36 protein-coding genes and 1 pseudogene are annotated in these 41,449 nt (G+C 40.1%); 15 read left to right on the forward strand and 22 right to left on the reverse strand.

Annotated elements, in window-relative coordinates:
• The 3 genes from glmS to ACNKXS_RS03025 form a co-directional block, all read right to left on the reverse strand.
• Positions 1–1,291: glutamine--fructose-6-phosphate transaminase (isomerizing) (gene glmS / locus ACNKXS_RS03015; protein ID WP_417919559.1), on the reverse strand; the 1,291-nt coding region annotated here is incomplete at its 3' end.
• Positions 1,292–1,296: 5 nt separating this feature from the next.
• A complete protein-coding gene (locus ACNKXS_RS03020) occupies positions 1,297–2,832 on the reverse strand; it encodes a DUF4270 domain-containing protein (RefSeq protein ID WP_417919560.1) in 1,536 nt (511 codons plus the stop codon).
• A gap of 48 nt (positions 2,833–2,880) precedes the next feature.
• Positions 2,881–3,696 (reverse strand): glycogen/starch synthase, encoded by an 816-nt coding sequence (locus tag ACNKXS_RS03025; protein ID WP_417919561.1) that lies wholly within the window; start codon positions 3,694–3,696, stop codon positions 2,881–2,883.
• 110 nt (positions 3,697–3,806) lie between these two features.
• On the opposite strand from ACNKXS_RS03025, the gene panC reads away from it, so the two are divergent.
• The 6 genes from panC to ACNKXS_RS03055 are packed head-to-tail and all read left to right on the forward strand — an operon-like array spanning position 3,807 to position 9,716.
• Positions 3,807–4,658: a pantoate--beta-alanine ligase gene (gene panC / locus ACNKXS_RS03030; protein WP_417919562.1), complete on the forward strand. Its 852-nt coding sequence runs from the start codon at positions 3,807–3,809 to the stop codon at positions 4,656–4,658.
• A gap of 6 nt (positions 4,659–4,664) precedes the next feature.
• The gene (panD, locus tag ACNKXS_RS03035; RefSeq protein WP_417920136.1) at positions 4,665–5,015 is read left to right on the forward strand and encodes an aspartate 1-decarboxylase; all 351 of its coding nucleotides are present in this window, start codon (positions 4,665–4,667) and stop codon (positions 5,013–5,015) included.
• Between the two features lie 4 nt (positions 5,016–5,019).
• Positions 5,020–5,985 (forward strand): lysylphosphatidylglycerol synthase transmembrane domain-containing protein, encoded by a 966-nt coding sequence (locus ACNKXS_RS03040; protein WP_417919563.1) that lies wholly within the window; start codon positions 5,020–5,022, stop codon positions 5,983–5,985.
• A 35-nt stretch (positions 5,986–6,020) separates the two neighbouring features.
• A complete protein-coding gene (locus tag ACNKXS_RS03045; RefSeq protein WP_417919564.1) occupies positions 6,021–7,166 on the forward strand; it encodes an alpha/beta hydrolase in 1,146 nt (381 codons plus the stop codon).
• 18 nt (positions 7,167–7,184) lie between these two features.
• The gene (radA, locus tag ACNKXS_RS03050) at positions 7,185–8,549 is read left to right on the forward strand and encodes a DNA repair protein RadA (protein ID WP_417919565.1); all 1,365 of its coding nucleotides are present in this window, start codon (positions 7,185–7,187) and stop codon (positions 8,547–8,549) included.
• 33 nt (positions 8,550–8,582) lie between these two features.
• Positions 8,583–9,716, forward strand: a complete 1,134-nt coding sequence (locus ACNKXS_RS03055) for a peptidoglycan DD-metalloendopeptidase family protein (RefSeq protein WP_417919566.1) — start codon at positions 8,583–8,585, stop codon at positions 9,714–9,716.
• Here the strand turns inward: ACNKXS_RS03055 and ACNKXS_RS03060 are convergent.
• From ACNKXS_RS03060 to ACNKXS_RS03085, 6 genes are all read right to left on the reverse strand, one after another.
• Positions 9,713–10,747 carry an aldo/keto reductase gene (locus ACNKXS_RS03060; protein ID WP_417919567.1) on the reverse strand — a complete coding sequence of 345 codons (1,035 nt, stop codon included), beginning with the start codon at positions 10,745–10,747 and terminating at the stop codon, positions 9,713–9,715. The two genes, ACNKXS_RS03055 and ACNKXS_RS03060, sit on opposite strands and share 4 nt — an antisense overlap.
• Before the next feature lie 4 nt (positions 10,748–10,751).
• On the reverse strand, positions 10,752–11,714 hold the full coding sequence (locus ACNKXS_RS03065; RefSeq protein WP_417919568.1) for an OmpA family protein: 963 nt from the start codon (positions 11,712–11,714) through the stop codon (positions 10,752–10,754).
• Positions 11,715–11,721: 7 nt separating this feature from the next.
• The gene (locus ACNKXS_RS03070; RefSeq protein ID WP_295177828.1) at positions 11,722–12,486 is read right to left on the reverse strand and encodes an exodeoxyribonuclease III; all 765 of its coding nucleotides are present in this window, start codon (positions 12,484–12,486) and stop codon (positions 11,722–11,724) included.
• 81 nt (positions 12,487–12,567) lie between these two features.
• Positions 12,568–15,489 (reverse strand): GEVED domain-containing protein, encoded by a 2,922-nt coding sequence (locus ACNKXS_RS03075; protein ID WP_417919569.1) that lies wholly within the window; start codon positions 15,487–15,489, stop codon positions 12,568–12,570.
• A gap of 195 nt (positions 15,490–15,684) precedes the next feature.
• Entirely contained in the window at positions 15,685–17,229 is a 1,545-nt protein-coding gene (locus ACNKXS_RS03080) for a glycine--tRNA ligase (protein ID WP_417919570.1), read from the reverse strand.
• 66 nt (positions 17,230–17,295) lie between these two features.
• Entirely contained in the window at positions 17,296–18,177 is an 882-nt protein-coding gene (locus ACNKXS_RS03085) for a hypothetical protein (protein ID WP_417919571.1), read from the reverse strand.
• A gap of 62 nt (positions 18,178–18,239) precedes the next feature.
• On the opposite strand from ACNKXS_RS03085, the gene ACNKXS_RS03090 reads away from it, so the two are divergent.
• On the forward strand, positions 18,240–18,920 hold the full coding sequence (locus ACNKXS_RS03090; RefSeq protein ID WP_417919572.1) for a ComF family protein: 681 nt from the start codon (positions 18,240–18,242) through the stop codon (positions 18,918–18,920).
• 57 nt (positions 18,921–18,977) lie between these two features.
• On the forward strand, positions 18,978–20,582 hold the full coding sequence (locus ACNKXS_RS03095) for an Ig-like domain-containing domain (RefSeq protein WP_417919573.1): 1,605 nt from the start codon (positions 18,978–18,980) through the stop codon (positions 20,580–20,582).
• On the opposite strand, the gene ACNKXS_RS03100 is transcribed toward ACNKXS_RS03095, so the two are convergent.
• Positions 20,569–21,348: an amidohydrolase gene (locus tag ACNKXS_RS03100; RefSeq protein ID WP_417919574.1), complete on the reverse strand. Its 780-nt coding sequence runs from the start codon at positions 21,346–21,348 to the stop codon at positions 20,569–20,571. The genes ACNKXS_RS03095 and ACNKXS_RS03100 overlap by 14 nt on opposite strands.
• A gap of 103 nt (positions 21,349–21,451) precedes the next feature.
• Here ACNKXS_RS03100 and ACNKXS_RS03105 point away from each other — a divergent pair, with 103 nt between their 5' ends.
• The gene (locus ACNKXS_RS03105; RefSeq protein WP_405199902.1) at positions 21,452–21,961 is read left to right on the forward strand and encodes a DUF1440 domain-containing protein; all 510 of its coding nucleotides are present in this window, start codon (positions 21,452–21,454) and stop codon (positions 21,959–21,961) included.
• Here ACNKXS_RS03105 and ACNKXS_RS03110 read toward each other — a convergent pair.
• From ACNKXS_RS03110 to ACNKXS_RS03120, 3 genes are read right to left on the reverse strand one after another with little or no spacing between them, the layout of a single operon-like run.
• The gene (locus ACNKXS_RS03110) at positions 21,958–24,426 is read right to left on the reverse strand and encodes a ligase-associated DNA damage response DEXH box helicase (protein WP_417919575.1); all 2,469 of its coding nucleotides are present in this window, start codon (positions 24,424–24,426) and stop codon (positions 21,958–21,960) included. The genes ACNKXS_RS03105 and ACNKXS_RS03110 overlap by 4 nt on opposite strands.
• The gene (locus ACNKXS_RS03115) at positions 24,426–26,018 is read right to left on the reverse strand and encodes an ATP-dependent DNA ligase (protein ID WP_417919576.1); all 1,593 of its coding nucleotides are present in this window, start codon (positions 26,016–26,018) and stop codon (positions 24,426–24,428) included. The genes ACNKXS_RS03110 and ACNKXS_RS03115 overlap by 1 nt, the downstream gene beginning before the upstream one ends.
• Positions 26,015–27,037 carry a ligase-associated DNA damage response exonuclease gene (locus tag ACNKXS_RS03120; RefSeq protein ID WP_417919577.1) on the reverse strand — a complete coding sequence of 341 codons (1,023 nt, stop codon included), beginning with the start codon at positions 27,035–27,037 and terminating at the stop codon, positions 26,015–26,017. The genes ACNKXS_RS03115 and ACNKXS_RS03120 overlap by 4 nt, the downstream gene beginning before the upstream one ends.
• Before the next feature lie 150 nt (positions 27,038–27,187).
• Between ACNKXS_RS03120 and ACNKXS_RS03125 the strand changes: the two genes are divergently transcribed.
• Entirely contained in the window at positions 27,188–27,619 is a 432-nt protein-coding gene (locus ACNKXS_RS03125; protein ID WP_026913915.1) for a tellurite resistance TerB family protein, read from the forward strand.
• Here ACNKXS_RS03125 and fbp read toward each other — a convergent pair.
• Positions 27,592–28,638, reverse strand: coding sequence for a class 1 fructose-bisphosphatase (gene fbp, locus ACNKXS_RS03130; protein ID WP_417919578.1), 1,047 nt, complete (start codon positions 28,636–28,638; stop codon positions 27,592–27,594). The two genes, ACNKXS_RS03125 and fbp, sit on opposite strands and share 28 nt — an antisense overlap.
• 100 nt (positions 28,639–28,738) lie before the next feature.
• On the opposite strand from fbp, the gene ACNKXS_RS03135 reads away from it, so the two are divergent.
• The 5 genes from ACNKXS_RS03135 to ACNKXS_RS03155 all read left to right on the forward strand — a co-directional run bounded on the left by ACNKXS_RS03135 (position 28,739) and on the right by ACNKXS_RS03155 (position 33,594).
• Positions 28,739–29,227, forward strand: a complete 489-nt coding sequence (locus tag ACNKXS_RS03135) for a GNAT family N-acetyltransferase (protein WP_417919579.1) — start codon at positions 28,739–28,741, stop codon at positions 29,225–29,227.
• Between the two features lie 55 nt (positions 29,228–29,282).
• Positions 29,283–29,756, forward strand: coding sequence for a GNAT family N-acetyltransferase (locus ACNKXS_RS03140; protein WP_141879052.1), 474 nt, complete (start codon positions 29,283–29,285; stop codon positions 29,754–29,756).
• A gap of 2 nt (positions 29,757–29,758) precedes the next feature.
• Positions 29,759–31,009 carry an aspartate kinase gene (locus ACNKXS_RS03145; RefSeq protein ID WP_417920137.1) on the forward strand — a complete coding sequence of 417 codons (1,251 nt, stop codon included), beginning with the start codon at positions 29,759–29,761 and terminating at the stop codon, positions 31,007–31,009.
• A 33-nt stretch (positions 31,010–31,042) separates the two neighbouring features.
• Positions 31,043–32,854 (forward strand): GNAT family N-acyltransferase, encoded by a 1,812-nt coding sequence (locus ACNKXS_RS03150; RefSeq protein ID WP_417919580.1) that lies wholly within the window; start codon positions 31,043–31,045, stop codon positions 32,852–32,854.
• A gap of 86 nt (positions 32,855–32,940) precedes the next feature.
• Positions 32,941–33,594: an SDR family oxidoreductase gene (locus ACNKXS_RS03155; protein ID WP_295177798.1), complete on the forward strand. Its 654-nt coding sequence runs from the start codon at positions 32,941–32,943 to the stop codon at positions 33,592–33,594.
• A 46-nt stretch (positions 33,595–33,640) separates the two neighbouring features.
• Here the strand turns inward: ACNKXS_RS03155 and ACNKXS_RS03160 are convergent, their stop codons facing one another.
• The 8 genes and pseudogenes from ACNKXS_RS03160 to ACNKXS_RS03195 all read right to left on the reverse strand — a co-directional run.
• Positions 33,641–34,051: a VOC family protein gene (locus ACNKXS_RS03160; protein ID WP_417919581.1), complete on the reverse strand. Its 411-nt coding sequence runs from the start codon at positions 34,049–34,051 to the stop codon at positions 33,641–33,643.
• Positions 34,052–34,128: 77 nt separating this feature from the next.
• A complete protein-coding gene (locus ACNKXS_RS03165; RefSeq protein WP_417919582.1) occupies positions 34,129–35,106 on the reverse strand; it encodes a 2-hydroxyacid dehydrogenase in 978 nt (325 codons plus the stop codon).
• Between the two features lie 100 nt (positions 35,107–35,206).
• Positions 35,207–36,559, reverse strand: coding sequence for a magnesium transporter (gene mgtE, locus ACNKXS_RS03170; RefSeq protein ID WP_417919583.1), 1,353 nt, complete (start codon positions 36,557–36,559; stop codon positions 35,207–35,209).
• Complete coding sequence (rsmA, locus tag ACNKXS_RS03175) at positions 36,540–37,361, reverse strand: 16S rRNA (adenine(1518)-N(6)/adenine(1519)-N(6))-dimethyltransferase RsmA (RefSeq protein ID WP_417919584.1); 822 nt, start codon at positions 37,359–37,361, stop codon at positions 36,540–36,542. The genes mgtE and rsmA overlap by 20 nt, the downstream gene beginning before the upstream one ends.
• Before the next feature lie 6 nt (positions 37,362–37,367).
• Positions 37,368–37,688 carry a DUF4286 family protein gene (locus tag ACNKXS_RS03180; RefSeq protein ID WP_417919585.1) on the reverse strand — a complete coding sequence of 107 codons (321 nt, stop codon included), beginning with the start codon at positions 37,686–37,688 and terminating at the stop codon, positions 37,368–37,370.
• A 19-nt stretch (positions 37,689–37,707) separates the two neighbouring features.
• The gene (locus ACNKXS_RS03185; protein ID WP_417919586.1) at positions 37,708–39,492 is read right to left on the reverse strand and encodes a tetratricopeptide repeat protein; all 1,785 of its coding nucleotides are present in this window, start codon (positions 39,490–39,492) and stop codon (positions 37,708–37,710) included.
• Positions 39,493–39,538: 46 nt separating this feature from the next.
• Positions 39,539–40,810: a serine--tRNA ligase gene (gene serS, locus ACNKXS_RS03190; RefSeq protein ID WP_417919587.1), complete on the reverse strand. Its 1,272-nt coding sequence runs from the start codon at positions 40,808–40,810 to the stop codon at positions 39,539–39,541.
• Positions 40,811–40,880: 70 nt separating this feature from the next.
• Positions 40,881–41,449: pseudogene (locus tag ACNKXS_RS03195) on the reverse strand (HTTM domain-containing protein); the annotation flags it as partial.

Here is a 41,449-nt window from a genome sequence, read left to right on the forward strand (position 1 = left end):
TCCCTTTAAACTTTCCAAGCTTAAGAGCCATTAATGTAAGCACTGTTATTTGAGTTGTAAATGCTTTTGTGGAAGCAACACCAATTTCTGGTCCCGCATGTGTATAAGCTCCTGCATGAGTTTCTCTTGAAATTGAAGATCCTACAACGTTACATACTCCAAACGTGAAGGCTCCTTTTTCTTTAGCAAGCTTAATCGCCGCCATAGTATCTGCAGTCTCACCACTCTGCGATATGGAAATAACCACATCGTTTTCTGAAATCACCGGGTTCCTATATCTAAATTCTGAAGCATATTCAACTTCTACAGGGATTCTGGCGATATCTTCAAATATATATTCAGCTACAAGTCCAGCATGCCATGAAGTACCACAAGCAACAATTATGATACGTTTTGCATTCGCAATACGCTCCATATTATCGTCTACCCCGGCCATTCTAATGATGCCTTGATCTACTAGCATTCTACCTCTATAGGTATCACTAATTGCATTTGGCTGCTCATGAATTTCCTTAAGCATAAAGTGCTCGTATCCACCTTTTTCGATCTGCTCCAGGTTCATTTGCAGTTCCTGAACATAAGGATCTACTAGTGAATCATCATGAATCTTTCTCACTTTCACATCCTTGTCTCTACGAATTACTGCCATCTCTCCGTCTTCCAGGTAGATCGCATTATTAGTAAATTCCAGAAATGGTGATGCATCTGACGCTACGAAGAATTCATCTTCTCCCACTCCAATAGCCAACGGACTTCCCAGTCTTGCTACTACAATTTCGTCAGGCTTCGTCTTGTTGAAAACAGCGATCGCATAGGCACCTATAGTTTGGTTTAAAGCAATCTGAACTGCTTTACCTAATTTCACCTTTTCGTTTATAATCACATCTTCTATAAGATTTACCAATACTTCAGTATCGGTATCACTTTTAAAAGTATAACCACGTTTTTTCAATTCCTTCTTCAAAGAATCATAATTCTCAATGATCCCATTATGGATTATAACAAGGTCACCAGAATTTGAGTAGTGAGGGTGAGAGTTTACATCATTTGGCTCTCCGTGTGTTGCCCATCTTGTATGACCAATTCCAACAGTTCCATTTGTAGTAACTTCCTCCTCGAATTTATTCTTTAGATCGGCTACTTTACCTTTCGTTTTACACATCTTCAGCTCTTCACCATCGTATAGAGCGATACCGGCGCTATCGTATCCACGATATTCCAGTCTTTGTAATCCTTTCAAAACAATAGGGTAAGCTTCTCTATGCCCTATGTATCCAACAATTCCACACATATTTCTTAATTATAGTTGGTATAATATATTCTCAATTTTAATCTCTTATTTTCGTCTGCGGAATTGCTGCCGTGCAATACGGTTCCTTCCGGAGTTAATACAGAACCCGTAGGTATTCTGGTAAGCTCTTCTGAATTTCTTACTGCAGAATTTAAGGAACCTGCAATTACTCCCTGACTTGACCTTGAAACTACCGTATTAATATTAGGTACTGCTACAAGTCCTAGTTTTACATTATCTCCATCATTATTCAGAATGTTGGATAAATGGTTAGTAATTCTTAAAGTATAATAATAACCGTCTTCTCCTTCTTCGACCTGTAACGGACTTGAAAAAGTCGTCAAACTAGTTGAAGGATCTGCAGCATTTAGCGTAAGATCTATCGCGTAATCGCCAAGAAAAGCATTATTTGTAAAATCATACAAATATAGTCTTTCTGGATTTTCACCTTCATAGACATCACGATTTACAAAGAATTCCAGAGTAGCTTCATTGATCAATAGATCTTCTGATCTTAGATCCTGAAGCACCAATGTATCTGGAAATAATTCAATAATAGCCATACTTCCCTGCTGTCCTTTAATATAAAGATTTTCAGCACCGGTTTCTGAAGATTGAGACTGGATTTCCTGCAAAACATTAGATGGATATGCTCCTTCCAATAGATTCACTCTGTTCCCAGAAGCAAAATTCAAGGTATAACTACCACGAACATTTTCTTCAATTTCATCATCTACCTCACGATCACTACGGTAATACAAGGTAATCTTTGCATCCTGGTTATTCAGATTAAAGAATATTTGTGATCCTTCAGTTCCATTCTCTTCAGCTTTAATGTATAAATTTCTGAAGTAATTTCTGAAATCGGTATTCGAGGATAATTCCGAAGAACCTTCCTTATTAATGATCTTCGCCTCAAAGTAATCCACAGGAAGTTTTATCCTGAAAGACGGTGTATTGGCGATAGTATCGGTTCCATCTTCCCCAACTTCGTAAGAATCGAAAGCTAAAGGCGAAGGAATGAAATTCTCTTCTTCATAGATCGCTGGCCCTACAATATTCTGCTCGAATACTTGCTTTTGATCTGAATAATATCTCTGAGCCGATTCGAAACCAGCATCAGGATCAAGGTCATTCAACAAGAAGTTCGTCTCAAAAATGGATAATTTAAAAGAACCATTTCCATAAATAGAATCCAGTTCATATGTTATCTCATCATCATCTGAAGTGGCTGCTTCCGAAGAATAATAAGGGATTTTAAGAACCACACTATCAAGTTCTACATTGTCTCCAAAATCCGGATCCAATGTAGATAATCTCAACTCGCTAACTATACTAGCGACAGATTTGCCGTAAAGATCGTGATTGGTGACGCCCAGAAATAAGTTGGACGAGTTATTGGTTTGTACTGAATTAAGCTTTTTAGTGTAGGCATTCACATTGAACTCCCGAACTTCTACATTGGAAGGATTAGTAATGATCTCTCCACCTATTTCTGAAAAGTCTTCGTCACACCCTACAAAAGCGGAAATAACAGCCATAAAGACTGTTATTCTGTATAAATTATTTAATCTCATTTAAAATTTTTCTTACGATTCCGGCAATACTTTAGTGTCATAAAATTCCTGATACGCATGAGAGAAATTTTCTTTTTCGGTATAAGGAAGAACCGGCTTATTAAGCTTCTTAATGTAATCCTGCAACTCTTCAGGCACATCATCACCACCCATTACTACAGCATCTGAATTATCTACTGCCGTCTTCAAAATATTTACGAAGTTTGGAGTTTTTAGATGTTTTACGTTAGCATTTTCAAAACCATCAAACAAAATTTTCTCACGTAGTTCTTCATCTAACGTTCCATCGAAACTTTGATTGTAAACAGAGGTCACAATTTTTGCGTCACGGAATAACGGCTCATTCCCGTAATAATTTCTTAAATAAAGTGGTAGAAGAGAAGATAACCATCCATGTACATGAATGATATCTGGAGACCAGTTTAGCTTTTTCACTGTTTCGATCACGCCTTTTGCAAAGAAAATTGCTCTTTCGTCATTGTCAGAAAAGAGATTTCCATCTTCATCTGTTAAGGTTGCTTTCCTTTTAAAATAATCTTCGTTATCAATAAAGTAAACCTGCATTCTTTCCTTTGGAATGGAAGCCACTTTAATGATTAGAGGCATATCAAGATCATTGATCACCAGGTTCATCCCGGATAATCGAATCACTTCATGTAATTGGTGCCTTCTTTCATTGATATTTCCGAATCTTGGCATAAAGATCCTTATCTGACCGCCCAGGTTATTAACCATTTTTGCAGCTTCGAAGGAAGTAGATGAGATATCGGTTTCAGGTAAGTACGGTATAACTTCAGACGAGACGTATAACACTCTCTTATCTTTCATATATTCTTTGCTTTAGTTACGTTTCCGAATAAAAAACACGCAAAATTACAAAATTTTATGCAGATTGCCACAGATATATTAAGTTTGCACGCTGTTAATTTTAAAATAAAATGCAGGTTTTTAGGGAGAAAGGACGTTTACTTGAGGCTATTCGCGAGAAGAAATCTGAAGAAAAGAGCATCGGACTGGTGCCAACCATGGGTGCTTTACACGAAGGTCATCTATCCCTGGTTCAATTCGCCACGCAACAGACAGACCAGGTTGTTGTATCCATATTTGTAAATCCAACCCAATTTGACGATCCGGATGATCTGGAAAAATACCCCAGAAATCTTGAACAGGATATCGCATTATTAAAGACAAAATTCGAAGATTTGTGGATTTTTAGTCCTAATGCGACTGAACTTTATGATGGTAAGATCGTTTCCCAACAATTTGATTTTGGTGGTTTGGAGAACGTCATGGAAGGAAAATTTAGAAATGGACACTTTAATGGTGTGGGTACCGTGGTGAAAAAATTGTTCGAAGCCACTGAACCTGACAAGGCTTTTTTTGGTGAAAAGGATTTCCAGCAATTGCAGATTATACGCAAACTTACAGATCTCACAAAATTACCGGTAGAAATCATTGGCTGTCCGATTTTAAGAGAGGATAGCGGACTTGCAAGGTCGTCACGAAATGAACGTCTAAGTGATGCAAACAGGCAAAAAGCAGCTTTTATTTATAAAACGCTACAAACTGCCAGCGAGCTATTTGGCACAAAAAGTGCTAAAGAAGTGACAGACTGGGTTGAGGCGGCATTTCTAGATCAAGATGTTCTCGAACTGGAATATTTTATGATTGCTGAAGCTAATAGTCTTCAAAAAATTGAAACCAAAGAAAAAGAAAAACAATACAGGGCATTCATCGCAGTATATGCAGACGATATTCGTCTCATCGATAACATCGCTCTGAATAATTAATTCATGATGCAGATTCACGTAGTAAAATCCAAAATTCACAGAGTTAAAGTAACCGGTGCAGATCTAAATTATATTGGTAGTATCACTATCGATGAAGATCTAATGGAAGCGGCGAATATTATTGAAGGTGAAAAAGTACAGATCGTTAATAATAACAACGGTGAACGTCTTGAAACTTATGTAATTCCAGGCCCTAAAAATTCAGGAGAGATCACTTTAAACGGCGCAGCTGCTAGAAAAGTTGCCAAGGATGATATTTTAATTATTATCGCTTACGGAATTATGGAAATAGAAGAAGCTAAAAACTTCAAGCCCTCATTGGTATTTCCTGATGAAGAAACCAATCTTTTGAAATAAGTCGTTGAGCAAAAAATTCAAAAAGTTTTTAAAAATTAGTATCCCCTTATTTCTGGGGATTTTTTTGGTATGGTACTCGTTACAGAGTTCTACTGCTCAAGAACGTTCAAGCCTGTGGAAAAGTATTGTTGATGCCAACAAATTCTGGATTGCAGTATCTTTTGTTCTTGGAACGCTTTCACATCTTTCCAGGGCTTATCGCTGGAAGTTTATGCTGGAGCCAATGGGTTATACCACCCGGCTTCCAAACCGATTCATGGCGGTTATGGTCGCCTATCTTGCCAACTTCGGAATTCCAAGATCTGGTGAAGTTTTGCGTGCTGCCACCCTCACTACTTATGAAAAAGTTCCTTTTGAAAAAGGCTTCGGAACCATTATTTCTGAAAGAGTTGCTGATCTACTTATTCTAATGCTCATTATTGGCGTTGCGCTTATTTTACAAACCGACGATCTTCTGGGCTACCTGCATGACCAGAACATCAAACCCATGAATACCCTACTCATTTTTCTGGGATTGGTAGGACTCGGGGTTTTAGGCCTTACAGTTATTAAAAGATCGAACTGGGGACCTTTTAAAAAAATAAAAAAACTCGCAAAAGGACTGCTGGAAGGGATGCGAAGTATCCTGAACATGCGCCAGAAATGGGCTTTTATAGCACATACCATCTTCATCTGGTCAATGTATCTATGCATGTTCTTCGTAATAAAACTAAGCGTTCCTGAGACTGCAGATGCTACACCAGGCACCATTCTGGCTGCATTCGTTGTGGGAAGTTTTGCCGTATCAGCGACTAATGGCGGCATAGGCGTTTATCCACTAGCCGTAGGCGGAATCCTGATGTTCTTTGGTATCGAATCACATGCTGCTGAAGCGCTTGGCTGGATCTCCTGGGCAACTCAAACCGCTGTGGTTCTGTTATTTGGCGGATTATCATTTATCCTGTTACCGCTTTTTAATAACAGGAAATAATACTTACCTTTCCTGTCCGAATCAATACTACACCTATGAACCGTTTATCAACCATGCTATTGGCACTTATTCTGCCTATAGTAAGCTGGTCGCAGATCTTGCATGAGACCGTCAATTCTCAAAAGTTGGGAGAGAAAAGAGAAATCAAAATCCAACTTCCCAGAAATTACGAACAGAATTTAGAAAAAAGATACCCGGTTGTGGTCGTTCTGGATGGAGACTACCTGTTTGAACCAGTAGCTGGTATGGTAGATTATTATTCATACTGGAAAGACGTTCCTGAAATGATCGTTGTTGGAATCAACCAGGACGGAATTCGCATGGAAGATACTTCCTATGGAGAAAATTCTCTTCCTGCAGATAAAGGCGCTAAGTTTTTTGAATTTATTGGAATGGAACTACTCGCCAGTCTCGATCAAAAATACAGAACAGCAAATTTCCGTATGATCGTAGGACATGATTTTACCGCCAATTTTATCAATTATTATCTCCTTAAACAAGAGCCGATTTTCAAAGGTTACATTAATCTTAGTCCGGATCTGGCTCCAGAAGTAACTAACTGGGTTACAGATGCTTTAGAATCCTCAGAATCCAAAAAATGGTTCTATCTGGCTACATCTAACGAGGATATACCTGCACTAAAATCTGGCATTGCAAGTTTCGATAATCAACTCAAAAATATCAACAACAAGCTGGTTTCTTATAAATTTGAAGAATTTACCGGGGAATCTCATTACTCGCTGGTTGGCAAGGCCATACCTTCGGCAATCTCAAGCATGTTTGAGATCTACCGCCCTATATCAACCAAAGATTATAATGAGATCCTTCTGCAAACTTCTATTTCTCCTACCCAATATTTGACCGAGAAATATGAATCGATCGAAGAGCTTTATGGTCTTAAAAGACAAATAAGTATCAACGATTTTATGGCTGTTCATAATGCTATAGAAAAGACACGTAACTGGGAAGCCTATAAGGATCTTTATAAACTTGCTTTCGATCATTATCCGGGAACTATGTTGGGAACATTCTTTGAAGCCCGACATGAAGAAGAAACCGGCAATCCTAAAAAGGCAATGCGAATTTATCAAAATGCCTACGGACAAAAAAGTATCGCTTTTCTGGATGCAGATTATATGCTGGAGAAGGCAGATGCAATCAAAAAAGATTTCGGTTATTAGCAGAATATAATTTAGGAAATGGCGAAGGTAAAGACAACATTCTATTGTCAGAAATGTGGTGCACAATATGCAAAATGGCAGGGGAAATGCAACAGTTGCGGCGACTGGAATACGATAGTAGAAGAGCTTGTTGCAAAACCTGATAAAAAGGACTGGAAAACAAGTGCCAGTAAGGAAGCTAAAAAATTAGCCAGGCCTTTACTTATTGCTGAAATTGAAACCACACCACATGATCGCCTTAATACTGGTAACAATGAACTAAATCGCGTTCTTGGAGGTGGACTCGTTCCGGGGTCCCTTACTTTACTTGGTGGTGAACCGGGAATTGGAAAAAGTACGCTACTACTTCAGATCAGTCTGCAATTAAAATACAAGGTTTTATACGTTTCCGGAGAAGAAAGTCAGCAGCAAATCAAGATGCGTGCTGAACGTATCGATCCTAATCCTGCCAATTGTTTTATCCTTACCGAAACTAAAACTCAGAATATCTTCCGTCAGGTAGAAGAGATCGAGCCTGAAGTGGTTATTATCGATTCCATCCAGACCTTGCATAGTGACTATATTGAAAGCGCACCGGGAAGTATTTCACAGATAAGGGAATGCACCGCAGAGCTTATAAAATTTGCTAAGGAAAGTAATACTCCGGTCATTTTGATTGGACATATCACGAAGGAAGGGAGTATTGCTGGCCCGAAGGTTCTGGAGCATATGGTAGATACTGTTTTGCAGTTTGAAGGAGATCGAAATCATGTATACAGAATCCTTAGAGCTCATAAAAACCGCTTCGGAAGCACCCATGAACTGGGCATCTATGAGATGCAGGGCAGCGGGCTCCGGGAAGTCAATAACCCTTCAGAAATACTTATTTCCGAGAATGATGAAGATCTGAGTGGAACAGCCATCGCATCTACACTGGAAGGAATGCGACCACTAATGATCGAAATCCAGGCTTTGGTAAGCACCGCTGTTTATGGGACCCCACAACGCTCTACCACGGGTTATAATGCTAAAAGACTAAATATGCTACTGGCAGTGCTGGAAAAAAGAGCTGGCTTCAGGCTGGGAGCGAAAGACGTTTTCCTGAATGTTACTGGTGGTATTAGCGTGGATGACCCGGCGATAGATCTCGCAGTTGTCGCTGCAATTCTGTCTTCAAACGAAGATATTGCACTTCCAAAAGATATCTGTTTTGCTGCTGAAATTGGCCTCGCCGGTGAAGTAAGACCAGTAACCAGGGTCGAGCAAAGAATTCTTGAGGCCGAGAAGCTTGGTTTTGCCAGCATAATGGTATCCAAACAAAATAAATTCCCGAAATCTGAATATAATATCAGGATCGTTAAAGTTTCCAAAATTGAGGATGTTGTAAGTCATCTTTTTGAATAGACTGGCACAATTGCTGCGTACATTTATCTCGACATGAAGCAAATACGCAACCTTTGGTATATTCTTATTTTGTTGCTTATTTCTGGCTGTTCTCAGCTGGAAAAAGCTGAAGATCTTATTTCAGGTCTTTCTGAAAAAGAGAAGTATCAGCGCGAACAGAATATTTCAGATGAACTATTCAGCCTTTGGGAATCAAGAATCCAGAAAGCCTTAAATGATAGTATCGAAGTTGAAATGCCGTATACTGAAGCAGGAAACCTAAAACCGAAGAGCTTTAGTATTTACTCCTACCAGGCGTATCTAAAACCAGGTGAGATCCTGAACACCAATTTTAAAACCGATTCTTCCTCCACCCTTATTTTTACTGAAATATATCGTCGTAACAAACAAAATAAAAAGTTTGAACAAGTTTTAAAACCTAAATCTGATGGTTCTATCTCCTACGAAGTAGAAGAAAACGGACTCTATAAAGTAATATTTCAGCCGGAAATTGAAGCTCATACGCCTTTTACAATCCAACTTTCCATACTACCAGCTTATCAATTTCCAGTTTCTGGCGGGAACAATGCAGATATTGGTAGTTACTGGGGAGACATACGGGATGGTGGTAGTCGGGATCATGAGGGTATAGATATTTTTGCAGATCGGGGAACACCGGTGATTGCAACGACTTCTGGAAGGATAGGTTATTCCGGAGAGAAAGGCCTTGGTGGAAAACAAGTCTGGCTGCGTGATTCAAAACGCTCTCAATCTATATATTATGCTCACCTCGATAGTATAGTTCCAAATTTAAATTCGGTCAAAACCGGTGATACCCTTGGATTTGTTGGCAACACTGGAAACGCTAAAACAACACCTCCACATTTACACTTCGGAATATATCGCAGGAATACCGGAGCAATCGATCCGCTGGGATTTGTTTATAAAACTGAAACCCTGGAAAGTGCTATTTCAAAGGAAATTGAAATAGCGCAGCAACTAAGAGTAATTTCAACGAAAGCAAACCTGCGGAATAAAGCAGCTGCCAGTAATTCTAAAATAATGAAAACTGCCAGAAATGGCGAATTGTTGTTCGTGCATGGAAAAACGGCCGATTGGTATCATGTTCGTGATAGCCTCGACCGTTCTATGTATGTACATGAGAGTCTGGTTAGTCCAAATATTTAGGGTGCAGGATTTGGAATCTGTTGATGGATCTCATCGATCTCTTTCAGGATTTCATCGCTAAGTATGATATCAACACTTTCGATATTTTCCTTTAATTGTTCCATGGTGGTAGCACCAATAATATTGCTGGTCACGAATTTCTGCTGGTTCACGAAAGCCAATGCCAGATGGGTTAAACTAAGCTCATGCTTATCTGCCAGATCTTTGTATTTCCTGGTTGCCTCGACTGCCAGATCATTTGAATATCTCTTATACTGCGGAAACAGATCCAAACGGGAATTCTTTTGAATACCATCTAAATGCTTTCCACTAAGCGTTCCCATTCCTAGCGGTGAGTACGGAAATAAACCTACATTCTCCCGATGAAGTATTTCTGTTAATCCAACCTCATCTTTTCGATTAAGTAAACTGTATGGATTTTGAACGGTCACTACCTTCGGCAGTTTATCTCCCGCAGCCTGAAGGAATTTCATGAGTCCGTAAGGAGTTTCATTACTCAAACCTATATGACCAATTTTTCCCTGTTGAACAAACTCCTGCAAAGATTCCAGGATCTCCTGAAAATTTTCTTCCCATTCTTCAGATTCATCATGCTTATAATCCAGTTTTCCGAAGAAATTGGTATTACGTTCCGGCCAGTGCAATTGGTAAAGATCGATATGATCTGTTTGTAATCTCTTTAAAGAGTTATGTAATGCATCCTTGATAGCTTCCTTATGAAAACCAAGATTTTCGCGAACATGCGAAACCATATCTCCGGGACCAGCTACTTTACTGGCAATCACGACATCGTCTCTTCTTCCGGTTTTCTTAAACCAGGATCCAATCACTTTTTCTGTACTTCCCTGGGTTTCTGCCTTCGTTGGGATCGAATACATTTCAGCAGTATCTATAAAGTTCACACCTTTATCCAGGGCGTAATTTATTTGCTCGTGACCTTCAGCCTCTGTATTCTGCTCGCCCCAGGTCATGGAACCTAGACAGATCTTACTAACTTTTATACTGGTATTCGGTAGATTGCTATATTTCATCTAATTATTCAATTTCATTAAGAACACGAGTGATTTCATCCAGTTTTGGAGTAAGTATCACTTCAATTCTACGGTTTTTGGCTTTTCCTGCTTCAGAATCATTTTTTGCGATTGGTGCATATTCACCTCTACCAGCAGCGGTAAGACTTTGAGGGTCAATCTGGTTGTTTTCACGTAAGATCTGTACTATAGACGTCGCTCTTTTGGTAGAAAGATCCCAGTTGTCTTTTAACTGTCCGCTTCCACCATAAGGCACATTATCTGTATGTCCTTCAATGAGTACTGCGATATCGGGATTTTGCGCAAGTACGCTCCCCAGCTGTTTTACAGCTTTTCTTCCTTCCTGATTTACTGCCCAGCTACCGGAATCGAACAGCAATTTGTTTTCCATGGAAACATATACTTTCCCATCTTTTTGCTCAACGCTTAATCCCTTACCTTCAAAATTTGTAAGCGCATTAGAAACAGCATTCTTAAGTGTGTTCATCTTAGCGTCTTTAGCTGCAATAACAGACTCCAGTTCATCGATTCTTTGTGATCTGAGATTAAGGTCTTTTTGAAGCTTTTCCAATCGGTTTTTTTCGATAAGCAGGTCGGCTTCTTTTTCGTCAAGCTGCGCGAGTAGCTCCCTGTTTTGACGGGAATTCTCCAGAATGGCTGCTGAACTGTTTTGCTCAAGGGCGTCATAAGATTCTTCCAGGCTGGTATAGTTCTTCTGCAACGCAGCATATTTCTGCATGAGATCATTTCGCTCGGTCGTTGCAGCATCGTACTCCTTTTGTAAGCTGGCAAGATCATTCCCGAGCTTCTCCGAATTACTTCGGAAGGAATTGAGGTCTTCATTCATGCTTCTGTTCTCACGCTGAAGGTCTGCATTTCTACCTTCCAGATCATTGTATTTTTTCGATGAGACACAGGAAGTTCCCAATGCCAGAAGTGTTGATATTGTAAGGATTCTAAGTTTCATAATTTCTTTATTTTTCGATTTCTACTAAAACGGGACAATGGTCGCTATGGTATGCTTCAGGCAGAATTACTGCTCTTTTCAAGCGATCTTTCAAGGGTGCTGCTACCAGGTTATAATCGATTCTCCATCCTTTATTATTATTTCGTGCATTGGCTCTGTAACTCCACCAGGAGTACTGATCTGGTTCCTCATTAAAATGACGGAAGCTATCTATAAAGCCACTTTGCATCAACCTATCGATCCACTGTCGTTCTTCAGGAAGAAATCCGGAAGTGTTTTTCAACCGCACAGGATCATGAATATCGATGGCTTCGTGACAAATGTTATAATCCCCGCCAATGATCAAATTAGGTCTGGAATTTTTAAGTTCATCTATATAATACTGGAAGTCTTCCATGAATTTGAACTTAAAATCGAGCCTTGCGGTATTGGTACCCGACGGCAGATAAAGACTCATGACTGAAAGTTCTCCAAAATCTGCCCGAATTACCCGGCCTTCATAATCCATATAATCGATCCCGGTGCCATATTCTACATGATCTGGTTTAGTTTTACTCAAAATTGCCACGCCGCTATATCCTTTCTTAGTTGCCGGATACCAGTATTGATATGGGTAGCCAGCTTTTTCAAAGACTTCCAGATCAAGTTGTTCTGGAGTAGCTTTTATTTCCTGAATAAGAACCACATCTGGATTTGCCTGTTGCAACCAGTCAAGAAAACCTTTCCTGATGGCAGCCCTGATGCCGTTTACATTATATGATATTATAGTCATAGGAGTCGAATTTGCGCAAAAATAACGCTATCTGAACTTTTCGTCGTCCCGGATAGCGTTATGATTTATTTAAAATGATCGTTATTTTACGATAAAGCGTTTTACTTTTCCAACTTTTCGGGTACCTACACGAACAAGGTAAACTCCCCTCGCAGCGTATGACATATCCAGATCGTAGACATAACCATCTCCTTCATTAAGGATCAGGTTTTCCAGGAGCAATTGGCCGCTAATATCATGAACTGTGAGGCGTAGAGGTTCATTAAAGCTTGTTTCCATTACTACCCTGTAAAGTCCTTCTATGGTTGGATCTGAAACCACGATCAATTCAGCTTCATTCAGGATGAAGTCTTCAATATCTAAAGTACTGTCAATGATATTTACTGAATAATCATGTGTTGTTCCATAGGCCATTACTGAACATGGATCATTTAGATCTCCATCAAAACTGGTATCACCAGCTCTTATTCTCAGTAAATGTTGTCCCAATGCAGCATCTTCAGGTAAACTGAAGTTATAGGTAAAAGGTGTATTAATTTCCGGAATCACTTCTGAAGTGATCAATCTTTCAGAATCTTCAAAAACCGCGTTATCATTCAGATCGATCCACATGGAAAACTTCTCCACATCATCATCTGCAAAATTGGTTTGAACAGTTACGCTGTAATCGTTGATTGATCGATCAAGATTCGTAGTACCTCCAATAAAATCAAGATATCCTGTAGTACATGGAATCCTTTCATTTACAAAATCATTGATCTCGAAATAAAATATGCCATCTCCTTGGGAGCAATCTGAACCTTCAGGAATACAATCTAAATTAGCAACCGACGTTCTTTCTGAATCGTTCGATGGATCAAAGTCGTTTGCCAGCCTGGTTCTGGCCGTAATCGTATATCGCCCGGAACTTGAAAAATTAGAAGTCTGATTAAAAGTATAAACTTCAAGACCTCCTACTTCAAGGGTACCATTAAAAACTTCAGAAACGGTAGCATTATTTCCAACCTGATAAGAAACCGGTATATTGCCTTGTGGCTCTCCCCCAAAGTTTTCGATCGTGACCGTCACCTGCTCAGAAGCACTCAGGTTCTCTCCAGATTCCGGCGCGTCGATGGAAGTAACACCAACATCATTAGGTGGTAAATTCTTCACCTCAGCTTCAATACTATCGTTTCCTGGATTGACATCGCCCTGAAGATTGGTAGAAATCACCAGTGTATAGATCTGGCCTACTTCGGAAAGATCTGCGAGTTCAGAAAAATTAAATTCAGTAACACTTTCCGCAGGAATGGTTTCAGTATAGGTCTGAGTTACCGTTTCACCACCATTTATGGTATAGCTGATCTCAAAATTAGATTGAGGATTAAGTCCGAAATTTCTAAGCCTGATGCTAATTTGTTCCGAAGCGGTTAAACTTGCATCTTCGGGACTTTCCAGGCTAATCACTCCAATATCGTTGAGTTCTGTTGCAGAAAATCTAAAAACCCCCACTTTATTAAGACGTCTTGTTCCTTCAAAATATTCTGCATTATGCCAGAAGGTAAGATCATCTACCGGGTCTATGCTTAGATGCGCATAGTCTCCATAGCGACCAAAAGGACTGGGCTGCGGACTCAATCCCTCCACAATGCTCTGCTCTTCGATGCTCATGACTCCCAATGCGTCATTCACATATCGCCCGGTATAACGAATGGATGGGAAAATTGGATCCACAGGATTATCATCCAGAATCGTAAAACCAAGCGCTATATTTCCCCGGGCATCTATCCCTATGCTTCCACTAAATCTATCACTCGGGTCCGGGGCGTAAGTACCTTCCTGGTAAACGCTCCAGGCTGCGCCATCGTTCGCCTGTCTTAGTTCATACCAGCGAATGCCTGCATGTTCCGCAGGACTAGCATCCACATCTACCACAAAGTTCATTACGACCGAATTGTGGTCTTCGAACCTGCGATACTGCGTCATATACATCATGGCACCCTGCAGGGCATCAATATCTGTATCACTTCCCGGCTGAGCAAGATTCTTAAAGCTACCACCATCAAAAGTCGCTATAAATGGTGAAACACCATCAGTAAGTTCCTGATTTAACCTTATGCTGGAAGAAGAAAGTTCCTCCCAGTTTACATCCATAAGCCAGATCTTTAAATGATCTTCATTCACCCCGGCCCATTGATCGTCCTGTAAATAAATTATTGGTGCATCTCCCGCAGGCGGAAGATCTGATCCCATCACACTAAAACCTGCCGGACTGTAGAAACCGTTATTCTGAATTCCCGGTAAAGGAAAACCCAGTATTCTAACATCATTTGCACCAGCAAGCATTTTATCACGTTCCAGTACATAAACAATTTCTTTACCCTGTGGTTCTAAAGCATCCTTGTTGGTAGTGATATAATAACCATCGCTCCAAAGTGAAATTTTCGGGTAATCTGGCAGTGATTCCAGGTCAAATCTATAGGTATACCATCCACTATTTACGGGGTCGGGACCCTGAGAAACTGCGAAAAGCAATGCTGCCGGAGAATTACTCGTACCTCTTGGTGCAAGGTCATCGCTAAATTGCATTACCACGAACCTATCTGCCGACTCATCGTAGAAAACGATAGGATCCCCATCGGTTTCATCATTGAAAGCTCCACCGATACTAGCGAGCGAAGAACCAGGAATTAAAACATTTCCCTGCTTATCCCAGATCGCAAATTCAGAGTTCCAAGCATTCACATAATGATTTCGGCCTACGGCACCGGTAGGATCTGAGGGAGTTGATCTCGTATCTGCTCCATCAAAAGTAAATATTGGCGCTTTCGCCGGGATCTCACCTTTTTTCTTTTGAACAGTAGGATCATCTCTTTTTGGCAGGCCTTTCCCCGGAACGATCTTGTTGATCCCTCTGTTTCTTGGATTATAAAGCTTTTGCTTTTTGGTAGAAGGAATCAATCGTTTCTTTGAAAGTGCTCCCGATTTAATTACGCTGGCAGAATCTATGAATGCAGGTCCCATTCTTTCTTTCTGCTGGGAAAAAACGTTCAGCTGAAAAAGAAATAAAAGAGGAAGTAATAGTATATATTTTTTCATCGCGAATGCATCAACTTCAATAATGACTAAAAATAGACATTATCAAATTTAATCAATATAAAAAAGGCAATTAATCACTTAATTGCCTTTATATCGGGACTATACCAGAAATGAATATTTCTATACGAAATCTTTCATCCAGGTTTTAAAGTCGGTTTCTTTTCTTATCAATGCATCGAGTTCAGAGATTTTTACTCTTTTCTGTTCCATGGTATCTCGGAATCTTACAGTTACTGAATCATCTTCCAGCGAATCATGATCTACCGTAATACAAAGCGGAGTTCCGGCAGCATCCTGTCTTCTATATCTACGTCCAATGGCATCTTTCTCATCATACTGCACTCTGAAATCCCATTGAAGTTCATCAATGATCTTATGTGCAAGTTCCGGCAAGCCGTCTTTCTTCACCAGTGGTAATACTGCTGCTTTTGTTGGAGCCAGTACCGCAGGAAGTTTTAATACTGTACGAGTATTCCCGTCTTCCAGTTGCTCTTCTTTTAACGAAGATGAAAGAACTGCCAGGAACATACGATCAAGACCTATCGAGGTTTCGATCACGTAAGGCACATAATTCTCTTTGAGCTCAGGATCGTAGAACCTCAGCTTTTTACCAGAGTGTTCTTCGTGAGCTTTAAGGTCAAAATCTGTTCTTGAATGAATACCTTCAAGTTCCTTAAATCCAAATGGGAAATCAAATTCTATATCTGCAGCTGCGTTAGCGTAATGCGCTAATTTTTCATGGTCATGGAATCTATAATTTTCTTCACCCAGACCTAGAGATCTATGCCAGTTTAATCTAATTTCTTTCCATTTCTCGTACCACTCAAGTTCTTCACCTGGTCGTACAAAAAATTGCATTTCCATTTGTTCAAATTCTCTCATTCTGAAAATGAACTGTCTTGCCACGATCTCATTTCTGAAGGCTTTACCGATCTGTGCTATCCCGAAAGGAATTTTCATTCTTCCGGTTTTCTGAACATTCAGAAAGTTTACAAAGATACCCTGAGCAGTTTCAGGTCTCAGGTATAAATCTGTAGCAGAATCGGCTGAAGCTCCCAGTTTTGTTCCAAACATGAGGTTGAACTGTCTAACTTCAGTCCAGTTCTTAGAACCTGTATCGGGATCTGCGATTTCAAGTTCTTCTATTAACTTTTTGACATCAGCAAGGTCTTCATTAGTAAGCGAGCGAGCCAGTCTTTCCAGGATCTCTTTACGATCACTAAGATATCTTTGCACTCTTGGATTAGTCTGCCTGTACATTTCTTCATCGAAATCTTCACCAAACCTTTTCTTTGCTTTTGATATTTCCTTTTCTGCCTTTTGAAGTAGCTTTTCAGCATAATCCTCTACCAGAACATCTGCGCGATATCTCTTTTTAGAATCTTTATTGTCAATAAGAGGATCGTTAAAGGCATCCACGTGGCCAGAAGCCTTCCAGGTGGTGGGATGCATCAAGATCGATGCGTCTATACCAACAATATTCTGGTGTAACTGCGTCATACTTCTCCACCAGTATTCCTTAATGTTTTTCTTCAGCTCAGCTCCATTCTGTCCATAGTCATATACAGCACTCAGGCCATCATAGATTTCACTGGATTGAAAAATATACCCATACTCCTTCGAATGGGAAATCACGTTCTTAAAAAGGTCTTCTTGTTTTGCCATGGAACAAAAATAAAAAAACCGCCCTGAATAAGCTTCAAGGCGGTCCGTAATTTATATTTTAATAATCTATCTCAGGCTAAAACTTCCATTCGCAAGAAGAACAGCGTCATTATATACATAGACCTTATAAGTTCCTTCCAGTAGTTTATCCTCATCTGTATTAGAAAGAATACAAACATCCAGTTCATCTTTTTCGTAGAATACTTTCGAAGATGCGCTATAAACCATGGCTCCACCTTCATGTTGCACCACAATCTGATCACCTACGAGTTCATTTTCAGGGTTATAAACCTGAACATACATAGTTTTCTCTCCCGTATCTGCAAGATCATTAGCCGTTAGAGTAAAACAGGTTCTAATCTGGTCAATTCGTCCCGTTCTATCATTTTCGACTAGTTTTCCGCTATTCCTAACGATCACACCTTCTCCTTTTAAACCTGTGATCTTAAGACGTGCCGCCTTGTCCACCTTTGTGGAAAGACTTTGGTTCGTATTACGCAAAGAGTCTGAAAATCTTGTTCTTTCCTGCAAAGCAACGCTTGTACTATCCAGAGAAGTACTCAATTGTTGATTCTGCGCACTTAAACTATCTACCACGCGGAATAATCTGTCTTTCTCAGCTTTTAAATTACCGATCTCTCTTCTATATCTCGAGATCATAATTAGATTCGCTTCATTATCTTTTACTGAATCTAATAATCTGGTAATTCGATCACGCGCATTTACGAGGTCCTGATCCATCACCTCATTCTCATCGATCGCCTCATCGTATTTAATGATAAGTTCGTTCAATTCATCTTCTATAACTGTTTTTTCCTTCTGAAGGATCTCTTTATTCTCCTTTTCTTCGTTATAGAATTTGATGGTGTAAATACTCAGGGCAATAAGCGCCACGGCAAGTACACCTGTAAGAACTTTTAATGCAGTATTGCTTTTATTTTCTGTCATTATGAATCAATTTAGTTTGTAAATTTATACGTTTAACCAAGTCTGGTACAAGCCATTAACAAATGTTTCACGATTTCATCAATCTTCTTTATCCGGCTTCCTGTCACATTTGCCAGACAGAACTTGTGAAAAATGAGCATATACTTTGTACGAGTTGCCTTCATGATCTTCCGGTTACCAGGTATCATTTAGATAACGACAATCCGGTCAAAAAAATTTTCCAGGGCAGGGTAAAGATAGACAAAGCAACCGCATTATTACATTTCAGAAAAAAATCTGGGGTACAGCAGCTAATCCATGATCTGAAGTATCGCGGACACCAGGAAATTGGAAATTATCTTGGTGCATGGCTGGGAGAAGAGCTATCAGCGATCGATGAATACAGAGAAATAGACCTGGTTCTTCCTGTTCCTTTGCATAAATCCAGGTTAAAAGAACGTGGTTACAACCAGGTAGAAGCATTTGGAATCGAAATCGCCAAGAAATTGAATGCTCAATATAGATCTGATCTTCTATTAAAAGTAAACGCCATGCAAACACAAACCAGAAAAGGCAGGATCTCCAGATGGGGCAAAATTGAACAAACGCTCGAACTTCACAAGCCCGATGAATTGAAGGGAAAGACTGTGCTGCTGGTTGATGACCTGGTTACGACCGGAGCTACTCTGGAAGCCTGTGCTCATAAATTACTTGAAATAGAAAATATCAGAATATCTATCGCTACCATGGCAATTACACACTAAGCATTACGTTGTAATTCAAAATAATTGTTTCTTTGCTAAAAGAATTCCCTTTCATTCATGAAGAAAAGAGTACCCGGTTTTATTCTCGTTTTGATACTTCTGTTCACCACAGTACAGTGTGCAAAGAAAGGCATGCCCGAAGGTGGACCGGTAGATGAAGATCCGCCAAAATTCTTAAGAGCAAACCCTGAAAACTTCACTACGAATTTCGACAAAGAAGAAATACGAATTTACTTCGATGAATATATTAAGCTGGACAAACCTTCCCAGCAGATCATTATTTCTCCCCCCATGGTCCCAAAGCCGAACATCATGCCTTTGGGAACAGCGAGAAAAGATATTAAGATAGAGATCACGGATACTTTGGAAGAGAATACTACCTACGCGATTAACTTCGGAAAATCTATCGTCGACAATAATGAAGGGAATCCCTATGATTATTTCAAATATGTATTTTCAACAGGAGATTATATAGATTCACTGTCAGTTTCAGGAATTGTTAGAGACGCAAAGCTGAAAGAACCTTCAGAAGTAATATCTGTGATGCTTTATGAAGCCGATACTTCTTACACAGATTCTATAGTTTTTAAGGAAACTCCGAGGTATATCACCTACTCCCAGGATAGCACCTTTAATTTCAGTCTTGAGAATCTTAAGGCAGGAACTTACAGGATGGTCGCGCTTATGGATAGTAACGATAATTACCTCTATAACCCTAAAAAGGAAAAAATTGGTTTTGTAGAAGGTGATATTACGATTCCTAGTGAAGAGAGCTTTGAACTTACAGTTTTCAAGGAACAGCTTGAATTCGAACCTAAAAGACCGAATCATTTTAAAGGGAACCAGATTATTTTTGGTTACGAAGGATATGCAGATCCCGATAGTATTAAAATCGATTTGCTATCCGCCAGGCCTGAAGGTTATCGCTCGAGAATAATTAAGGACCCTGTAAAAGACACTTTGTATTACTGGTATAATACCAGTCCGGAATTGGACACCCTAATGTTTGTGGTGAATTCTCCAAAGACGCAGGATACTTTAATCGCGAGAATGGGAAATCTGGAACGTGATTCATTGATGATTTCAACCGAAAATGGCGATTTGATCAAAGACTTCAAGTTAAAAGCTAACACGCCAATCGTTGATTATGCTGCAGACCAGATCAGAATCATGGATATGGATTCTACTGATGTTCCTTTTGAAGCTGAATTTGATCCATTACTGAATGAAGTGAGACTGAAATTCGAGAAAAAGCCCTCAAATAATTATAATATCACTGCCTTTCCAGGTGCAATCACAGATCTTTTTGAAGAAACGAATGACACCATTTACAAGAACATGACCACTAAGGATCTTTCGGCATTTGGTACTATTATCATAGATCTTCAGAATATTCAGCAATTTCCAGTGATCGTGCAGTTAACCAATATTAAAGGTGAAATTTTAGCGGAGCAATATTCAGAAGACCGGTCTAATTTCACTTTCAATTATCTCAATCCCGGGGATATCCTGGTGCGAGTTATTTTTGACAGCAATGCCAACCAAAAGTGGGATACAGGCAATTTCCTGAAAAAGATTCAGCCGGAAAGGATTCAGTATTTAAGAGACACTTTGGAAGTGCGCGCTAACTGGGATCAACCTTACACATTTAGTCTAGACTAAAAGAATCGCGATCCTGAAGGAATTTTAATTTCTCACGGGTTTCCAGCATTTCCTTTTTGGATAGTTCGAATTCCTCCACGAATTCGTCAGATCTATCCAGGCCGGTGATCGCATTACCCAAAACATCGTAAGCAGCAGAATGCCCGTTGTAAACATAGCCATCTCCATCCTCGCCGGTTCTATTCAATCCAATGCAGTAGCTCATATTTTCAATAGCACGCGCTTTCAGTAATGCATCCCACGCGTTTACACGCTTCTCAGGCCAGTTTGCTACATAGATCAATAGATCATAATCTTCGGTATTTCTGGCCCATACGGGAAATCTCAGGTCATAGCATACCAAAGGACAAATCTTCCAACCTTTATATTCAACGATCAACCTGTCTTTTCCTGCAGTATATGTAAGATTTTCCTTGGCCAAAGTGAAGGTATGTCGTTTGTCATAAATTTTATAATCTCCATCAGGAAATACGAAAAAGAGTCGGTTATAATATTCGCCATGATCTTTGATGATCACACTTCCCGTGATCGCAGCATTTTTATGCTTAGCCGTTTCGATCATCCAGTTGAGGGTCTTTCCTTTCGTTTCTTCAGCAAGATTTTCAGCATTCATGCTAAAACCTGTTGTAAACATTTCCGGTAGTACAATAAGTTCTGCCTTATCGCTGATCGCTTTTATCTTTTCTGAAAACATCTCCAGATTCGCTTCAGAATTTTCCCATTCCAGCTCAGCCTGAATTATGGCTACTTGTAATTTATCATCCATACTCAAAAATATAAAATTCGTGTAAAGCTGTGCCAAAGCAGTGTTAAATCATTGTGCAACGCCGGCTTTATAAATAGTTTTATTCCACAAAAAAATCAAAATCATGAGTGTAGCAAATTTCTTTCAGAAGGATTCATATGTTTCTAATACAAGTCGTAGTGTAATTTCAGGTTTTATTGGTGGTCTTGCCGGGACAGCAGTTAAGACTCTTATTGAGCAGGTTCTTCCGGTTAGAGAAATCGACCAGAAGTCTTCTCAAATGAAGATAGTAGATGACCTTTCGACTAAGATCACAGGTAGCCCCGTAAGCACTCACAATGAAGCACTGGCAGAACAGTTGGTGAATATCCCAATGGGTGGTTCACTAGGAGCCGCTTATGGATATGGTAAAAAGAACCGTTTTGGCCTTAAACCTATGGACGGGATCATTTTTGGCGCAACGACCTGGGCTTCCACCCACGAAACTTCTTTACCTATTTTAGGTCTTGAACCTAAACCAACAGATGTGCCTGTAAGAATGCAGATCAATGAGCTTTTTGCCCATGTTGCATTTGGTGTAACTACAGAGCTAGTAAGACATTATATCGATAAGCAATTGAGAGAGAGTAACTAAGCCTCTAATTGCTTCAACATTCTTTTAATTCTGTCTTCAAGTTTTTCTGAAGATAATTTTTCACGCATTCTATCTGTAATGATTGGAAATGAGAAGGGTGTTGGTTTCGCACATTTTTTCCACACGATCGTCTGTTTTGAAATTCTATCGAGGGAGATTCTTAATCTCCCTTCTTCCAATTGATGTTCAAAAGTCTCCCGAAAAGCTTGCTGATACAGTAAATTATCCTCTTCATAATCTCTGAAAACACTGAACAATAGTTGAGAATTGGATTGAAGGTGTTTGCTTTTGATCAGCTTATTAGGATAGCCGGTAAATACCAATCCAGCGATTACTGCTATATCGCGGAATTTTCTACGGGCCATTTCCGTAGCATTCAGACTTTTATAGAGATCATCCATTAAAAAATCTGCAGAAAACAGATTGTTATCCAATACTTGCTGCATATCGATCTCCTGGTCTGAAAGTAATTCGAATCCGTAATCATTGAAGGCGATCGAAAAGCTAATAGGAACAAGCAAACTGATGCGGTAAGCAAGTAAACTACCCAGAGCTTCGTGCACAAATCTCCCGTCAAAAGGATAAAAAACCGCATGATAACCTTCCCGGGTTTTAAAAGTTTCTATTAAAAACTCATCTGCCTTTGGAATGATTGAATCTCTCTGTTGCCTTTTAAAAATAGGTTTTAAAGCTTCGAATTCAGGACTGGTCTTTTCATCCTGCTCCAATGCTGAAGCTTCATACATTTCATCGCGTAACAATTCACTCATTTGAGCGGAGAAAGTCATCCTTCCACCGGACCAACTGGGAACTTTAGCAGTTTTCTTTTTCGATTTTCTAACCAGTACCTGCATGTTCTTAATTCGAACGAGTTCCAGGTTTCTACCGGCAAAGGTAAATACATCACCAGGTTTCAATTTCGAAATAAAGAACTCTTCCATAGTTCCTATATAACCACCCTTAATATATTTTACACTAAGTACCGCATCGCTAACGATCGTTCCAATTTGAAGTCGGTGACGCATGGCAACTCCCCGGTTATTGATCTTAAACTTTCCATCTTCTTCGATCTCCACTTTTTTATATTCGTCGTAAGACTGAAGACTCTGGCTACCTTTGGTGATAAAATTAAGGATCCATCGCCATTGATCTTCAGTAATACCCTGAAAGCAGAACGTACTGGCAATTTCTGGGAAGATCTCTTTTGGGAAGAACCCATTAGAAACTGCCAGCGTATTTAAATATTGAACTAAAACGTCAAAACTCATCAGGTAAGGCACTCGATCCTCTACCGCCTTTTTAACTACGGCCTTTTGTAAAGCTGAAGCCTCGATCAACTCTATAGCATGAGTTGGCAGAAAGTAGATCAAACTTACTTTTCCCGGTTGGTGACCACTTCTACCTGCCCTTTGTAAAAATCTCGCTACACCTTTAGGTCCGCCAATTTGTACGATCGTTTCCACCGGTGCGAAATCTACTCCTAGGTCAAGACTAGAAGTACAGACCACAGCTTTCAGACTTTCATTTCTTATCGCCTGCTCGACCCAAAGCCTGGTTTCTTTATTAATACTCCCATGATGCATGGCAACTTCACCGGCAAACTCCGGATATTTACTCAGCAATTTCTGAAACCAGAGTTCACATTGCGACCTGGTATTGGTGAAGAGCAGAGTGGTTCTGGATTCCTTGATAATAGGCACGACCTCATCCAGCAAATGCAGACCTAAATGCCCTCGCCAGGGAAATTTCTCCATTTTCTTCGGAATGATAGATCGAACATCGATCTTCTTTTTCAAGAATGCTCGCACCAAAACCGAATTTTCCAAAGCTTTTGACTCTGGCCCAAGCAGTACTTCCCTTGCCTGATCAAGATTCCCGATTGTAGCAGAAATACCCCAGATCCTTAAATCTTTAGAGATAGTTTTTAATCGGGACAGACCTAATTCTACCTGAACACCTCTTTTGGTCCCCAGAAGTTCATGCCACTCATCGATCACGATCGCCTGCAGATCCTTGAATGTTTTATCGTAGTTTTTGGAAGCTAGCAGTAATTGCAGGCTTTCAGGAGTTGTAATGAGTAGATCTGGCATAGAGCGTTTCTGCGCGGCCCGGTCCTTCTGGGAAGTATCTCCGGTCCTGATACCCACGGTAAATTGCGTTCCCATTTCTTCCGCAAAGCGTGAAGCGGCCTGTTCGATCTCAACACTTAAAGCTCTAAGCGGAGTGATCCATATCGCCTTTAAACCTTTCTTATGCTTCGTTTTATAATCCGGGTTTTTACGAATATAATCCAGTACTATTGGAACCCATAGGGCATAGGTCTTCCCACTTCCGGTAGGCGCATTCAACAATCCGTTTTTCTTCTGAAGATAGGCTGTCCAAGTATCCTTCTGAAATTTAAAGGGTTTCCAGTCCTGTCCCGCAAACCAGTCTTCTGCCAGTCCTATGAATTCTGCCCTCTTCATTATGGTATGAGCGCTTTTAAATCGTCCAAAGTATTGGCTTCTTCGATCTTTTTATCTAATCTCCAGCGAAGTATTCTGGGGAACCGCGTTGCAACACCACTTTTGTGCCTTTTAGATTCTGCAATTCCTTCAAAAGCAATTTCGAATACGTAATGTGGAGTTACACTTCTAACAGGACCAAAGCGGTCCAGCGTATTTCGTTTGATCCAGGCATCCAGCTTTCTGAATTCTTTATCGGTAAGTCCCGAATAAGCCTTTGCGAAAGTGACCAGTTCCTTTTTTTCTTCATCCCAGAGCCCGAATGTATAATCTGTAAATAAATTACTTCGCCTTCCATGACCTCGCATGGCATAGGTAAGAACAGCATCTATGGTGAGAGGATCAACTTTCCATTTCCACCAGTCGCCTTTTTTCCTCCCTACGAGATACGGAGAATCTAGTCTTTTCAGCATTAATCCTTCCGACTTTACCTCTCTCGAATTTTCGCGTTCTACAGCTGCTTCCTCCCAGGTTTTAAATCGTATACTTTCTGAAAGATGTAAGGGTAACTCTTCGCTTTGAACTTCGTGATATAGCTTTTCCAGGATCTCACGTCTCTCTCCAAATGCCGTATTCCGGATGTCCTCACCTTCCCATTCCAGAATATCGTAGGCTTTTAAAATAACCGGTGTTTTTTCAAGAAGTTTCTTACTAACATTTTTTCGTCCAATCCGCGTTTGCAGATCATTGAAAGTACCAATTTCACCATCAGGAAATGGCAGAATCTCACCGTCTATGACCGTTCCATTGGGCACTACACCAACCAAGGCTTCAAATTCGGGGTATTTATCGGTTACGAGTTCTTCTCCGCGTGACCACACAAATAACTGGTCATTTCTAATAATTACCTGCGAACGTATGCCGTCCCATTTATGTTCTGCGCTCCATTCTGAAACATCTCCAAGTGCATCAGGTTCATCTTCAATAGCGTAAGCAAGATAAAATGGATAAGGCTTTGAGAGAAAATCTTCTTCATTTTCCTCGAGAATAAGCTTATTGTAGGTGATTTTGGAAGGTTCCCAGTTACCCATTAATTTATAAGCGAGGATATCTTCATCAATTTCGGTAGCTTTTGCCAGAGCGCGGGTCATCAATTTCTGACTTACTCCAATTCTAAAACTTCCGGTTATAAGCTTGGTGAAGACGAAACGTTCGTAATAATTCAGATTTAGCCAGTTATCAAAAAGATATTCCTTTTTTATTTCTTCTGGCTTCTTCTTCAATTCAAGGATCTCCTGTAAAAACTGATTCAGACTTTTTTCCGTAGAACTGTCACTCTTCGGAATAACAAGTGCAATAGTTTCAGCCAGATCTCCAACAATATGATAAGATTCTTCAAATAGCCAGAGCGGGATATTCGCTAATTCTGAAGCCCATTCCCGCATGAGTGTGGTGTTTACCGGTCGGGGTGGTCGTCGATGACTCAAGATCGCGATGGTCCAGACCTTGTCTTTGTCTTCAGCATTTTTAAAATACTCGGTAAGTGCTTCTACTTTCAAGGTAGTTTTATTGGTACTATCCAGGGTTTTGATCAAATCTGCAAATGCTCTCATTCCGAATCCTTTTCTTTATCGCTTTCCAGTTGCCCGGTTTCACTTTCGTATTGAGTTTCTTCAGTTCGTGCGTCGTAACCATGTTCGCGTAGATATTTCGAAAATATATCGGTATATCCATGAGTACAGATAACTTTTTCGCAACCAGTTTCTTTGATGGACGATAATAAACCCTGCCAGTCACAATGATCACTGAGTACAAAGCCTTTATCGATCGCCCGTCTTCTTCTGGCACCACGAAAAGTCATCCATCCACTGGCTGAGGCGGTTACATAAGGCACCATTTTCCTTATCCAGGTACTTCCATGAGCACTTCCCGGCGCAAGTACGATATTACCTTTTAATTCTTCTTTCGTAGTTTCCCTGGTCACTCTTGTAGTTTCATGAAAATCGATTTGAGAACGTAAAACTTCAGTCATGTTCTCAATCGCTCCATGAGTATATATTTTACCAATAGAAGGATCCAAATGTTTAAGTAATCGCTGGGCTTTTCCGAGGGAATAACCGAAGAGCACAGAAGTTCTGCCATCTGCCTGATTTTGCGCCCACCAGTTATTAATTTCAGTAAAGACCTGCTCCTGTGGAGTCCATTTAAAAGCGGGTAATCCAAAGGTGCATTCAGTAATGAAAGTATGGCATTTTACGGGCTCATAAGGGACCGCAACGCCATCATCCTCTGTCTTATAATCCCCGGTAAAAACCCAGACTTCACCCTTATATTCCACCCTGATCTGGGAAGAACCAATAATATGACCTGCCGGATGCAACGAAAATTTCACTCCGTTGATCGTAAAGCTTTCATTCCACTTCTTGCCGGTGACATTAATTTCTCCCAGCCGGTGACTAATAATTGGCACATTGCTATGATGCGTAATATATTTTTTGTGACCATACCTGCTATGATCTGCATGACCATGAGAAATGATCGCCTTATCCACAGGTTTCCACGGGTCTAGATATACATCTGCAGCAGCGCAGTAAATTCCTTTATCATTAAAAGCCAGTAGCGGTGTTTCCATAAATTCTGAAGAAAATTGAATTTAAATAATACTCGATTCAAACGGAAAGGATTAAGAAAAGATTAGCGAACGACTAGCAAGAATAATGCTGGCTTTGCGTAATTAAAGTGCGGGATATCTTTATATTTGTAAGACTAAATTATATTACAAATGTCCTTTTCAGATTTATTTGGCTCAGGAGAGCATCTAAGAAACTTAAGTCATTTTGCATCGATCGTAAATCTTGCAGCCATTGATGGCGAGATTAATGATAGAGAAGAGAAATTACTTCAAAGATTTGCCCGTAAACTGGATATTAACGAAGAAGAATATGCCAAGGTGATCGAAAACCCAAAAGCATTTCCTCTTACCGGATCCAATAGTGTGGAAAGAAGATTAGAGCGGCTTCACGATCTTTTCAAGATCATTTTTGCAGATAATGAGATCGACGAAGAAGAAACTGAACTCATCAAGCGCTACGCGATTGGTCTTGGTTTTTCCAGCCAGGCTTCTGAAGGAATTATCGAGCGTTCTATCCAGATCTTTAGTGGACAGTTAAACTTCGAAGATTACCGTTATTTGCTTGAAAAAGATAATGACTGAGACTGATCTTCAGTTTCTGCTTTCTGCATAAACTCTTCAGCTTTTTCCACCATTTTCCTGCTTCCGCAGAAGAAGGGCACACGTTCGTGAAGCTCGGCAGGTTTTATGTCCATAATTCTCTGGAAACCATCACTTGCTTTACCTCCAGCCTGCTCTGTCAAGTATGCGAATGGATTGCACTCATAAAGCAGTCGCAATTTCCCATTATTAGCTTTAGAACTCTTCGGGTACATGAAAATTCCACCTTTAATCATGTTCCGGTGAATATCTGATACCATGGAACCAATATACCTGGAAGTATAAGGGCGATCTCCCTGTTCCTCCTGGCAGTATTTGATATAATCCTTCACTCCCTGGGGAAAATGAATATAATTCCCTTCATTAATAGAATAGATCCTTCCATCTTCAGGAAATTTCATATCTGGATGAGAAAGATACCAGGATCCCAGAGCAGGATTTAAGGTAAATCCATTCACTCCATGACCTGTGGTATATACTAACATGGTTGAAGTTCCATAAATAATATATCCCGCGGCCACCTGCATATTACCGGGCTGAAGAAAATCTTCTTTCTGAACCGGAGTCCCAATAGGTGTCACTCTTTGATAGATCGAGAAAATAGTACCTACAGAAACGTTTACGTCTATATTGGAACTACCATCCAGCGGATCCATCAATACAACATATTTATTCTTATGATCGCGTTTATGCCCTTCGATCCGGATGAAATCATCATTTTCTTCGGAAGCGATGCCACAAACGATCTCGCGATTGGTCAAAGTTTGAATAAACTTATTATTCGCATAAACATCCAGCTTTTGCTGGTCTTCACCCTGAATGTTGGTCTCGCCATAAGCCCCTATGATATCCACTAGACCGGCTTTGTTCACCTCATGATTAACTACTTTGGCAGCTAGCCGAATAGAATTAATAAGTCTGGATAATTCTCCGGAAGAACCCGGAAAATCTGACTGGTTTTCAATGATAAATTCTCCGAGAGTTTGATTTGGCTTAGACATGAAATTGGGTTTCTGGCCGCTAAAGTATTAAATTTTGATCTTACTATAACGATTTCGCTGGCAATACTACTATTGTTTAAATTTGTAGAAAAGTATTTATATGGAAATTAACATTAGAAAGGCGGAAGCCCGGGACATGCATGACGTTCTTGATCTCATAAAGGAACTCGCAATCTTCGAAAAGGAGCCAGATGCGGTCATTATTTCAGAAGAAGATCTTATAAGGGATGGTTTTGGTGAGCAACCTCTTTTCACCTGTTTTGTTGCTGAAGTTGAAGGGAATATCCACGGAATGGCTCTAATATATTTCAGGTACTCAACGTGGAAAGGAAAAACTGTTCATCTTGAGGATCTGGTGGTTCGGGAAAGCTACAGAGGCAAAGGCCTGGGATCTGCTCTTTACAGCCGGGTGATCAAATTTGCTTCCGAAGAGAATGTAAAAAGAACAGAATGGGTGGTTCTAAACTGGAATAAAGATGCTGCCGATTTCTATCGCAGAAGTGGTGCAAACGTCATGCAGGATTGGGATACGGTACAAATGGATGCAGATGGAATGCATGCCTATCTCCAAAATAAAAATATGCTTTAATAAGGCTTTAATAGACTTATCATCTACAATCCCTATTTTTGTTAAAATTTGACATATGGAATATACAATTAGAGAGGCCAGACGCGAAGACATGCGGGATGTTCTGGAACTTATAAAAGAACTTGCCGCACATGAAAACCATCTTGATGATGTAGAGGTAGATGTTGCCGCACTGGAAAAAGAAGGTTTTGAACATGAAAACTTTAAGTGTTTTGTAGCCGACGTTTCTGGAAAAATTGAAGGAATGGCGCTGGTATACTTCAGGTTTTCTACCTGGAAAGGAAGAACCGTACACCTTGAAGATCTTATCGTTCGTGAAAGTATGCGTGGAACAGGTCTTGGCGGAGCTTTATACCAACAAGTTGTGAAATATGGTCACGAGCATGGCGTTAAACGTATAGAATGGGTCGTTTCAGAAGGAAATAGAAATGCGATCGAATTTTATGAAAATACAGGTGCACAAATAAAGGAGAGCTGGAAGACCGTACATATGGAAGAAAGTGGTATCCATAAAAATGTGAAAAAGTAGTGATCAAAGTATTTAAGTTTGGTGGTGCTTCAGTAAAAGATGCTGAGGGCGTTCGCAACCTTTTAAAGGTTCTTGAAGTTACAGGAACTGCAGAAAAACTGATCGTAATTTCTGCGATGGGTAAAACAACGAATGCCTTGGAATTTGTTGTACAGGAATACCTGCAAAATTCCAGAGTTTCTAATACGCTGGAGCAAGTAAAAACTTATCATCTGGAGATCATGCAGGAGCTTTTTCCAGATACAAGAGCACAGGTTTTTACTAAAATTCATAGGCTTTTTACTGAACTTGAAAACTTTTTAGAACATAATAAATCAATACAATACGATTTCGTTTACGACCAGGTTGTGAGCTTTGGTGAGTTGATTTCTACCACTATAGTTAGCGAATACCTTAATAGTCAGCAGATTAAATCAACATGGCTGGATGTACGAAAATTCATTAAAACCGATAGTACCAATCGGGAAGCTCAGGTAAACTGGAGGTTGACTCAGGACCTCGTACTCAGTCATATCGATACCTCAAAGCTCAATATCACTCAGGGTTTTATTGCTTCAGATGCGAACAATTTCACGACTACATTGGGAAGAGAAGGCTCAGATTATTCGGCGGCGATCCTGGCCTATTGCCTTAATGCCGAAAGTGTAACGATCTGGAAAGATGTTCCTGGTGTCTTAAATGCAGATCCTCGGCATTTTACCGAAACTCATTTGCTCAACCAGATCTCCTATGAAGAGGCTATAGAGCTCGCGTTTTATGGTGCTTCGGTGATACATCCAAAAACACTACAGCCATTACAGAGAAAGGAAATTCCGCTTTATGTTCGCTCTTTTATTAATCCTGCGGAAGAAGGCACTGCTGTAAGTAAGGGTAGGACTATTTTTCCTGAAGTGCCCTGCTTCATTGTGAAGAAAAATCAGGTATTGATCTCTTTGTCCTCCCTGGATTTCAGCTTTATGGTGGAAGAAAATATTTCTGAAATATTCCGACTTTTTCATAAATATCAAATGAAGGTGGATCTCATTCAAAATTCGGCTATTAGTTTTAAAGTCTGCGTAGATAATAAATTCAACCAGCTTGAAAAACTAATTCAGCATCTTAAAGCGCGATTCAAGGTGGATTACAAAACCGGTGTTTCTCTCTATACCATCAGGCATTTCAATGCGGAAGCGATCGCTAGTCTGGAAAAGGATAAAACCGTACTTTTAAAACAATTGACCCAAAACACCGTTCAACTGGTAGCTGAAGATTGATTTTAGGTCAAAAACTAACCAAACCAGGTAACTATGGGAATTGTAAGTGCAAGAGAAGTAGCCAAAGTGATGAATCTTCGCAAATTTGGTTTTCTTGGTGACAGCATTGGCTGGATGATCCTTAAAACCACGAAACTTTCCCGTATTAATCGAGAATACGATAAACGCAAAAACCTTAATGGGATTGATTTTATAGATTCTATTCTGAATGAATTTGAGATCGATTTTGATATTCCGGAAAAGGACCTGAAAAGAATTCCAAAAGATGGTTCTTTTATTACTGTTTCCAATCATCCTCTTGGAGGAATTGATGGAATGATCCTTATGAAGCTGGTTCTGGAGAAAAGACCCGATTATAAGGTCATTGCAAACTTTCTTTTGCACCGTCTTGATCCTCTTAGACCTTACATTCTGCCAGTAAATCCTTTTGAAGACCATAAGGATGCCAAGTCCAGCCTGGGAGGAATGAAAAGATCGATCGCACACATCAAAGCCGGGAATGCCCTGGGAATTTTTCCTGCCGGGGAGGTTTCTACCAGCAAAGACAAACATTTGATCGTGGATAAACCCTGGGAACCTTCAGCCATGAAACTTATTCAGAAATCGAAAGTTCCGGTTCTTCCTATTTATTTTCATGCTAAGAACAGCTTATTTTTCTATCGCCTGGCTAGTATGAGCGATGTGCTGCGTACAGCAAAACTGCCGAGCGAGATGCTTTCCCAAAAACGTAGAAAAATTAAGGTTAGAATAGGCCATCCAATTTCAGTAGAAGATCAGAAAGAGCATACGAATCTTGAAGCGTATACCGCATTTTTACGACGGAAAACATATATGCTTGCCAATGTTTTTGAGAAGAAAAATTTACTGTCCAAACTTCCCAGAACTTTAAAGATTCCCAGATCTCCGAAAGACGTTGCTGAAGAAACCAATTCAGAATTAATGAGTCTTGAAGTGGAGAATTGCAGGAGAATGGATAAACGGCTGCTGCAAAGTAAAAATTACGAGGTTTTTCTTGCCAAACGTGAAGTGATCCCAAACATCCTGAATGAAATTGGCAGATTAAGAGAGATCACATTTCGAGAAGTGGGAGAAGGCACCAATAAAAGTGTGGACCTGGATAAATTCGATGATCATTATCACCATTTGTTCCTTTGGGATCAAGAAGCTGAAAAGATCGCCGGTGCTTACAGAATGGGAATGGGAAATGAGATTTTCGCAGCTCATGGAATCGATGGTTTCTACCTGCAGGACCTGTTTGGTTTTGAACCGGAACTTTACAAAATGATGAGCGAGAGCATCGAAATGGGCCGGGCGTTTATCATTAAAGAATACCAGCTTAAGCCCATGCCTTTGTTCTTATTATGGAAAGGAATCGTGCATTGTACCTTAAGATTTCCGGAACATAAGTATCTGATTGGCGGGGTCACCATAAGCGACAAATTCAGTAATTTTTCAAAATCGCTGATGATCGAGTTCATGAAGTCCAATTATTACGATCCATATGTTGCACAGTATGTTCATCCCAAGAAAGAATTTAAAGTAAAACTTGTCGATGCAGACAAAGACCTTGTATTTGACGAAAGCGAAGCCGATCTCAATAAATTTGATCGTATCATTGATGAGCTGGAACCTGAGAACCTCAGGCTTCCTGTTCTTATAAAAAAATATATTAAGCAAAATGCCAGGGTGGTTGCTTTTAACGTGGACCCTTTGTTCAATGATGCGGTAGACGGACTTATGTATATAAGGATCGCTGATCTACCCGAGAGCACGGTAAAACCGGTGATGGAAGAGTTTCAGAAAGAACTTGAAGAGCGGGCGGCAGCAATTGCAAAAGATAAATAAGCTGCTGTTAAGATACTGTTATTCTGATGTTTTTACTGGACATTGGAAAGCTTGATTCTTAACTTGCAAATCTAAACGCTAACAACATGGAAAATATATTAATAGCCGGTGCAACCGGTGCTACAGGAAAAAGAGTAATCGAAATCCTGAACAATTCTGAAAGTTTTAATCCGCTGGCACTTATTCGAAAAGAAGAACAAAGACAGCAGTTTGAAGATATGGATGTAGAAGCTGTGATGGGAGATCTTGAGGGCGATGTAAGTCACACCATGAAAGGAATTGATAAGGTGATCTTCGCCGCAGGATCTGGTGGAGGAACCAGTGAGGAAAAAACGATCGCGGTAGACCAGGAAGGTGCAAAAAAACTAATTGATGCAGCGAAAAACTCCAACGTTCAGAAATTTGTAATGTTGAGCGCAATGGCAGCAGATGAGCCATCAAAAAATGAAGATCTTAAGCATTATCTAGAAGCGAAAAAAGAAGCTGACGACTATCTTCGTGCAAGCGGATTGAATTATACGATCGTTAGACCAGGTGCGTTGACCGATGATCTTGGCCTTGCTAAAGTTGAAGTTGCAGAAGGTTCACTTGGAAAAAGAGGAGAGATCTCCAGAGATGATGTAGCATTTTTACTGGTAATGTCACTGGCAGATCCATTAGTAAAAAATATGACTTTTGAGGCAATTGAAGGCCCTCAATCTATAAAAGAAGCTTTATTAGATCTTACCACTAAAGCTTAAATAATATATTGAATTAAGAAAAAAGCCATGCGATGCATGGCTTTTTTTATTCTTTATCTTTTTCTTTCTGATCCAGGAAAACCTGATCTACAGGCTCCCATAATTCGATCTTGTTTCCTTCAGGATCCAGGATCCAGCCAAATTTACCATAATCATAGGTTTCCATTTCACCTACAACTTCTACTCCTTCAGCTTTCAAAACCTTCAGTAATTCTTCCAGGTTCTCTACCCTGAAATTCATCATGAATTGTTTTTCCGAAGGTTCAAAATATTCAGTTTTATGATCCATCGGGCTCCATTGCGTTGAGCAATCATTTCCCTGTTTATCCTTCCACCAGAAAGTACAACCGTATTGATCTGTATCCAAACCTAGATGCTGATTATACCAGCTTTTTGTAGCGTCCGGATCTTTTGCTTTAAAAAAGAAACCTCCTAAACCTGTAACCCTGTTTTTCATAATGAATCGAATTTAAAGTTTTATTACTTGTTTAAAGATCAGTGAGATCTCTAAGGCTCTAAAGTGAAGCCCCCTATTTACTTATTCTCAACTCCAAAGCTCCCTATGATTTTATCTGCAATCACTGTGGCCAGTTTTTCATGGGATTCTCTGGTCCATCCTGCAACATGCGGACTCAATAGTGTATGTGGCATAAACATGAACTCTCTTAAAGCTTCCGGAATAGGATCTGCCGCACTTATACTAACATTCTTCTTATTCCCAAAAAGACTTTCAAAACTGGATTTTTCATATTCCAGTACATCCAGTCCTGCTCCAAGGATCTTTCCTTCTTTTAATGCGTCAACTAGATCTTCTGTCACCGCACTTTTCCCTCTTGCTGTATTAATAAACCAGAAGGGTTTTTTAAAGTTAGCAATAAATTCCTTATTGATCATTTGATAGGTTTTTTCTGTTAACGGAGTATGCAAACTCACGACATCAGCCTTTTCGAAAAATTCATCGTAGGAAACCTGTCTTGCATTCTCATCGGCAATTCCTTCCTTCAGATCATAAAAGATAACATCAACATCAAAACCTCTGAGCTTTCTAGCAAAACTCTTCCCCATATTTCCGTAGCCTATCAAACCAACGGTTTTGCCGTCCAGTTCCACGCCGCGATTTTCTTCACGATGCCATAATCCTTCGCGAACCTCACGATCTGCTTTGTTGAGTCGGTTAAACAGGGATAACAGCATTCCAAGAGCATGTTCCCCAACAGCATTTGCATTTCCTTCCGGCGCAGAAAATAGTTTGATTCCGCATTTCTGAGCATATTCCACATCAATGCTTTCGAGTCCGGCGCCAACCCGGGCGATAAATTTCAAATTTGGCGCAGCATCAATAAATTCTTTATCGATCTTATACCTGCTTCTTATGACGATACCATCGTAAAGATGTTGATTCTGAAGGGTTTCTTCCCGGCTTTGTTCGAAGCCTTCCACATTATGATGGCCAGCTTCTGCCAGTTTTTTCATTAATATAGGGTGATTCGTATCTGCGTGTAGGATGATCATGTTCTCTTATTTGAATTTAGCAATTTTCACATTTTCAGGAATCTACTGAAAATGCCCGCTACAAAGTTAAGAATGATTTGGCAGAAGCCGTAAAACAGTCCTAGAAACCCAGTATCGCCTTGGCGATAAGAAAGTAAGTAAGGATCCCGAAAACATCGTTACTGGTAGTGATAAAAGGTCCGGTAGCAACAGCAGGATCAATGTTATTATTATTAAGAATAATAGGAATAAAAGTACCAATAAGTGCGGCTAGTACGATCACCGAGATCAGGGCCACCCCAATACTGATCGATTCCCGAAAAGTGGTCCCGAAGAAATAGGAACTAATAGCGAAAACGATAATGGCTATAGAAGTTCCATTGATAAGTGCCAGTCCAAATTCCTTTAATAGTCTGGACAGAATATTCCCTCTCAAACTGTCATTCGCGAGTCCCTGTACGATGATCGCGCTGGACTGTACTCCAACGTTCCCGGCAGTTGCCTGGATAAGCGGCACAAATACCAGTAAGTTTGGATATGTTGTAAGTATGGTTTCAAAACCGGAAATTATACTGGCAGCTCCAAGACCACCGAACATCCCGATCATTAGCCAGGGTAATCTGGCCCTTGTTTGTTTGAAAATATTATCATCGGCCTCCACATCTTCAGAGATACCTGCAGCCATCTGGTAATCCTTTTCAGCTTCTTCCCTTACAAAATCAAGAATATCATCCACGGTAATTCTACCAACGAGGCGATTCATTTCATCCACAACGGGAATCGCTTCAAGGTCATATTTTTGCATGATCCTGGCTACCTCATCACCTTCAGTATGCACATTTACGTAGTCCACCTGCGGAATATAAACATCGCTGATGTTCGCGTCGCTTGGAGCGGTAAGCAGATCCTTAAGGGACAGTCTCCCCTTTAATTTATTTTTGGAATCAACGACATAAATGGAATGAACACGGGTTACGTTCTCAGCCTGTTTGCGCATCTCGGCCATACAGCCGGTAACGCTCCAGTTCTCATTAACCTTCACGAGCTCTTTAGCCATCAAACCACCGGCAGAATCTTCGTCATAGCGAAGCAGTTCTACAATATGATCTGCATGCTCTTCATCTTCGATCTCAGCGATCACATTTTGCTGAAGTTCCGGTGACAGTTCAGAAATAATATCTGCCGCATCATCGGTATCCATTTCGTTCAGCTCTGAAGCGATCTCCCTTGGAGAAAGATTTTCAAGAATGCGTTCCCGAACATTCTCTTCCAGCTCCATAAGAGCTTCAGCAGTTTTCTCACTATCCAGAAGCCTTACGATATACGTAGCTTCTTCCAGGTTGATTTCGGTAAGAATTTCAGCAATATCAGCGTGATGCACGTCTTCAAGGTGCAACAATAATTCCTCATCGTTTCCTTGTTCGATGAGGTACTGAATTTTGTCAATTAATTCTTCACTTATTTGAAACTGCATACGGCTCTATTTTTTGCGTCAGTTCAATAAACTGCTGGAAACCGAGTTGTTCCGGTCGAGAGCCAAATATAGTATCTTCCCTTAGATTATCTGGAAGATTAAGACTTTTTAAAGAATTACGAAGTGTTTTTCTACGTTGGTTAAAAGAGGTTTTCACTACGGTAAAAAAAAGCTTTTCATTACAGGGAAGACTATAGTTTTCCTTACGTTTTAAGCGCAAAACTCCGCTATCCACTTTAGGTGGTGGATTAAAAACTGTTGGAGGTACCGTGAACAGGTATTCTGCTTCATAAAATGCCTGGACAAGTACGCTCAAAATCCCATAAGCTTTACTTCCTTCCTTCTCACAAATTCGTTTAGCAACTTCCTTCTGAAACATACCAGAAAACTCAGGGATCTGGTCTCGCATTTGCAACACCTTAAAAACGATTTGTGTAGAAATATTATAAGGAAAATTACCAATTACGGCGAACTGTTCCTCTCTAAAAATACTACCGAGATCATGTTTTAAAAAATCTTTTTCATGAATTCGACCACGCAAATGCAGGTAATGACTTTCCAGATATTCCACACTTTCTGAATCGATCTCGATCACGTGAACTTCAGTATCTTTCTCAAGAAGATACTTGGTTAGCACACCCATCCCAGGACCTATCTCCAAAGTTTTTTCGTATCCGGAATAATCCAGGGTATCAGCGATTTTCCTGGCGATATTCTCATCGGTTAAAAAATGCTGACCAAGATGTTTCTTTGCACGAACATCTGTATTGGAATCTTGTCTTGGTGGCCTGTTATTTTTCATGATCAATTATTCCTGGGAAGTATATTCTCCAATTATTTCAAGTTCGGTTCTAAAAGCGACGAATTTACCTTCAAAAGCTTTGGAACTTGCTCGCATTTTAGTGGCATCTTCATTGTAATATCGCTCCAGCATCTCCTTACTTTCCGTAGTATATTGTACAGAATATGTGATGCCGCCCATAGGTTCCTGCACCATCACTTTGGTCATCAAAGCTTTGCTGAACTTTCCGGTTTTCAACATATCCGGAATATGTTCTTTTTTCATCCACTCCATCCACTGGTCGTGGATCTCTTCCTGTACGTTCAGGGTAACATTATAAATGATCATGGGAAAATTTTTAAAGATGTTATTCCAGTATATCTCCACGAAGTTGCCGGTACTTTTTACGGGCATCTGTGAAATAAATACTATTGGCAAAGTTAAAGATAATTTGCTCGTAAAGCGTCTTTGCCTTCTCTGGATCTTCGAGCTTGTTTATGTAAAGCTCGGCAAGGTAGTAATGTGCGTTATCTGCCAGGATATCATCACCATAGGACTGGATGATCTGTAAATAATTATTCTCTGCCTTATCATAACTTGCCTGCTCCTCGAAAAGCCTTGCTTGCGTATACAAAGCCTCATCCTCTATACTTTCACCCTTATGCATTTCCAGGATCGTATCCAGCATGGAAATAGCTTCTGAATTTCGCTTCTGAAATGCTAGCAGATCTGCCCTGGCATACTTTTTAAGTGCAGTTTGAGTGCTATCTTCCTGGCTATTGTCATTAATGAGCAAGCTCAATTCCATGGCATCGTTTGCGATCAATTGCGAAGTAGATTTTTTAAGAATATCAAGCTGCGTTTTTGCCCATTCAAAATCACCCTTATAGTAACTGGTCTTAGCAACCTTGAATCTTGCATCCTGTGCCATGACATCATTTTTCATCAGGTTTTGCACCTGTGAATAATAGATCAATGCCTGGTTGAACTTTTCCTGCATCACCAGGATATCTGCCAGTGCCATTTTCACTTTTGCCTTTTCGAAATTGGATAATTGCAGTTCCTGAGCGTTATCAAGTAAAGAGATCGCTGCTTCTTTTTTATCTCTTCGGAAAGCTTTAAAGTTTGCCAGATCGATCTGAAGTTCCAGTGTTTCATTATTTACTCCGTATTCTCCGATCAGTTGCTCAAATTCTGTCTCAAGCTCACTTAATCCTGCTGAAGTTACCGTTTCGGTCCTGAGTTTTAGCAATAGATGTCTGGCCTGTAAATTGAAAGCTGGTGAAGGCGATTCTTCGATCGCATAGGTCAAAATTTCCTGTGCTTCCTCAAATTGCTTCGCTTCCCGTGCCAGCAATGCAAGATTGAGAATCCCCTGTAAGTTCTTTTCTCCTCTTTTGTATATGGCGCGTTCCTGAGTAAAAGCTTTATCGTATTGCTGCTGCTGCACGAAAAGCCAGCTTAGCATTTGATTATATAATAATCTAGGATCTTCCTGTGATCGCTTCAGTAATAATTTTCTAAAGCTGATATTGGCTTCCGTAGCTGGATCATCCGTGATATAACGACTAAATTCCCGGTTTGCCAGGCTATAAAATTTTGTATCATCTTCTATTAGATCGAGATAATTAGAGAACATCTTTTCTGTATTCCCCTGTTCCCCGTAGATCCTTGCAAGTTGCAAATTAAAGTTCTGAGCGGGATTGATCTCCATTGCGCGCTCGTAAGCCTTTACTGCATAGTCGAGCAAACTGTATTTCTCAAAACTTCGGGCAATAGAGTACGCATAATTAGGCCGCGACTCACCCGCCTGCAAAGCTTCCTGGTAAAACTGTTCTGCTCGTTCCAGGTTTTGTTGAAGTTCGTAGTTATGACCAATATCAATAAGAATGGCTGGGTTATTCGCTGAAGCATTCATACGCTCCCGCAAAAGATCTTCCGCAGCTTTGAAATTTTCCAGTTGTTGATATGAACTTACGAGACCATTAAATATGATTGGATTGGAAGGATTATCCTCGTAAATATCCTTGTAGATCTCAAGTGCTTTTTTGTATTCTCCCTGGTCGAAGAAATTCCTGGCAAGCTGCTCAGATTGTGCAACCGCTATAGAGCCCGTGAGCAGGAAAATCAGCATAAATAAAAAACAGCGCATATGTAAATATAAACATTTGCGCTGTTCCAGTATGGTGAACCTCAGGTTAATCGATCAAATCGAAACCACAATATGGAACCAGAACTTCAGGAACTTTAATTCCATCTTCAGTCTGGTAATTTTCAAGGATGCCGGCAAGTACTCTTGGTAAAGCCAGGGCACTACCATTTAAAGTATGGGCCAATTCCTTTTGATTCTCTTTATTCTTGTAACGTAATTTAAGTCGGTTAGCCTGGAAAGTTTCGAAGTTTGAAACCGAGCTTATTTCCAGCCATCTATCCTGAGCAGTAGAGAATACCTCGAAATCGAAAGTAAGCGCTGCCGTAAATCCAAGATCACCACCACAAAGACGCAAAATACGATATGGCAGTTTCAGCTCTTTAAGTAGGTTTTTAATATGGTCTACCATCCCATCTAAAGCTGCGTAGGAGTTTTCCTGAGTTTCCACTCGTACGATCTCTACTTTATCAAATTGATGCAAACGATTCAATCCTCTTACATGCGCTCCATAGGATCCCGCTTCTCTTCTGAAACATGGGGTATAACCGGTACATTTTATTGGAAAATCATTTTCGGTCATTAAGTTATCACGAAACATGTTCGTCATAGGAACCTCAGCCGTTGGGATCAGGTAAAGATCATCTTCAGTAACATGATACATTTGCCCTTCTTTATCTGGCAACTGTCCTGTTCCATAACCTGAAGCTTCATTGACCAAAAGAGGTAATTGATATTCAGTATAACCGGCTTCGGTTGCTTTATCCAGGAACCAGGAGATTAAGGCACGCTGTAATCTCGCCCCTTTGCCTTTATAAACCGGAAATCCTGCACCAGTGATCTTATTCCCTAGCTCAAAATCTATAATATCGTACTTCTTGGCCAGTTCCCAATGTGGTTGAGAACCTTCGGCCAGTACCGGAACATCACCATCTTTAAATATCTCTTCATTGTCCTCTTCGCTTTTACCAGCGGGAACAGATGGATGAGGAATATTTGGGACCGTATATAGCAACTCCTGCAGTTGAGCTGTAGTGCTATTTAATTTTTCTGAAAGATCTTTAGAATCTTCTTTTAACTTCCCGGTTTTTTGCTTTAAAACATTAGCCTTCTGGTGTTCCCCATTTTTGAACATGAGCCCTATTTCTTTCGAAAGCTTATTGGATGTTGACAGGGTAACATCTAATTGTGCCTGCGTGGACCTTCTGGTCTCATCCAGTTCAAGGATCTTATCGAATATTGCTTCAGCCTCAAAATTTCGTTTTTTGAGTGCCTGTATATATTCGTCTTTATGTTCTGCTATTTTGGAAACCTGTAACATAAGGCCTGAAAATTTTAAATGAAGTTGAAATTTTTATAAGCTGCAAATGTAGCAAAAGCAGGCTAGAAAATTAGTCTTCGGTAGAAGGTAAAATCCAGTCATGATGACGAAAATGCTGCCATTCTTCAGCCGCCAGATCTACCTTTGGATCGATCAGGGTTTTATATGGACCACGATTCACCCTGATTTTCCCTTCAGTATAAACCTCTATTTCCATACCTTTTTCAGCATATTCCTGCTCGAGTCTTTGCGCAAATTGCCAGATCATGTCTGGTTTGCTTGGTATGGCTCTTAGTTGTTTAGGCGAGAGATAATCTTCTTTCTGAACAATAATGGTATCGCTGGTTCCTTTTTCCACCACTTTAAAAGTGATCCTGCCTCCTTTGCCACGAAGCATCATTCGCCAGCTTAAGCGATGGCCTTCTTCGGTCCAGAGTACATCGTCCTGAAAAAACCAGTGTCGTAATGGCAATGCAATCTGTATAGCGAACCACACGGCCAGAGCACCAACAAAGATCTTATTCCAGGAAGGAACATTGATCTCATTACCAGTGTAGAATTTCTTCTTTCCACGCAGAAATATTTTATTGATAGTTTCCGAAGGAAAAAAGAAAATACAGAAGGCGAGCGACATGTAAG

The organism is Christiangramia marina (assembly GCF_048285865.1).
Lineage (GTDB): Bacteria > Bacteroidota > Bacteroidia > Flavobacteriales > Flavobacteriaceae > Christiangramia > Christiangramia marina.

Bases quoted from the DNA above. Each gene is read 5' to 3' on its own strand.
- ACNKXS_RS03020 (WP_417919560.1), bottom strand. From the start codon at position 2,832: ATGGCTGTTATTTCCGCTTTTGTAGGGTGTGACGAAGACTTTTCAGAA.
- ACNKXS_RS03025 (WP_417919561.1), bottom strand. From the start codon at position 3,696: ATGAAAGATAAGAGAGTGTTATACGTCTCGTCTGAAGTTATACCGTAC.
- panC (WP_417919562.1), top strand. From the start codon at position 3,807: ATGCAGGTTTTTAGGGAGAAAGGACGTTTACTTGAGGCTATTCGCGAG.
- panD (WP_417920136.1), top strand. From the start codon at position 4,665: ATGCAGATTCACGTAGTAAAATCCAAAATTCACAGAGTTAAAGTAACC.
- ACNKXS_RS03045 (WP_417919564.1), top strand. From the start codon at position 6,021: ATGAACCGTTTATCAACCATGCTATTGGCACTTATTCTGCCTATAGTA.
- radA (WP_417919565.1), top strand. From the start codon at position 7,185: ATGGCGAAGGTAAAGACAACATTCTATTGTCAGAAATGTGGTGCACAA.
- ACNKXS_RS03055 (WP_417919566.1), top strand. From the start codon at position 8,583: ATGAAGCAAATACGCAACCTTTGGTATATTCTTATTTTGTTGCTTATT.
- ACNKXS_RS03060 (WP_417919567.1), bottom strand. From the start codon at position 10,747: ATGAAATATAGCAATCTACCGAATACCAGTATAAAAGTTAGTAAGATC.
- ACNKXS_RS03065 (WP_417919568.1), bottom strand. From the start codon at position 11,714: ATGAAACTTAGAATCCTTACAATATCAACACTTCTGGCATTGGGAACT.
- ACNKXS_RS03070 (WP_295177828.1), bottom strand. From the start codon at position 12,486: ATGACTATAATATCATATAATGTAAACGGCATCAGGGCTGCCATCAGG.
- ACNKXS_RS03075 (WP_417919569.1), bottom strand. From the start codon at position 15,489: ATGGGACCTGCATTCATAGATTCTGCCAGCGTAATTAAATCGGGAGCA.
- ACNKXS_RS03080 (WP_417919570.1), bottom strand. From the start codon at position 17,229: ATGGCAAAACAAGAAGACCTTTTTAAGAACGTGATTTCCCATTCGAAG.
- ACNKXS_RS03085 (WP_417919571.1), bottom strand. From the start codon at position 18,177: ATGACAGAAAATAAAAGCAATACTGCATTAAAAGTTCTTACAGGTGTA.
- ACNKXS_RS03090 (WP_417919572.1), top strand. From the start codon at position 18,240: ATGTTTCACGATTTCATCAATCTTCTTTATCCGGCTTCCTGTCACATT.
- ACNKXS_RS03095 (WP_417919573.1), top strand. From the start codon at position 18,978: ATGAAGAAAAGAGTACCCGGTTTTATTCTCGTTTTGATACTTCTGTTC.
- ACNKXS_RS03100 (WP_417919574.1), bottom strand. From the start codon at position 21,348: ATGGATGATAAATTACAAGTAGCCATAATTCAGGCTGAGCTGGAATGG.
- ACNKXS_RS03105 (WP_405199902.1), top strand. From the start codon at position 21,452: ATGAGTGTAGCAAATTTCTTTCAGAAGGATTCATATGTTTCTAATACA.
- ACNKXS_RS03110 (WP_417919575.1), bottom strand. From the start codon at position 24,426: ATGAAGAGGGCAGAATTCATAGGACTGGCAGAAGACTGGTTTGCGGGA.
- ACNKXS_RS03115 (WP_417919576.1), bottom strand. From the start codon at position 26,018: ATGAGAGCATTTGCAGATTTGATCAAAACCCTGGATAGTACCAATAAA.
- ACNKXS_RS03120 (WP_417919577.1), bottom strand. From the start codon at position 27,037: ATGGAAACACCGCTACTGGCTTTTAATGATAAAGGAATTTACTGCGCT.
- ACNKXS_RS03125 (WP_026913915.1), top strand. From the start codon at position 27,188: ATGTCCTTTTCAGATTTATTTGGCTCAGGAGAGCATCTAAGAAACTTA.
- fbp (WP_417919578.1), bottom strand. From the start codon at position 28,638: ATGTCTAAGCCAAATCAAACTCTCGGAGAATTTATCATTGAAAACCAG.
- ACNKXS_RS03135 (WP_417919579.1), top strand. From the start codon at position 28,739: ATGGAAATTAACATTAGAAAGGCGGAAGCCCGGGACATGCATGACGTT.
- ACNKXS_RS03140 (WP_141879052.1), top strand. From the start codon at position 29,283: ATGGAATATACAATTAGAGAGGCCAGACGCGAAGACATGCGGGATGTT.
- ACNKXS_RS03150 (WP_417919580.1), top strand. From the start codon at position 31,043: ATGGGAATTGTAAGTGCAAGAGAAGTAGCCAAAGTGATGAATCTTCGC.
- ACNKXS_RS03155 (WP_295177798.1), top strand. From the start codon at position 32,941: ATGGAAAATATATTAATAGCCGGTGCAACCGGTGCTACAGGAAAAAGA.
- ACNKXS_RS03160 (WP_417919581.1), bottom strand. From the start codon at position 34,051: ATGAAAAACAGGGTTACAGGTTTAGGAGGTTTCTTTTTTAAAGCAAAA.
- ACNKXS_RS03165 (WP_417919582.1), bottom strand. From the start codon at position 35,106: ATGATCATCCTACACGCAGATACGAATCACCCTATATTAATGAAAAAA.
- mgtE (WP_417919583.1), bottom strand. From the start codon at position 36,559: ATGCAGTTTCAAATAAGTGAAGAATTAATTGACAAAATTCAGTACCTC.
- rsmA (WP_417919584.1), bottom strand. From the start codon at position 37,361: ATGAAAAATAACAGGCCACCAAGACAAGATTCCAATACAGATGTTCGT.
- ACNKXS_RS03180 (WP_417919585.1), bottom strand. From the start codon at position 37,688: ATGATCATTTATAATGTTACCCTGAACGTACAGGAAGAGATCCACGAC.
- ACNKXS_RS03185 (WP_417919586.1), bottom strand. From the start codon at position 39,492: ATGCGCTGTTTTTTATTTATGCTGATTTTCCTGCTCACGGGCTCTATA.
- serS (WP_417919587.1), bottom strand. From the start codon at position 40,810: ATGTTACAGGTTTCCAAAATAGCAGAACATAAAGACGAATATATACAG.